Source organism: Blastococcus sp. SYSU D00813 (assembly GCF_054050735.1).
Window position 1 is genome coordinate 112116 of the sequence record NZ_JBJGZX010000008.1, and the last position, 45629, is coordinate 157744.

Below are 45629 nucleotides of genomic sequence, written 5' to 3' on the forward strand. Positions count from 1 at the left end.
GCGGCCGAGCGGCTGAGCGCGGAGTTCGGCGTCAACATCCCGCACCGGTGGAGCGTCGCCCACCTGTACCAGGCGGTCCTCGACCGCGAGGAGCACGTCGGCCGGCTCGCGCACCTGACGACCCTGGCCGGTTACGTGCACTGGCAGCTCACCGGCGAGAAGGTCCTGGGCATCGGGGACGCCAGCGGCATGGTCCCGATCGACGCGAGCACCGGGGGGTTCGACGCCCGCATGCTCGCGCGGTTCGACCAGTTGGCCGCGGAGGCCGGGACCGAGCTGCGGCTGGCCGAGCTGCTCCCCGCCGTCGCACGGGCCGGCGAGCCGGCGGGCACGCTGACCGCGGCAGGCGCCGCGCTGCTCGACCCGACGGGGCGGCTGGTGCGCGCGGGCACCCCGCTGTGCCCGCCCGAGGGGGACGCGGGCACCGGGATGGTCGCCACGAACTCCGTCGCCCCGCGCACCGGCAACGTCTCCGCCGGGACGAGCATCTTCGCCATGGTCGTGCTCGAGCGCGACCTCACCGGGACCCACCGCGAGATCGACCTCGTGACCACGCCGGCCGGCGACCCCGTCGCGATGGTGCACTGCAACAACGGGGCCAGCGAGATCGACGCCTGGGCCGGTCTGTTCACCGAGTTCGCCCGCGCGCTGGGGGCGGACGCCGACCCGTCGGCGGTCTTCGGGGTCCTGTTCCGCGCCGCGCTCGACGGCGCCCCGGACTGCGGTGGGCTGCTGGCCTACAACTACCTCTCCGGCGAGCCGATCACCGGTCTCGAGGAGGGCCGGCCGCTGTTCCTGCGGACCCCGGGCAGCAGGTTCGACCTCGGCACCTTCATGCGGACCCACCTGTTCGCCTCCCTCGCCACGCTGCGGATCGGCATGGACGTCCTCCAGAAGACCGAGGGCGTGCGGCTGGACCGGATGTTCGCCCACGGTGGCCTGTTCCGGACCGAGGGCGTGGCGCAGCGCTTCCTGGCCGCCGCGATCGACACGCCGGTGTCCGTGGGGGACCTCGCCGCGGAGGGCGGTGCCTGGGGGATCGCCGTCCTGGCGGCCTTCGCCACCGGCCGCTCGCCCGGGCAGACCCTCGCCGACTACCTGGACGACGAGGTCTTCGCCGGCGCGACGCTCGGCACCACCGAGCCGGACCCGGACGACGTCGCCGGGTTCGACGCCTTCGTGCAGCGGTACGTCGCAGGCCTCGCGGTCGAGCGGGCCGCCGTGACGAGCCTGTGAGTCCCCGCTGCTGACCACCCCGTACGCCGACGCCGGGATCCCGCCCGTCGCCCTGACCGAGGAGCAGTTCGCATGACCAGCACCCAGCCGCGCACCGAGCGGGGCACCCACCGGGAGCAGCGGGAGCGCGTCGCCGCGCTGCACGCCGAGCTCGTCCGCAGCGAGCTGGTGACCTGGACGTCGGGCAACGTGTCCGAGCGGGTGCCCGGCGAGGACCTCTTCGTCATCAAGGGCAGCGGCGTCTCCTACGACGACCTGACCTGGGAGGGCATCACCGTCTGCGACCTCGACGGCAACCCGGTCGACGGCGTCATGAAGCCCAGCAGCGACACCGACGCGCACGCCTACGTGTACCGGCACATGGCCGAGGTGAACGGTCAGGTGCACACCCACAGCCCCTACGCCACGGCATGGGCCGCGCGGGGTGAGGAGATCCCCTGCGTGCTCACCGCGATGGCCGACGAGTTCGGCGGGCCGATCCCGGTCGGGCAGTTCGCGCTCATCGGCGACGACTCCATCGGCCGCGCCGTCGTCGCGACGCTGTCGGGCTCGCGCTCGCCGGCGGTCCTGATGCAGAACCACGGCGTGTTCACGATCGGGCCGTCGGCGCGCGCCGCGGTCAAGGCGGCGGTCATGACCGAGGACGTCGCCCGCACCGTGCACCTGGCCCGCCAGCTCGGCGAGCCGATCCCCATGCGGACAGCGGACGTCGACGCCTGCTGGACCCGCTACCAGAACGTCTACGGACAGTGAGGGCCTGACGATGAGCGAGACCGTGAGCACCGACGCCGGACCCCGGGACCCGTTCGCCGGCACCGAGGTCTGGTTCCTCACCGGCAGCCAGGGCCTCTACGGCGAGGAGACGCTGCAGCAGGTCGCCGAGCAGTCCCGCCGGGTGGCCGACGCCCTCGAGCAGGCAGGGGAGGTGCCGGTCCGCGTCGTGTGGAAGCCGGTGCTGACCGACCCGGCCGCGATCCGCCGGGTCATGGGCCAGGCCAACGAGGACCCGGCCTGCCTGGGCGTCATCACCTGGATGCACACCTTCAGCCCCGCGAAGATGTGGATCGCCGGGCTCGACGCGCTGCGCAAGCCGCTGCTGCACCTGCACACCCAGGCCGACGCCGCCCTGCCGTGGGCGACGATCGACATGGACTTCATGAACCTCAACCAGGCCGCCCACGGCGACCGGGAGTACGGGTTCGTCCTCACCCGGCTGCGGATGCCGCGGACGACGGTCGCCGGGCACGTCGAGAACCCCCGGGTGCGGTCGCGGATCGGCTCCTGGGCGCGCGCGGCCGCCGCCGCGGCCGCGGTGCGGGACCTGAAGCTGGCCCGGTTCGGCGACAACATGCGCGAGGTCGCGGTCACCGAGGGGGACAAGGTCGAGGCGCAGATCCGCTTCGGCGTCTCGGTGAACACCTGGGGCGTCAACGACCTGGTCGCCGTCGTCGACGCGGTCGAGGACCCGGCCGTCGACGCGCTGGTCGCCGAGTACGGCGACCTGTACGAGTTCGAGGCCGACGCGGCGCCGGGCGGGCCGAAGCACGAGGCGGTGCGCTACCAGGCCCGCATCGAGGTGGCGCTGCGGCGGTTCCTCACCGAGGGCGGCTTCGGCGCCTTCACCACCAACTTCGAGGACCTCGGCGGCCTGCGCCAGCTGCCGGGCCTGGCCGTGCAGCGGCTGATGGCCGACGGCTACGGCTTCGGCGGCGAGGGCGACTGGAAGACGTCGGTCCTGCTGCACACGCTCAAGGTCGTCGGGCGCGGCCTACCCGGTGGCACCTCCTTCATGGAGGACTACACCTACGACCTCACGGGCACGCCGCGGATCCTCGGCGCGCACATGCTCGAGGTCTGCCCGACCATCGCCGGCGGGCGGCCGCGGGTGGAGGTGCACCCGTTGTCGATCGGCGGTCGCGAGGACCCGGCTCGGCTCGTGTTCGACGCGGCCCCGGGCGAGGGCGTCGTGGTCGGCTGGTGCGATCTGGGTGACCGGTTCCGCTGGGTGGCCAACGAGATCGACGTCGTCGCTCCGTCGGCGCCGCTGCCCAACCTGCCGGTCGCCCGTGCCGTCTGGGAGCCGCGGCCGGACTTCGCCACGGCCACCGAGGGGTGGCTGACCGCCGGGGGGCCGCACCACACCGTGCTGACCACCCAGCTCGGCGCCGACGAGCTCACCGACCTCGCCGAGCTCTTCGCCACCGAGCTGGTGCTCATCGACGCCGGCACCACCCGCCGCAGCCTCGCCAAGGAGCTGCGCTGGAGCGCCGCCTACCACCGGCTGGCCCAGCGGCTGTGACGGCGGCCCGGGCGGCCGGCCGCGGCTGACGGCGTCGGCCGCCCGGCCGGTCAGCTCGGGCGCGCGCCGTTCCCGGGCGAGGGCGGGGAGGCGCCGTCGACGGGGAGGACGGCGTCCACCACCGCGCCGCCGTCCTCCCCGTTGCGCAGGGCCACCGTCCCGCCGGCCGCCTCGAGCCGCTCGCGCAGCAGCCGCAGGCCGAGGTGCCCGTCGCCGGAGACGGCGCCCCCCTCGGGCAGGCCGACGCCGTCGTCCTCGACCACGAGCCGCACCGCCGGGCCGGCCGGGCCGTCGGCCGCCTCGAGCCGGATGACCGCGGTCCTGGCCCGGGCGTGCTTGACCACGTTGGCCAGCGCCTCCTTCGCCGTGCGGTACAGCACCGCCGCGGAGTCGGAGGTCATCTCCGGCAGCGGCTCCGCCTGCACCCGGACGTCCAGTCCCTCCGTGCGCACGCGGCCGGCGAGGTCCTCCAGCGCGGTCGGCAGGCCGGGGCCGCTCAGGTCGGGCGGGTAGATGTCGACCATGAGCCGGCGCAGGGAGGCCACGGCCGTCCGGAGGGCCACGACCATGCGGTCCAGCGAGGCCTGCTGCCGCTCCTGAAGGTGGGACCGCAGGGCGGACAGGCCGTAGCTGACGCCGGCGAGGTCCTGCACGGGGCCGTCGTGCACGTCGGCGGCGATCGCCCGGCGCTCCCGCTCGGAGGCGGCGAGGTGTCGCCTGGCCATCTCCGTCTGCGCGGCCTGCTGCCGGGTCAGCCGGCGCCCCATCGAGGCGGCGATGGGGAACTGGAGCAGCTGCAGCACCACGAGCGCCCCCAGGGCCAGGGGCACGGCCCGCCGCCGGAGGAGCGCGGCGTCCTCGTCCACCCGGGCCCCGTCGAAGTAGGCCTCGAAGACCAGCCGCTGCCCCGCGGCGTCCATCGGCACGTACACCTCGAGCTGGCGCCCCCGGTGCGAGGTCTCGTCGCCCTCCGACTCCTCCTCGATGTCGGACGCGGTCCGCCCGTCGATCGCCGCCTGCAGCTCGGGGGAGGGTGACACCCTGAGCCCCTCCTTGGCGGGGTCGGTGGCGTAGACGACCTGGCCCTCGTCGTCCCAGACGAGCACCTCGGTCACGCTGCCGTCGCTCATGCGGATGTCGAGGATCTGGTCGAGGTCCCGGCGGTCCTCGGCCTCGCCGGCGAGCACGTTGCCGATCAGCGGCGCCACCAGGATCCTGGCCAGCCGCTCGGCCGCGTCCTCGGCCTCGCGCCTCGCGCTGTCCGCCGCGATCCGGCCCGCGAGCGCGTACGTGAGCGCGGCGACGACGAACAGCACGACCAGGGCGATGGCGACGAACGCGACCAGTTCGCGGCGCAGCGCGAGGCGGCTGCTGCCGGCCCTCCGGCCGGGCCGAGACCATCCCATGCGTCCCCCGAACGGCCTGCTCAGCGGCTGAGGCGCCCGATCATGGCGCACTCCGGGGGATACGGCCTGGCCTCGTTCCGTAGGCGTCGCGGCGGTCGCCGCGCCGTCACGGGCGGCGGCCGTCCGGTGTCCGCGCGTGTCCGTCACGGGGACCGGGCCGGTCGTCCTGGAGGAGGTAGGGGTCGACCGCGGGGTCCCAGGCGGTGCCGCCGCCGGCCACCGTCCGGATCGCCTGCGCGACGTCCGCCGGGTCGCCGTCCTTGAGCAGGAAGCCGTCGGCGCCGAGTGCGCGGGCGCCGCGGACGTGGTCCACGCTCAGGTGCCCGGTGAGCATGACGACCCGCGTGTCCGGGTCCTCCTGGAGCAGCCGGCGCGTGGCCTCGAGGCCGTCCAGCCCGGGCAGGACGATGTCCATGAGGACGACGTCGGGGCGGAACCGGCGCGCCGTGTCCAGCACGTCCTCGCCGTCGCAGCACTCGGCGACCACCGAGACGTCGGGCGTCGTGGTCAGCATCGCCACCAGCGCGTCCCGGACGAACTCGTTGTCCTCCACGACCATGACCGTGACCATGACGTCCTCGCTCCCGGGCCCCCGCGGCCGGCCTCGACGTCCGTCGCGACCCGGGGAGCGCCCCCAGGATGCGTTCCCCGGGACCTTCGCCTCAACCGCCCGTTGAGGGCACCGGCGGACCCCCAGGACCGGGGATCCGGCCGGGCGGGCACGGCCGGTGGAGCGTGGTCAGGCGCGGGTGACGGCGTCGGTCAGCAGGTCGCGGGTCAGCTCGACCTGCCACTCGCGGGCGCCGCCGGCGCGCAGCGCCTCCGCGACGGCGGCCGCGTCGCGCGGCTCGGGCGGGCTCCACATGAGCCGGCGCACCAGGTCCGGCGACAGCAGGTTCTCCACCGGGACGTCGTGCTTGGCCGACAGCTCGGCGAGGCCGGCCCGGGCGACCTGCAGCCGGGTCGCGGCCGCCGGGTCGCGGTCGGCCCAGCGGTTCACCGGCGGCGGCCCCTCGCCGGGGCGGCTGTGCGGCGGCAGCTCCTCCTCGGGCAGCGCCCGTCCGCGGGCCAGGGCGCCGAACCAGGTGCCCACGAGCCGGCGGTTGGCCCGGCCGCGGAACACCGGCAGCTCCAGCAGCGCGCCCTCGGTCTGCGGGTCGGCCTGGACCGCGGAGACCATGGCGGAGTCGGGCAGCACCCGGCCGGGGGCGATGTCACGCTTGCGGGCCAGGTCGTCGCGGGCCTGCCACAGCGAACGCAGCATCCCCAGCTGGCGGCGGTTGCGCAGGCCGTGGACGCCGGAGGTCCGCCGCCACGGGTCCGGCTTCGGCGCCGGGGGGCCGGCGGCGAGGACCGCCTCGAACTCCTGCCGGGCCCACTCGGTCTTGCCCTGCTCCTCCAGCAGCGCGGCCAGCGCGTCGCGCAGGTCGACGAGCACCTCGACGTCCAGCGCCGCGTAGACCAGCCACTCCTCGGGCAGCGGGCGGGTGCTCCAGTCGGCGGCCGAGTGGCCCTTGACCAGCGAGTACCCCAGCAGCGACTCGACGACGGCGGCCAGCCCCACCCGGGGCAGCCCGGCCAGCCGGGCGGCGAGCTCGGTGTCGAAGACGCGCCGCGGCACCAGCCCGATCTCGGCCAGGCACGGGAGGTCCTGGTTGGCGGCGTGCAGCACCCACTCGGCGTCGGCGATGGCGTCCTGGACGACCGAGAGGTCGGGCAGCGGGACCGGGTCGATCAGCCCGGTGCCGGCCCCGGCCCGGCGCAGCTGCACCAGGTAGGCGCGCTGGCCGTAGCGGTACCCCGACGCGCGCTCGGCGTCGACGGCCACGGGACCTGTCCCGGCGCGCAGCGCCTCGGCGTACTCCACCAGCGCGGTCGAGGTGTCGATCACGGGGGTGAGCCCGTCGCGCGGGGCCAGCAGCGGGGTGGCCGGGGGAGCGGTCTCCTCCGCCTCGTCGGCGGGGGCGGGCCCGGTCTCGAGGGGCTCGGTGCTCAGGGCTGGGTCACCTTCTCGCCCTCGTCGTCGTCTGTCCGGCCCCCCGATGTTAGAGAGTCCTGCCCCCGGCCGGTCCGCTGGGACCCAGCAGGTGCACTCCCGGCGGCGGCAGGCCCGCGGCGTTGCCGAGGACCTGCAGCCAGGCGGCCAGGTGGCGGTCGAGCGCGGTGTCCTCCGCCGTCCAGGACGCGCGGATCTCCACGTCGACGGTGTGCTCGGGCCCGGCGAGGTCGCCGAAGCGGGTCGACGCCGTGCGGGTCACCGTGCCGCCGAGGGCGTGGAAGGTGGCGCCGGCCTCGGTCAGCGCGTCGGTCAGCCAGCTCCAGGCGACCTCGGAGAACATCGCGTCGTCGACCAGGTGCTCGTCGGTCTCGGCGGAGAGGAAGCCGACGCAGCGGGTGGTGCCGTCCCACGCCTCGTGGCCGGCGGGGTCGTGCAGCACGATGAACCGGCCGCTGGCGATCTCCTCCGGGTCGTCGGGGTCGGCGGCCTCCGGGTCGTCGATGCGGGCGCCCAGCGCGTGCGCCCAGGGTGCGAGCCGCTGGGGTGCGGGGATGCGCTCGACGACGATCTCGGGCCGCACCTGCAGGCCCGCCAGGGCGTCGAGCGCGGCGCGGAAGGGCGCCGGCGGCTCGTCCCCGGTACCCGCGCCGTCCCCGGGACGCGCGGCCAGGCTGCGTGGCTCCACGCTCGCAGGGTAGGTCCGCGCGGCGTCCGGCGTCTGCCCCGCGTGCCCGACGCGCCGCAGGTCGTCTGGGAGGATGGCTGGTCGTGACGCTCCCCGCGGGTACCGCCGCCCCTGCCGACTCCGACCTGGTGCGCGCGGCCCGGGGCCTGCCGGTCTCCCGGACGCCGGTCTGGTTCATGCGGCAGGCCGGGCGGTCGCTGCCGGAGTACCGCGCGCTGCGGGCCGGCACCAAGATGCTCGAGGCCTGCCAGGACCCCGACCTGGTCACCGAGATCACCCTGCAGCCGGTCCGCCGGCACGGCGTCGACGCGGCGATCCTGTTCTCCGACATCGTGCTGCCGCTGGTCGTCGCGGGCGTCGACATCGAGATCAAGCCGGGGGTCGGGCCGGTCGTGGCCGGCCCGGTCCGGTCGGTGGCCGACGTCGACGCGCTGCCCGACCTGGAGCCGGAGCGGCTGGAGTTCCTGGCCACCGCCGTCCGCCGGCTGGTCGCCGAGCTCGGCCCGACGCCGCTCATCGGCTTCGCCGGGGCGCCGTTCACCCTGGCCACCTACCTGATCGAGGGCGGCCCCTCCAAGGAGCACGCCCGCACGAAGGCCTTCATGTACGCCGAGCCCGAGGCCTGGGGGCGGCTGCTGGACAAGCTCGCCATCTCGGCCGCGACGTTCCTGCGGACCCAGGTCGACGCCGGCGCGTCGGCGGTCCAGTTGTTCGACTCCTGGGCCGGCGTCCTCTCGGCGGCCGACTACGCCGAGCGGGTGCTGCCGCACTCGCGGGCGGTGTTCGACGGCCTGGGCGACCGCGAGCAGGGCGTCCGCGACGTGCCGCGGATCCACTTCGGCGTCGGCACCGGCGAGCTGCTGGCGCTGATCGGCGACGCCGGCGCCGACGTGGTGGGCGTCGACTGGCGGGTGCCGCTGGACGAGGCCGTCCGCCGGATCGGCCCGGCCCGCTCGGTGCAGGGCAACCTCGACCCGGCGGTGCTGCTGGCCGACCGCGACACCGTCGAGCGGGAGGTGCGCCGGGTGGTGGCCCAGGGCCGGTCCGCCCGCGGGCACGTCTTCAACCTCGGGCACGGCGTCCTGCCCGACACCGACCCCGACGTGCTGACCCGGGTCGTGGAGCTGGTCCACGAGCTCACGGAGCAGTGAGCCCCGCCCCGCGCCGCCTCGTCGTCGTCGGGGCCGGCATCACGGGGCTGGCCGCCGCCTTCGAGTGGCGCCGCCGCCGGCCGGACGACGAGGTCGTCGTCCTGGAGGCCGGCGGCCGGGTCGGCGGCAAGCTGGACCGGGTCGAGCTGGCCGGGCACTGGTACGACACCGGCCCCGAGGCGATGCTCGCGCGGGTGCCGGAGGCGGTGCGGCTGGTCGAGCGCCTCGGGCTGGCCGACCGGCTGGTGCGCCCGGCCACCACCCAGGCGTCGGTCGTCCTGCCCGAGGGCCGGTTCCCGCTGCCGGCGGGCACGGTGCTCGGCGTCCCCGCGTCCGCCGACGGGCTGGACGGCGTCCTGACCCCCGCGGGCGTGGCCCGGGTGGCCGCCGAGGGGCACCTGCCGCCGCTGCGGCTGGAGGGGGACGTCGCCGTCGGCGCCCTGCTGCGCGAGCGGCTCGGGGACGAGGTGGTCGACCGGCTGGTCGAGCCGCTGCTCGGCGGCGTGTACGCGGGCCGGGCCGACGAGCTCTCGCTCGCCGCGACCATGCCGCAGCTGGCCGCCCACCTACCCGGTGCCGGGTCGGTGCTCGGCGCCGCGGCCGCGGCCCGCGACGCCGGTGCCCGCAGCCGCTTCGACGCCGACGCCCCGGTCTTCGTGACCGTCCGCGAGGGCATCGGCTCGCTGCCCGCGGCCCTCGTCGCCGCCTCCGGGGCCCAGGTGCGGCTGCACACGCCCGCGCACCGCCTCACCCGCACCGCCGGCGGGTTCGAGCTGGCGATCGGCCCGGCCGCGGCGCCCGAGACGCTGACCGCCGACGCCGTCGTGGTCACCGCCCCCGCACCCAAGGCGGCCCGGCTGCTGGCCGGTGTCGCGCCCGGCGCGGTGGCGCCGCTCGAGGGCATCCCGTACGCGTCGATGGCGGTGGTCGCCATGGCCTTCCCCGCGCAGGAGGTCGCCGCGGGCTCCGGGCTGCTGGTGCCGCCGGTGACCGGCCGGCTGGTCAAGGGCGTCACCGTGTCGTCGGCGAAGTGGCCGCACCTGGCACCGGGACCCGGAGCGGGCGAGCGCCTGCTCGTCCGGTCGTCGGTGGGCCGGTTCCGCGCCGAGGCCGAGCTCCAGCGCGACGACGACGACCTGACCGCCGCGGTGGTCGCCGACGTCGCCGACCTGCTGCAGCTGTCGCGGCCCGAGCCGGTCGCCACGCGCGTCGTCCGCTGGGGCGGCGGGCTGCCGCAGTACCTCGTCGGGCACCGCGAGCGGGTCGCCGCCGTCCGGGCCGCGGTCGGCGCGGTGCCGGGGCTCGCCGTGGCCGGCGCCGCCTACGAGGGGGTCGGCGTCCCCGCCTGCATCCGCGACGCCGAGGCCGCCGTGGGGCACCTGCTGTCCTAGCGCGACCCCGGCGCGACTGTCGACCGTCCTCGTCAGACAGCGGATCCGCGGCTGCCCGGCGCCATGTGGCCCAGGCGCCCCGGCGGAGGCCGGACGAGCCGAGCCGACTGCCCGACGGTCGTCTCTCCGGTCCGGTGGTCGCCGGTCGGCCGCTGCGGCAGGCTCACGCCGTGCGCAGGACTGCGGTCGTGGTGCTGGCCGCAGTGCTGGTCCTCGCGAGCGCCTGCGGCGGCGACTCGGGCGCGTCACCGGAGGGCAGCGATCCTGCGGCGGCGACTCTGTCCCCGGCAGGGACACCGTTGACGGCGGGTCTGGTCGTCCCCGTCGGGACGCAGCTGGTCGGCCCCGTCTTCCCGCGGACCTCCGATCTGACCGCCCGCAACACCGGCGTCACGGCGGACGCCGGTTCCGTCGCAGTCCTCCGGGTCGACGGCGATCCCTTCGCTGCCTGGGACGACCTGGCCGGTCAGGCGCGGGACATCGGCGTGCGGGTCCCGGGCAGCGGCATCTGCGGATGGCTCGTCCCCGTGGCGACCCCGGAGTTCCCGGAGAACCGCGTACCGGTGTCGCATCCTCGTCCGGCCGACTCCGACGGGATGTCCTGCGAGGCGGCCGTGCTGGGGACGCTCGCAGACGGCACCGACGTCTACGTCCGGATGGAACTGTGGTGGTGGCCGGTCGGCGCAGAGCTCCACGTCGACGTGTCCGGGGTCTCCGCGAACGCGTTCCCCGGCTACCGGCCCGTGACCGATCCCGGTACCGCGCCGGCCACTGCCGTCGAGCAGCTCCCGGCCCGAGCCGTGACGCCCCCGGTGGAGGTCGGGGATCCCTTCGGTCTCGAGTTCAACTGTTTCGAGCGCGGCTACGACCGCCTCACCGTTCCGGCCGGATCCCGGCTCGTCGGCGGCGGGACCGTCCCCGGGTTCTACGACTTCGCCGCCGTGCTCGCCGTCGAGGATGCCGAGGCCGTGCTCGCAGAGCTGAGGGACCAACTCGACGACCCCGACGACTCGTCCGGCAGCTATGGCCTCGGCGAGGAACGGTTGACCGATGGCACGCCGCTCTGGACTCTCCTCGGCTCGGTGGACGCCGGCGGTGGCGCCTGCGCCATGTGGTCCGACCCGGCCGGCACAGCGGTCCTCGTCACGGCCACGAGCGACTGAGACGACCGGCGACGCGATCGAGCACGGTGCTGACCGAGTGCCTCAGGCGGCGAGCCCTCAGCCGGAGACACTGATGGTCCCCGAGGCCGCCTTCAGGGCGCCCGGATGAGGGCTGTGCCGGACCGGGCGCGCGCCTGTGCCCCGCGACCAGGGCGGTCGCGGGTCGTTCAGGTGATTCGGCGCGGGGCGTCAGGTCCGCAGGGGTGGGTGGATGAGGATCTGGGTGCCGTCGGGGCGGTAGGTGCGCCAGCGGTGTCCGGGTGGTGCGGTGTCGTCGTGTTCGACGCGGAAGCCGTGGTGGACCTTGGTGTGGTGGCGTTCGCACAGCAGGGCGGAGTTGTCCAGGGAGGTCTGCCCACCCAGGGCCCAGTGCAGCCGGTGGTGGACGTCGCAGTACCAGGCCGGTGCTTCGCAGCCGGCGAACACGCAGTGCCGGTCACGCAGTTCCACGGCTCTGCGGATGTGGGCGGGGACGGTGCGTTGGGTGCGGCCCACATCAAGGGGGAGGCCGTCGGGGTCGAGCACGATGCGGGTGACGGCGGCGTCGCAGGCAGCCCAGCGGGCGGCGGCGGCGGAGATCGTGGCGCCCAGGCCGGTGCCGGCGGCGGCCGGTCCGGTGCCGGGGTCGAGCAGGTCGCTCAGCGGCAGGGTGACGATGACGTGGGGCTTGACGGTGCGCAGCACCGGCAGCTCGCCGGAGGCCAGCGCGTTGTCGGCGAGCTGGACGAGGGCGTCGCCGGTGCGCTGGGCGCGGGTGCGGGTGTCACCGGCGCAGCGGGACGCGGCCTGGACTGCTTCCAGGGCGGTGGCGACCTTCTGCCCGCCGACCGGGTCGAGGGTGGCGCGCAGGGTCCAGGTGCCGTCGGGATGCTGGACCGTGGTGCACTCGCGCTGCTCGGTGGGATCCGGTTCCGGGCCGTCGGGATCGAGCTTGGCCAGGTAGTCGGCGACCGCCAGCCGTAGGTCGCGGTGGGTGCCGTGGATCGCGAGGGTGACCAGCGCGGCCTCGACCTCGGCCAGGTCGATGCCCTGGGCCGTGGCCCGGGCCAGGTTGGCCGGTTCGGCGATCTTCGCGATCACCTCGACCTGGTCGGACCCGAGCTCTCCGTCGGCGAAGGCCCCTTCGAGCAAGGGGAGGTGCTCGAGCACCCGCCCCTGGCCGACCACGCGCCCGGCGAAGGCACCGGACACCCCCAGGTGCCCGCGCAGCCACGCCTGGGCGGTGCGGATGCCGTCGTGCTCGCTGGCTCCCCGGGCGTCGACCCGGCGGGCGACCCGAGTGACGTGCGCGCTGATGCGGTGGGCGGCGGTGACCGCCGCGCGGAGGCGGTCGAGCAGCTCGCCGTCGGACAGGTCGTCCAGGTCGAGGATGGCCAGGGCGTCCAGCGCCGACTGCAGCTCGCCCACGAACCCTCCTGGCCGTTCGAATCTGTGTTCGATTCTGGCGGTCAGCCTGCCACTCGGCAGCATGAACCTGCAGCTCAGGGCGCTGTCCACAGGATTCGGCGGGACCTTGCACCAGCCGCCGGACGAGCTAGGAGCGGCCGATCAGCGTGGCCAGCTCGGTGCGGTTGGCTGCGCCCAGCTTGGCCAGGACGTTGCGGACGTGGCTCTCCACCGTGCGCTCGGAGAGCACCAGCTCCTCGGCGATCCGGCGGTTGGTCCAGGCCCGCGCCACGAGGACGGCGATCTCGCGCTCGCGGGCGGTCAGCGGGTCGGCCCGCCGGACGGCGCGGTCCGCGCGGTCGGCCAGGGCAGCGGCCCGCCGCTCCGGCCCGGGCATGCCCAGCCGCCGTGCCTCCCCGGCGGCAGACCGGGCCAGCGTGCCCGCGCGGGGGAGGTCGGCCGGCTGCCCGCGGTCGAGCAGCGCCCCGGCCAGCCCGATCCGGTCGTGCACGGTCGCCGGCCGGGCACCGGTCCCGGTGTCGACGGCCAGGGCCTCCTCGAACCAGCGCACCGCCTCCTCGAGCCGGCCGCGCACCACCGCGAGCCGGGCCACCAGCGAGGCGTACGAGCCCTGGCAGTAGACGCCGGCCCCGCCCGCGGCGTACGGCTCGCGGGCCATCTGCCCGTGCAGCACCTCCGCGGCGGCGACGTCCCCGAACTCCTCCACCAGCGGCACCAGGTTCAGCGGCACCCCGCCGGAGGCGACGAAGTCCGGGTCGGCGAGCCTGTCCCGCAGCTGCTGGTACCGGGCCGCCGCCTCCTCCCGCCGGCCGCGCATGAGGTCCACCAGCGCGCGGCTGACCAGGACCACCGGTACGTCGCCGGCGCGGTCGAGGGTCGCGAGCACCTCGTCGTCCCAGGCCGGGCCCTGGCCGGTGACGAGCGCGTGCTGCAACACGAAGGCGTCGGACAACCCGACCGCGGACAGGTCGCCGGCCAGTTCGGTGGCGCCGATGACGCGGGCCTCCTCGTTGAGCGCCACCGCCTCGTCGAACCGGCCGAGCAGCGCCGCCAGGGAGGCCCGCAGCCGGCGGTCGTGCCAGCGGACCAGCGGCAGCCGGGTGCTCGCGGCCAGCGCGGAGACCCGGTCGACCTCGTCGCGGACGACGTCCATGTCGCCGGTCTCCAGGCCGGCGTCGATCCGCCACTTCGCGCCCCACAGCTCGACCAGCGGCTGCCCGGTGCCGGCCGCGTGCTCGATCGCCAGCCGGCCCAGGTCCAGCCGCTCGGCCACGCCGAGGGCGGTGGGGCTGGCCTTCATGCGGGCGCGGACCGCGTCGAGGACCGCCTCGGAGTCCCCGCAGCCCCGCGCGAGGTCGAGCGCCTCGGCGGCGTTGCGGGCCGCCGCCCCCATCCGGCCCGCGTCGGCCTGCACCGACGCCAGCTGGGACAGCAGCCGGGAGCGCAGGGCGGGGGAGCGGTCGCCGTCGACGGCGGCCAGCGCGCGCTCGCACATGCGCACCAGCGCCGGCGGGAACTCCGGGGCACCCACGTCGTGCACGGTGAGCGCGGCGGCGGCCAGCAGGTCCGGGTCCCCGGCCGCGACGTCGGAGGCGGCGAGGGCACGCTCGAGCGCGGCGTCGAAGCGCCCGGCGCGGAACTCCGCCGTCGCCAGCTCGACGAGCAGCGCGGCCCGCTCGGCCCTGTCGGCGCCCGCACGCTGCCCGGCGTCCAGCGCCGTGGCGAGGTAGCGGGCGGCCTCGTCGAAGGCCAGCAGCCGGGTGGCGGTCGCGGCGGCCCGCCGCGCCCAGCCGGCCGCCCGGCGCAGCGTCGCCGGGCCGGCGGCGGTCCGCAGCCAGTGGCCGACGACGAGCCCGGCGAGCGTGTCGTCCGCGGCGCCGTCCCCGGCCAGCCGCTCCAGCGCCTCGGCGGCGCGCCGGTGCAGCTCCTCCCGGACGCTCGGCGCCAGGTCGGCGTACACGGCGTCGCGGACGGCGGCGTGGGCGAACCGCCGGCGGCCCGGGGCGTCGGGGACCGCCGTGAGCACCCCGCCGCGGACGGCGGCGTCCAGGGCGGCAACGACCTCGCCGGCCGGGCGGCCGGTGACCGCGGCCAGCCGCGCGGCGTCGAGCTCCTCGCCGAGCACGGCCGCGGCGTCGAGCAGGTCCAGGGCGGCCGGCGGCAGCGCGCTCAGGGTCGTGCGGACGAGTGCCCGCAGCTCCGCCTGCCCGTCCGCGCCCGCGCCGGGGTCGGGGGACCGGGCGACGGCGCGCAGGTAGAGCGGGACGCCGCCGCTGCGCCGGTGCACCGCCCGCACCACCTCCGGCCCGTCGGCACCGGCGGGGAGGTAGGCGCGGACGTCGGCCTCGCTGAGCGGTGGCAGCCGCAGCGCGCGGACGCCGGGCTCGCGCAGCAGGCCGGGCAGGGCGGCGTCGAGCGGGCGGCCGGTCCGGGCGCCGTCGGGGTCGCGGACCGTGCCCACGACCAGCAGCCGGGAGCGGGGCAGCTCGCCGGCCAGGTGCCTCAGCAGCCGCAGCGAGCTCTCGTCGGCCCAGTGCAGGTCCTCCAGGACGACGACCAGCCCGCCGCCGGAGGCGCAGTCGAGCAGGGCGTCGGTCGCGGTGGTCGCCAGCCGGAAGCGGGCGGCGTCCGGGTCGGCACCCCCGCCGGCCCGGTCCACCTCCGCCAGCGCGCCGGCCACCGCCGCCGCGACCGCGGGCAACGCCCGGACGACCCGCCGCCACGGCCACAGCGGCGGCGCGCCGGGGTCGTCGACGCAGCGGCCCCACGCGACCGGCACCGCTGCCCGGGCGAGCACCTCCTCGACCGTGCGGGTCTTGCCGATCCCGGCCGGCCCGGACAGCAGGACGAGGCCGCCGCTGCCCGCGGCGGCCGCCGAGACCCGTGCCGTCAGCTCGGCGAGCTCGGCGTCCCGGCCCACGAAGCGGCCGTCGTCCGGGGCCGCCGTCCCGGTGCCCACGGCGCGCAGTATCCGCGCGCACCGGGCGGCTGGGTACCGGTCCCGCCGGGATCTCCGTACCCGGGCTCCGTGCTCCCACGGATGTGCCGGCCCCGCCGGCGCCGGATCGTGCTCCGCGACGGGACCGGGAGGGCCGGTCCCGCGGACGGGAGGAACCGCCGTGTACGCCACCATCCACACCAGCAGCGCACCGTCGGGAGCCGCCGGGACGGTCGTCCTCGCCGCCGCCGACGGCGCGGGGACGACGACGTTCGCCCTCTGGCCGGACGCCTCCTCGGCCGCGGCCGCCGGGGGCCGGGTCTACCGCGTGACCGACTCCTTCCGGGGCCGCTCGGCCGGCCGCCGGCCGCTGTTCGCCCAGGTGGTCCGCGTCAACGGCGAGGGCGACCGCGCCCGAGCCGACGCCGCCGAGAGCGACGGGCGCGAGCGCATCTGGCCGGCCGTGCAGGGCATCGAGGGCATCGTCGAGGTGCTGGCCCTGCGCAGCGCCGACGACCGGATCGTGGTCGCCGCGATGGCGGTCGACCGGGAGACCCACGAGGAGGTGGGGCGCACCATCCTCACCACGCCGCTGCTGCCTCACGAGGACCCGGCGCTGCTCACCGGCCCCGACGCCGTGGACGTCGTCCGCGTGCTCTCGGCCGACCTGCCCGCGGCGGTCGCGCCGTGACCGCCGGCCTGCGCGCCCCGGTCGCCGCGGGCACCTGGGTGGCCTCCGACTGCCGCACCCGCGCCGCCTTCACCGTCCGCGGCCTCACCGGGCCGGTCACCGGCACCGTGGCCCTGACCTGTGGCGAGATCGAGGTCGACGCCACCGGCGCCCCGCGGCACGCCCGCGCCGAGTTGGACCTGCGCACCGTGGACACCGGCATCGCCCGGCGCGACGCCGACCTGCGCAAGCCGCACCTGCTCGACGCCGACGGCTGCCCGGTGATGACGTGGTCGGCCGACCGCTTCACCCGCGACGAGGACGGCGCCTGGACCGCCGACGGCGTCCTCGCCCTGCGCGGCACCTCGACGCCGCTGGCCGTGCGGGCGGTCCCCGGGCTGCGTGGCGGCCGGCTGCTGCTGCGCGCCACCGCCACGATGGACCGCCGGTCGGTGGGCATCCGCGCCCCGCGCCCGGTCATCGGCCGGCAGGTCCGCATCGAGGTCGAGGCCGAGCTGGCCCCCGCCCGTCCCGCCTGACCGGGCCGGGTTGCCGCAGGTCGGTCCGCCGGAGAGGGTCGGTCGCATGACCGGGACCCTCCTGCGCGGACTGGCCGCCGGCGCCGTCGGCACGACCGCTCTCAACGCCGTCTCGTACCTCGACATGGCGCTGCGCGGCCGGCCGGCGAGCTCCGACCCCGAGCGGCTGGTCGACGCCGCGGCGGACCGGGCGGGCGTCGAGGTGCCCGGACGCGGTGCGCAGCGCGACAGCCGGCGCACCGCCCTGGCTCAGCTCGCCGGCATCGGCAACGGCCTGGGCGTCGGCGTGCTCGCCAGCGTCGCCCGGTCGGCGGGCCTGCGCTTCTCGGCGGGGGCCGGCGCGGTGCTGGCCGGGGCCGCGTCGATGGCGGCCACCGACGTCCCGCTGGCGGCGCTCGGGGTCAGCGACCCGCGCCGCTGGGGCGCCTCCGGCTGGGGCACCGACGTCGCCTCCCACCTCGCCTACGGCGCGGGCGTGCAGGCGGTGCTCGAGGCGGTGCCGACCCGGCGGGAGACCGGCGACCCGCGCGGCGTGGCGGGCGCCGGGCTCACCGCCCGGTCGGTGCTGCTCGGCGTGGCCACCGGCAGCCGCAGCTCGCTGGGGTTCGCCGGACCGGCGCTGACGGCCCCGACCGCGCCCGGACGGCGGGGGAGGAGCTCCCCCGGGGGCCGCCTGCTGGCCGCGGCCGGGCTGGCCGGCGAGCTCGTCGCCGACAAGCACCCGGACACCCCCGACCGCACCTCGGCGCAGGGCCTGGCGCCCCGCCTCGCCGGCGCGGTGGCCGGCGCGGGCCGGCTCGCCGCACGCGAGCGGGCCAACGCGGCGCTGCCCGCCGTGGGCGCGGTCGCCGGGGCCGTGGCCGGCGCGTACGGCGGCCTGGCCTGGCGGCGCTGGGCCGTCGGCCGGCTGCCCGGCTGGCAGGCGGCGCTGCTGGAGGACGCGGCGGCGCTGGCCCTCGCGGCGGCCGCGTGCCTGCCCGGCCGCAGCCGGCGGGCGCTGGCCGTCGTCCCCGGCTGACGGGACCCGGCCGGGAGCCGGACGTGGCCGCCGCCACGGCCGGTCCCGGGCATCACCGCGGGGCCGCCGCTGTTGAGCAGGTGTGAGCACCCAGCACGACCAGCACGCCCCCGTCCGCACCGCCGTCTCCGCCGCGGCCCGGCCGCTCCGGTGCCTCCGGCACCGGGTCTGGATGGCCGCCTGCGACGACTGCCGCGACGCGCACCGCGACCGCTCGACCGCAGCGCCGCGGCCGTCCGCCACGGTCGCCTGACCCGCGGCCCGACGGCCCGTCCGGACGTCCCCCCGCACACGCGTGCGGGGGGACGTCCCGTCTCCGGGCCCCCGCCCGCCGCCCGGTGGCGCGCGGGACAATGGCGGCATGAGCGAGCAGACCGAGCAGAAGAGCATCGGCAAGCGGGCCAACGAGCTCAACGCCCAGATCCGCTACACGATGTGGTCGGTGTTCCGGCTGACCCGTCCGCTCGCCGACGAGCAGCGGGCCGCGCTGGCCGACGAGGTGCAGCAGCTGTTCGACGAGCTCGCCGGCAAGGACGTCGTCGTCCGCGGCACCTACGACGTGGCCGGCTTCCGGGCCGACGCCGACCTCATGGTCTGGTGGCACGCGCCGTCGGCCGAGGCGCTGCAGGAGGCCTACACCCGGCTGCGGCGCACCGCGCTGGGCCGGCAGCTGGAGCCGGTCTGGTCGCAGTTCGCGCTGCACCGGCCGGCGGAGTTCAACCGCTCCCACATCCCGGCGTTCCTCGCCGACGAGGAGCCGCGGAGGTTCGTCTGCGTGTACCCGTTCGTGCGCTCTTACGAGTGGTACCTGCTGCCCGACGAGGAGCGGCGGGACATGCTCAAGGAGCACGGCATGCAGGCCCGCCCCTACCCGGACGTGCGGGCCAACACGGTCGCCTCGTTCGCGCTCGGCGACTACGAGTGGATGCTCGCCTTCGAGGCCGACGAGCTGCACCGGATCGTCGACCTGATGCGCGACCTGCGCGCCAGCCGGGCCCGGCGGCACGTGCGCGAGGAGGTGCCGTTCTACACCGGCGTCCGCAAGCCCGTCGCCGAGCTGGTGACCGACCTGGCGTAGGTGGAGTGGGGGGGGGGGGGGGGGGGGGGGGGGGCGCCGCCCCCCCCCCCCCCCCCACTCCGCTCAGCTCTCCGCGGGCTCCAGCCGGATGGAGACGCTGTTGATGCAGTAGCGGTCGCCGGTGGGGGTCTGCGGCGCGTCGTCGAAGACGTGCCCGAGGTGGCTGTGGCAGGTGCCGCAGAGGACCTCGGTGCGCAGCATCCCGTGGCTGCGGTCCTCCCGGAGGACGACGTTGTCGGCCGCGGACGGCTCGTAGAACGAGGGCCACCCGCAGTGGCTGTCGAACTTCGTCTCCGAGGTGAACAGGTCCGCGCCGCAGGCCCGGCAGGTGTAGACGCCGACGGTCTTGGTGTCGACGTACTCGCCGGTCCACGGCCGCTCGGTGCCGGCCTGGCGCAGCACCGCGTACTCCTCGGGGGAGAGCTGCGCGCGCCACTCGGCGTCGCTCCTGGTGACCTTCGGCTGCTGCCCGGCGGACGTCGTCATGACCCCACGGTACGGCGGCGGCGCCACTCGCAGGGGCGCTCCGGTCACCGCCCGAGCCCGGCCTCCCGCGCCCGCACGATGGCCTGCGCCCGGTCGGTGACCTGCAGCTTCGTGAGCACGTTGGACACGTTGTTGCGGACGGTCTTGGGCGACAGGTAGAGCGTCGCGGCGATCTGCGCGTTGGAGCGGCCGGCGGCCACCAGGTCGAGGACCTCGCGCTCGCGGGCGGTCAGCTGCGGGAAGGCGGTGTCGGGGCCGCTCGGGCGGGCGGAGAAGAACTCGGCGATCCGCCGGGCCAGCGCCGCGCCGAACACCGCGCCGCCGGCCGCGACGGTGGTGATCGCCCGCACGACCTCCTCCTGGTCGGCGCCCTTGAGCAGGTACCCGCGGGCCCCGGCGCGGACGGCGGCGAACACCGTGCCGTCGTCCTCGCTCATGGTCAGCACCACGACGCCGACCGAGGGGCTCTCGGCGGTGATCCGCCGGGTCGCCTCGATCCCGTCCAGCACCGGCATCTGCACGTCCATGACGACGACGTCGGGCTGCTCGTCGAGGGCCAGCTCGACCGCGCTCGCCCCGTCGGCGGCGGTGCCCACGACCGCGAGCCCGGGCACCGAGCCCAGCAGCATGGCCAGCCCGTCGCGGTAGACGGGGTGGTCGTCGACCACCATCACCCGCAGCGGCTCCTCCGGCTCGGTCACCCTCGTGCTCCTCCCTCGACGGGCAGCTCCGCCCGCACCACCGTGCCGCCCTCCGGCGGGCACGTCACCGAGCAGCGGCCGCCCAGCTCGGCGGCGCGCTCGCGCAGCGACACCAGCCCCACCCCGGCGGGGGCGTCCGGCGCGATGCCGATGCCGTCGTCGGCGACCGTCACCACCAGCCGGCCGGCCGCGTCGCGCTCCAGCGACACCCGCACCGCGGTGGCGCGGGCGTGCCGGGCGACGTTCGCCAGCGCCTCCGACGCGACCCGGTAGGCGGCCACCTCCACGGCGGCGGGCAGCCCGTCGGCGCCCGGCCCCTCGGTCACGGTGGTGGCGACGGCGGCGGGCAGCAGCCGCTCGGCCTGCTGGCGCACCGCCCCGGCCAGGCCGAGGTCGTCCAGGGCCGGCGGACGCAGGTCGTGCACCAGCCGGCGGACGTCGGCCAGCGCCCCGGCCACCTCGTCGCGGGCCTGCCGCAGCAGCGCGTCGGCGTCGTCGGGCCGGGTGCGGGCCAGGTTGCGGGCGGTGTCGATGCGCAGCACGACCGCGCCCAGCGCGGGGCCGAGCCCGTCGTGCAGGTCGCGGCGCAGCCGCCGCCGCTCCTCCTCCCGGGCGGAGACCAGCTGCTCGCGGCTGGCCTGCAGCTCCGCGGCGAGCGCGCTCCCGCGCGCCGCGGCGGCGGCCTGGCGGACGACGTCGGCGAGCAGCCGCTCGTCCCGCGCCACGAGCGAGGCCCGGACGCCGTCGCGGGGGAGCAGCAGCCGCCCGACCTCCTCGCCCCGGTACGCGATCGGCAGGGTCTGGACCGCCGACGGGCGGCGGCCGGACTCCGCGAGCAGCCGCCCGCCGGAGGCGGAGTCGACCTCGACCCCGACGTAGGGCGACCGGAAGGCCTCGGCGACGGCGGCGGTGACGGCCATCAGCTGCTCCTCGGCGCCGTCGGAGCGCTCGAGCCGTTCGGCCAGCCCGGACACCACGCGGTAGGGGTCCTCGCGCTCGCCGAGCACCCACCGGCGCACGATCCGCCAGGCCTGGTCGCGCAGCGGCACGTACAGCGCCGTGACCAGCAGCAGCGCCAGCAGGGTGGCGTCCCGGTCGCCGAGCCGGTCGCCGAGCAGGGCCCCGGCCGCGGCGATCACCCCGAGGTCGAGCAGGACGACGGCCACGGCCAGCCCGCCGTAGACCAGGGTGCCGCCGAGCAGCCGGTCGATGTCCACCAGCCGCGGCCGCAGCAGGCCGACCGCGACCGCCGCCCCGGTCAGTCCCACCGCGGCGCCCAGGGCCACGGAGGTGAGGTCGCCGGGCACGACGAGGGTGGCCAGCATGACCAGCCCGTCGACGACCCCGGCCCACATCAGCCAGCGGATCTGCCGCCGGCGCTCGCCGGAGGCGCGGCGGTAGCGGGCGACGACCACGGCCAGCGGGACGGCGATGCCGAGCACGGCCGCGGGGAACGCCACCGCCCGGACCGGGAGGACGAGCCCGGCCGGCAGCGGCAGGCTGGTGGGGTCGACGTCGATGCGGTCGTAGAAGGCCGGCGTCGTCGACCCGGCGCCGGCGTCGAGCAGGTCCGCGGGCGCGACCATGAGCAGCAGCGGCAGGACCGAGGAGGCGGCCAGGCTCAGGAGGGCGACCGGCCGCCACCGCCCGGCCGGCAGCCGCCCGTCGGGGTAGACGAACAGCAGCAGCGGCAGGCCGAGGAGCAGCCACGCGCCGAAGCGGGAGACGAACCAGAAGGCCGCGGTCGCGCCCGGCAGGACGTCGTCCCCGCGCAGCGCGAACACCAGCCACGACTGGGCCAGGCCGTCGACGCCCCAGACGACGGCGTTGCCCGCGAGCACCCAGGCGACCGGGTGGCGGGGCAGCCGGGCCAGGACCACCGCCGCGGGCACCGCCAGCAGCAGGCCCGGCAGCCCGATGAACCAGCCGGGCGTGGCCACGGCCTCGACGCGCACCGCGGCGGGCGTGAGCACGTCCAACACCGCGGCGCCGATCGTGGAGCCGGCGCTCACCAGCGCCACCGCCCACGCGGCGATCCGCGCCGCGCGGCCGGGCGCGGGGCGCCGCGGCGGGGCGCCGGACGGCGCGGGCCCGGCGGCGGCTCCGGGCGCTGTCACGACCGGGGGCGCGACGTCGGGGGCGGCGGTCACCGGGGGATCGTGCCCGACCGGCGTCCCGCCGCGAGAGAGGCAGCTGTCCCGAGTCGCCCGGGACGGTGAGGAGGACCGGATCGAGGGCGGCAGGCCCTGGGAGCCCGGGACGGCGCCCGCCGACCGTGGGGACAGGCCGGGGCACGAGGCGCCGGCACCCGATCCGGAGGACCCCATGACGCTCAGCACGACCCCCGTCCCCGCCCGCACCGACACCGGCCGGCCCGCCGGGGGACCGCCGCCGCGGGTCACCGCCCGCGGCGTCCGTGCCGCCGGGGTCGCCGTCGCCACCGGCTCCGCGGCCTGGGCAGGCTGCATCCTGGCCTTCGGGCTGGGGGACACCGAGGGCGCCGGCCTCGTGGTCTACGGCATCTCCGGGCTGCTGTTCCAGCTCGGCCTGGTCGCCCTGGTCGCGGTGCAGCTGCGGACCGGCGCGACCGGCACCGGCCGGCTGGCCCGGGGCTTCCTGCACGCCGAGCACGTCATGCTCGGGCTGGCCATCCTCTCGTCGCTGCAGACGATCGTGGTCCCGGCGTGGGACGACCACCCGGCGGCCATCGCCCTGGACGCGTTCTGGCCGCTGTCCATGCTCGGCATGTTCGCCATCGGCATCCGCATCGCGATCGCCGGCCGCTGGCGTGGCGCCGCGCGGTCCTGGCCGCTGGGCGCGGAGAGCTGGGCGCCGGTCTGCATCCCGGTCGCCGGCGCCCTGCCCGACGTCGCGCCCTACGTCGCCGCCGGCCACCTGCTCGCCGGCTACGCGATGCTCGGCGTCGTCCTGGCGCTGCGCCCGGAGCTCACCACCGCCCGCTCCTGACCTCCCGGCCCCGCCCGCGCCCCGCCCTCCCCGGAGGGCGGGGCGCCGCCGTGCGCGGGGGAGACTGGCGGTCATGACCGTCCCCGACCGCCCGTTGCCCGACGTCTGGTTCACCCGCGACCTGCCGGTGCTGCGGGCGATCGCCCGGCTGGTCGACGAGCCCAGGCACGGGGGCGCGCCGTACCTGCTGGGCTCGGTGGTGCCGGCCAGCGGCCTGCCCAAGGCGGAGGTCGTCGCGGCGGCCAGGGCGCTGGCGACCGCCGGCTACATCGAGCCGCTGACCAACCACGCCGGCGACATCGTGCGGATCACCGCCATCTCGGCGGAGGCGCGGCGGCTGGCCGGTCTGTGGCCGACGCCGCAGGGGGAGTGGGAGCGGCTGCTGGAGCAGCTGGCCGCCCGCGCCACGAACGCGCCGACCGAGGTCGAGCGGCAGCGCTGGCGGGCCCTCGCCGATGCGGCGGCCGCGGTGGGGGAGGACGCCGGCGCCCTGCTCATGCAGGCACTGATCGGCGGCTACGTCCCCCGCGCCCGCTGAGCCGCACGGCACAGCGCCCCCGCCCGGCGGTGCCGGACGGGGGCGCTGCGGACTGATCGGGGAGGATCAGAGCGGGTGGACGTTCGCCGCCTGCGGGCCCTTCTGGCCCTGCTCGATGTCGAACGAGATCCGCTGGCCCTCGTCGAGCGAGCGGTACCCGCTGGTCTGGATGGCCGAGTAGTGGACGAAGACGTCCGGTCCGCCACCGTCGGGGGTGGCGAAGCCGAACCCCTTCTCAGCGTTGAACCACTTCACTGTTCCTTCGGGCATTGCTCGCTCCTAGCTGCGGTGGTGCATCGGGGTCCTGCCATAGCGCAGGGCCTTCCCGACGACGCAGACCATAGCCGCTGATCGCGTCGCTGAGGAGCGGGGGAGCGCACGCCACGCGCGGTCCGCGGTCTTGCGCCGATCCTGCGGAATCCGGGCGGGTGCCGTGCGGCGGAGCCCGGAGTGTCGTCCGTGCCGGAGGAGCCGGCCACGGACACGCAGGGAGCCCCGTCATGAGCACCACCACCCCGTACCGCCTGGTCGACGTCGAGGACCTGGAGGACGGCGACCTCGCCGCCCGCATCGCCGAGATCGGCATGCCCCCGGTCCCGGCCGCGCGCCGCGTGCCCGCCTCGCCGGCGGCCCGCCAGGCCGAGGTCGACGCGGTCGTGCTCGCCTGGACCGTCGTGCGCGACCGGCGCAGCGCCGTCGGCGTGCACGGGCTGGGCGACTCCGCCGCCGCGCTGCTCGCCTGAACGGGCGTCCGCCCGGCGGACCGCTCGTCCCCGGGGGATCCTGCCGATACCGTCTCGCGACGGTGCTGCGGGGGGCCCGGAGAGCAGGAGGCGGACGCATGGCGGGAGGCGGCCGTCCCGGCACGTCCCCGCGCCGAGCCGGGCTCCTGGTCGCCGGCCTCGTCGCGGTGGTCGCCGCCGCGCTGGCGTGGCTGGCCGCCGAGGTCGACGACCGCGCCCACCGGGACCTGCTGCAGAAGCAGGTCGAGCAGGCCGGGGCCCTGCTGACGTCGCAGGTCACCGTCCTGGAGACCCAGATGGCCGACGCCGGCCAGGTCGCCGCCGCCACGGGAGGCCAGCCGGGCCCCTTCCAGCGCCTGACCGCCCGCGCCTCCGCCGGAGGCGACGGGCGCCCGGGCACCGGTGACGACCTGTCCCTGTCGCTGTGGCGGGTCGGTCCCGCCGGCGCCGAGCTCCTGGTGCAACAGGGCGGGGCGCCCGTGCTGTCCCGGCCGGACGCCGACGCGTCGTTCCTCGCTGGTGTGCCGGCCGACGGGCGGCTGACCGTCGCCGGTGTCGTGTCCGACGGTGAGCGGGAGGCGTTCGGCTACGGGCTGCGGCTCGCCGACGACGAGACCGGGCTGGTCGTCTACGCCGAGACGGGGATCGCCCCCGACCGGCGGCTGCCCGAGTCGGACGGCGGCCCCTTCAGCGGGCTGGACTTCGCGATCTACCTCGGGGGCGCGCCCGACGGCGAGCAGCTGATCGGCGCCACCGAACCCGTGCCCGCCGGTGACGGCACCGCGATGGTCACCGTGCCCTTCGGCGACGAGGCCCTGACCCTGGTCGGCGCCTCGCCCGAGCCGCTCACCGGGACGCTGTCGTCGGCGCTGGCCTGGATCGTGCTCGGCGTGGGTGCCGCGCTGGCCGCCGTCGGCGGGTGGGCGGTGGCCGCACTCGCCCGCCGCCGCACGGTCGCCGAGCAGCTGGCCACCGACAACCGGCGGCTGTACGAGGAGCAGCGCGGCATCGCCGGCACGCTGCAGCACGCGCTGCTGCCCGACGTCCCCCAGCTCGACGGGATCGAGGTGGCCGCCCGCTACGTCGCCGGCGCCGACGAGCTCGACGTGGGTGGGGACTGGTTCGACGTGGTCGGGCGCGGTCCCGGCTGCTGCGTGTTCGTCGTCGGCGACGTCACCGGGCACGGCCTGCCTGCGGCCACCACGATGGCCGAGCTGCGCTTCGCCCTCCGCGCCTACCTGGCCCAGGGCGACGACATCGGGGCGGTGGCCGCGAAGCTTCGCCGGCTGCTGGACGTGGGCACCGGGCACCGGTTCGCGACCGTGCTCCTCGGCGAGCTGGACACCGCCGCCGGGCGGGTGCGGCTGGTCCGCGCCGGCCACTTCCCGCCGCTGCTGGTCGCCGGCGGGCGAACCACCTCGCTGGAGGGTCCGGTCGACCCGCCGATCGGGGTCGACGTGGTGGAGCCGGCGGAGGTCCAGACCCTCCGCCTGCCGGAGCGGGGCACCCTGCTGGCGTACACCGACGGGCTGGTCGAGCGCCGCGGGGAGGACCTCGACGCGGGCCTGGCGCGGCTGCGCGCGGCGGCTCCTGCGGTCGAGGGGCGGCCGCTCGAGGCGGCCCTGGCCGAGCTCGTGGACGCCGTGGGCGCCGACCGCCTCCGGGACGACACCGTGCTGCTGGGCCTGCGCTGGAGCGCCGCCGGGCGGGCGACGCTGGCGGGCTAGGTTGCCGGGGTGCCCGACCTCTTCGCACCGCTGCCCCTGACCCACGGCCGGCCGATGCCCAACCGGCTGGCCCTCGCGCCGCTGACCAACCGGCAGAGCAACGACGACGGGAGCCTCTCGGAGGCCGAGCGCCGCTGGCTGGTGCGCCGCGCCCGGGGCGGCTTCGGCCTGACCATGACCTGCGCCTCGCACGTGCAGCCCAACGGCCAGGGGTGGGGCGGGCAGCTGGCGATCCACTCCGACGGCCTCCTCGACGGGCTCACCCGGCTGGCCGCCGACCTGCGCGCCACCGGCACGCTCGCCGTCGTCCAGCTGCACCACGCCGGTGCCCGGGCCGACCGCGAGTGGGTGGCCGACCCCGTCTCGGCCTCCGAGCTGGACGGCGCCCGCGCGCTGACCACCGGCGAGGTCGAGCAGTTGCGCGACGACTTCGTCGCCGCCGCCGTCCGTGCCGAGCGCGCCGGCTTCGACGGCGTGGAGGTCCACGGCGCGCACGGTTACGTGCTCACCCAGTTCCTGTCGGCGGAGACCAACCGGCGGACCGACGCCTACGGCGGCGCCCTGGAGAACCGGGCCCGCCTGCTGCTCGAGGTGCTCGACGGCGTCCGGGCCGCGTGCCGACCGGACTTCCAGCTGGGCGTGCGGCTGTCGGTCGAGCGGTTCGGACTGCGCACGCTGGAGGTCCGCGACCTGGTGACCGAGCTGTACCGGCGCGGCGGGCTGGACTACCTGGACCTGTCGCTGTGGGACGTCAGGAAGGACCCGGCCGACGCGGAGGCGCAGGGCCGGCCGCTGCTCGAGCTCTTCGCCGAGCTGCCGCGCGGGGAGGTGCGGCTCGGTGTCGCCGGCAAGGTCCGGACCCCGGCCGAGGCGGCCGACGTGCTCGAGCGCGGCGCCGACTTCGCCTTCGTCGGGCGCTCGGCGATCCTCAACGGCGACTGGGCGCAGCTGGCCCGGGACCCGGGGTGGGAGCCGGTGCGCGGCCCCGTCGACGCCGGGCACCTGGCCGCCCAGGACGTCTCGCCGGCGTTCGTCGACTACCTGCGGTCGGACTTCCGCGGGATCGTGCAGCCGTAGCGGTGGGACCGACCCCACGACGACCGAGGACAGGACGACGATGAGCGACGCAGCACAGCCCGGCACCGCGAAGGCGAACATCGGGGTGGTGGGCCTGGCGGTGATGGGCGCCAACCTGGCCCGGAACCTGGCCGGGCGGGAGGGCAACACGGTGGCGGTGTGGAACCGCTCGCCGGAGCGCACCAAGGCGCTGGTGGACCAGTTCCCGGAGACCGGCTTCGTGGCGGCCGACACCGTCGACGAGTTCGTGGCGTCGCTGGCCCGGCCCCGGACGGCGATCGTGATGGTGCAGGCCGGCCCGGGCACCGACGCGGTGATCGAGCAGCTGGCGGCGCGGTTCGAGCCCGGCGACATCATCGTCGACGGCGGCAACGCCGACTTCCACGACACCATCCGCCGGGAGAAGGCGCTGCGCGAGCGCGGGCTGGAGTTCGTGGGCGCGGGCATCTCCGGCGGGGAGGAGGGGGCCCTGCGCGGGCCGTCGATCATGCCGGGCGGGTCGGCGGAGGCCTACGCGACGCTGGGGCCGATCCTGGCCTCGATCGCGGCCGTGGCCGAGGGCCGGCCGTGCGTGACCCACGTGGGCACCGACGGCGCCGGGCACTTCGTGAAGATGGTGCACAACGGCATCGAGTACGCCGACATGCAGCTGATCGCCGAGTCCTACGACCTGCTGCGCCGCGTCGCCGGGCTGGACGTGGCGGCGATCGCCGAGGTGTTCGCCGAGTGGAACACCGGGGACCTGGAGTCCTACCTGATCGAGATCACCGCGCAGGTGCTGCGGCAGACCGACGCCCGCACCGGCGGCCCGCTGGTCGACGTGATCGTCGACGAGGCCGGCTCCAAGGGGACCGGGGTGTGGACGGTGCAGAACGCCGTCGGCCTGGGGGTGCCGGTGTCGGGCATCGGCGAGGCGGTGTTCGCCCGGGCGGTGTCGAGCAAGCCCGCCCAGCGCGCCGCGGTGCGGGCCACGGTCGGGCAGCGGCCGACGGTCACCGAGGTCGACGACCGGTTCGCCGACGACGTCCGCGCGGCGCTGTACTCCTCGAAGGTGGTGGCCTACGCGCAGGGCTTCGACCTGATCGTCGCCGGCGCCCGCCAGTACGGCTGGGACGTCGACCTGGGCGAGATCGCCTCGATCTGGCGCGGCGGGTGCATCATCCGCGCCCGCTTCCTGAACCGGATCGTGGAGGCCTACCGGCGCGACCCCGAACTGCCCACGCTGCTGGCCGACGACTACTTCGCCGACGCCGTCGCCGCCGGCGAGGCCGCCTGGCGGCGGATCGTGTCGACCGCCGCGCTGTCGGGCGTCCCGGCGCCCGGGTTCTCCTCGGCGCTGGCCTACCGCGACTCGCTGGCCGCCGAGCGCCTGCCCGCGGCTCTGATCCAGGCCCAGCGGGACTTCTTCGGCGCCCACACCTACCGGCGCACCGACACGGAAGGCGTCTTCCACACCCTCTGGTCCGGCGACCGCACCGAGATCGAGACCACCCCCTCCAGCCACTGACCGCGCGTCAGGAGGGGTGACGGCGGTCACCGCGGGAACCGGCGGGGCGGCGCGGACGACTACTGCACCAGCGCACGGGTCCGGCAGCGGGCCGCACCCGGCGGCCGACGAAGGAGCTGCCCGTGTCCGTCCGTCCCCTCCGTGTCCTGACCGCGGCCGCGGTCGCCACGGCCGCGCTGCTCACGACGGGCATCGGCACGGCGTCGGCGCACGTCCGGGTCTCCTCCGCCGACGCGGCGCCCGGCGGGTTCGGCGAGCTGACCTTCCGGGTGCCCAACGAGAGCGACACGGCGTCGACGGTCTCGCTGCGCGTGCAGGTCCCGGCCGAGACCCCGCTGGCGTCGGTGAGCGTCAAGCCGGTGCCCGGCTGGACGGCGACCACCACGACCGGGCCGATCGACCCGCCGGTCGACGTCCACGGCACGGAGGTGACCGAGGCGGTCACCGAGATCACCTGGACCGCGGACGCCGGTGGCGGCATCGCCCCGGGCGAGTACCAGACCTTCTCGATCAGCGCCGGCCCGATGCCGGAGGTCGACTCGATCACATTCCCGGCGATCCAGACCTACGACGACGGCACGGAGCAGGCCTGGATCGAGCCGACCGTCGAGGGCGAGGAGGAGCCGGAGAGCCCCGCGCCGGTGCTCACCCTGGCCGCCGGCGGTGACACCGCCGAGGACGCCGGCAGCCCGACGGTGTCGGAGGCCGCCTCCGGGACCGACACGGCCGCCGACGACGACTCCGACGGCAACGGGCTGGCCGTCACCGCGCTGGTCGCCGGGCTCGCCGGACTGGTCGCGGGCCTGGCCGGGCTGGGCCTCGGGCTGACCGCCCGCCGGCGCGGCTGAGCTCCCGGCTGCCGGGCCCGGCGCCGGCCGGCGTCAGGCCCAGCAGCCGAGCTTCCCGGGGTTCATGACGATCCAGACGTCGGTGGCCCGCTCGCCGTCGGTGCCGAGCGCGACCAGCGCCCGCGGCCGCTCGCCGCTGCGCACGAGGTAGGCGACGCCGTCCCCGGTGTGCACCTCCTCGACCCGGGCGTCGGGGTCCCTGCCGAGCGTGCCGAGCAGGTAGCGGGCCACGCGGTCGGCGCCGCGCACGGGGTTGCGCGCCGCGCTGACCACGCCGCCGCCGTCGGACCGGAGGGTGACGTCGGGGTCCAGCACCGCCACGAGCGCCGCCAGGTCACCCCCGGCACAGGCGGCGGCGAAGGCGCGGGTCACCGCGTCGTGCCGGCCGCGGCCGTCCGGCTGCGGGCGGGCGGTGGCGACCCGGCGGCGGGCCGCGGAGGCCAGCTGCCGGCACGCGGCGGGCGAGCGGCCGACCGCGGCGGCGACCTCGTCGAAGGGGACGGCGAAGACGTCGTGCAGCACGAAGGCCACCCGCTCCGCCGGGGTCAGGGAGTCCAGCACGACGAGCAGCGCCAGCCCGACCGACTCCGACAGGGCGGCCCGCTCGGTCGGGTCGGCGGCCGGGTCGCGGGGCGCGGCGAAGTCGGCCGGCACCGGCTCGGGCAGCCACTCGCCGACGTACCGCTCCCGGCGGGCGCGGGCGGAGCCGAGGACGTCGAGGCACACCCGGCCGACCACCCGGGTGAGCCAGGCCCGGGGGACGGCGACCTCCGCCCGCTCGGCGTCGGTCAGCCGGTACCAGCGGGCGAGCGCCTCCTGGACGGCGTCCTCGGCGTCGGCCACCGTGCCGAGCATCCGGTAGGCGACGCCGAGCAGGTGCCGGCGGTCCCCGGCGAGCTGGTCGGCGAGTGCCTCGGTCACCGGCGCAGCCTCGCAGACGGCGCCCCGGCGTGAGCTCGGTCACCGTGCCTCACACCGGCGTCCGCCGCGTCGTCAGGAGGGCATGACACTCCCCATCAGCACCACCCCGCCCCGGTCCTCCGTCCCCGTCGGAGGTGCCCGGTGAGGCTCGTCGTCGCCGGGGCCACCGGCGCGGTGGGGGCGCACCTCACCGAGCGCGCCCGGGCCGCCGGGCACGACGTCGTCCCCCTGTCCCGGTCCGGCGGGCAGGACGTGCTCACCGGCGCCGGGCTGCCGGAGGCGCTGCGCGGCGCCGACGCCGTCGTCGACGTGACCAGCGTGACGACGACGTCCACCCGCACGTCGGTCGGGTTCTTCACCCGCGCCACCGCGAACCTGCTGGCCGCCGAGGAGGCCGCCGGGGTCGGGCACCACGTGGCGCTGTCGATCGTCGGCATCGACGGCGAGACCAGCGGCTACTACGCCGGCAAGGTGGCCCAGGAGCGCCTGCTCGCGGCCGGTCCCGTGCCGTGGACGCTGCTGCGGGCCACCCAGTTCCACGAGTTCGCGGAGCAGATGGCGGCGCGCGCCTCCGTCGGGCCGGTCGTCGTCGTGCCGGCGATGCGCACGGCGACCGTGGCCGCCGACGAGGTGGCCGCCGCGCTGCTCGCGCTGGCCGAGGGGCCGCCGCGGGGCCGGGTCGCCGACCTGGGCGGCCCGGAGGAGGCCGACCTCGCCGATCTGGTCCGCCGCTGGCTGGCCGTCACCGGCCGGCGCGGCCGGGTGCTCCGGGTCCCGCTGCCCGGGCGGGCCGGACGGCGGGTGCGCGACGGCGGCCTGCTCCCCGGCCGGGGCGCCGACCGCGGGCGGGTGACCTTCGACGCCTGGCTGACGGGGGAGCGGCAGCTGCGCTGACCCGCAGCCGGGTCAGGCGTCCGGCGGGGGCTCCGCCGGGACCTCGTCCGGGACCGACCGGGGACCGGCCTCGACGGGACGGGGCCGGTCCTGGCGGTGCAGCCGGATGGCCACGAGCGCGACGTCGTCGTCCGGGCGGCCGTGCACGAGACGCTCGATCAGGGCGTCGCACAGCTGCTGCAGCGGCAGGCCGGCCAGGTCCACCAGCGCCTCGCGCAGCCGGTCCAGGCCGGTGTCCAGGTCGGCGTCGCGCCGCTCCACCAGCCCGTCGGTGTACAGCAGCACGGTCGCCCCGCGGTCGAGGGTGGTGACGCCCTCGGTGCGCGGGGCGTCCGGGTCGACGCCGAGCAGCAGCTCCGGCCGCGGACCGGCCACGGCGGTGACCTCGCCGTCGGCGGTGACGACGAAGGGCGGCAGGTGCCCGGCGTTGGCCCAGCGCATGCGGGTCACCCCGCGCAGCCGCTCCTCGGGGGTCTGCTCGACCCGGGCGAGCAGCGCGGTGGCGAGCGTGCCCACCCGGAGCAGGGACATCGAGCGGTCCAGGCGGGACAGCACCTGGGCCGGGCCGGCGTCGGCGCTGGTGGCGATGCCGCGCAGCAGGCTGCGCAGCTGGCCCATGGCCGCGGCCGCGGCCGTGTCGTGCCCGGCGACGTCGCCGATGACGAGCACCGTGGCGCCGTCCTCCTGGAGGAACGCGTCGTACCAGTCGCCGCCGACCGCGGCGGCCTCGGCCGCCGGCAGGTAGCGGACGACGATCTCGGCGTGGTCGGGCTCGGGGGGAGCGGTCAGCATGCTGTGCTGCAGCTGCTCGGCGAGCTGCCGCTGCTGCCCGTAGAGGCGGGCGTTGTCCAGGGCCAGGCCGGTGCGGTCGGCGAGGTCCTCGGCGGCGGAGAGGTCCTCCTCGGCCGGGACCCGGCCGTCGGAGTAGAGGAGCGTCATCAGCCCGAGCGTCCGGTCGCGCCCGCGCAGCGGGAGGGCGACCGCGGTCGTGGGGGCCAGCCGGCGCAGCAGTGCCCGCGGCTCCCCGGCCGGCGTGGCGGCCAGCGTCTCGGCCGCACCCAGCACCACCCGCTGGCCCGTGGCGATGACCCGGGCGGCCACCGGGAGGGTGGGCAGCACGGCCTGGCGGGCCTCGGCGTACTGCCGCAGCAGGGGCGCCCGGTCGGCGTCGGCGTGCCACGAGCCGACGCGGTGGGGGTGCCCGTGGGCGTCGAGGACGCTCACGATGCACGCGTCGGCGAGGACGGGGACGGCGAGCCGCGGCAGGCGCTCGGTCGCCGCCGCGCCGCTGAGCGACCCGGCCAGCTCCCGGCTGGCGCGGGCCAGCACGTCCATCCGCGCGGCCGCCCGCTGCGCCTGCTCCTGCGCGGAGCGGCGCTCGGTCACCTCGAGGAAGTACACCGACAGGCCCTCGGGGCTGGGCCACGCGCGGATCTCGTACCAGCCGTCGAGCGGGGCCGGGTAGTAGGCGTCGAACGAGACGGGCCGGTCGGTGTCGACGGCGCCGCGGTAGCTCTCCTCGAACACCGACCCGGTCGCCGCCGGGAAGGCCTCCCAGATGACCTGGCCGAGCAGTTCGTCGCGGGTGCGCTGGAGCAGCCGCTCGGCCTCGGTGTTGACGTAGCTGAACCGCCACTCGCGGTCCAGCGAGTAGAAGGCGGCGGGCATGGACTCCAGCACGCGGGCGACGCCGAGGTCGCCGCCGCGCTGGCCGGTGATGTCGTGCGCGGCGCCGAGCAGCCGGACGGGGGCGCCGTCGGGGTCGCAGAGGACCCGGCCTCGTGCCGACACCAGCCGCACGTCGCCGTCCGGCCGGCGCACGCGGTACAGCGAGGAGAAGTCGCCGCAGGTGTCGATCGAGGCCTTCAGCTCGGCGCCGACGCGCGCGAGGTCGTCCTCGTGCAGGCGGGCGTTGAAGGCCTCGATGCTGTGGTCGAAGCCGTCGGCGTCGTAACCGAACATCTGCACCAGCCGGTCGTCCCAGTCGAGCCGGCCGGTGACGAGGTCCCAGTCGAAGGTGCCGATGCCGGCCGCGTCGATGGCGAGCTCACCGCGGAGGAGCTCGGCCTCCCGCTCGTCGAGCGTCACCTGGTCCGCGGAGTCGTCCACGCGCGTCTCGTCCCCCACCTGAGTCCCGACGGATCGTCCCGCTGCCGGCTCCCGGTCGGCTCGGTGAGCGCGCTCAGTCTCCGCCAGCGGACCGGTGGGACACAACGGATCGGACGCAGATCACCGGAGGTGGGTGATCAGGCGCACGTCCGCGCCCGCGGCGGTGCGCGCGACGTCGACGTGGTCGCACAGCTGCCGCGCCAGCCACAGCCCCATGCCGCCGCGGGAGAGGTCCTCGCCGTGGGCGGGCCCGTAGCCGGCGAAGGGGTCGGTGACCCCCTCGCCGGAGTCGGTGATGCGGCAGACCAGCCGGTCGGCCGACGCCCACAGCCGCAGGTCGACCGGCGGGCGCCCGTGCCGGACGGCGTTGGAGGTCATCTCGTCGACGGCGAGCAGGAAGTCCTCCACGGCGTCCCGCGGGCCGGGGGTGTGCGCCAGCTCGGCGGCCACGGTGTGCCGGAGGCGGATGAAGTCGGTGACCGCCCGGGCGTCGAGGAGGGGCTCGGTCTGCTCCAGCGGCTCGCCGGCGGTGGGCAGCGCCCGGATGTACTCGGCCGGGTCCACGAAGTCGGGGTTGGGCTCCTGGCCGCCGGGGCCGGCGAGGCGCGGGTGGGTCCGGCGCGCGCACTCGAGCACCGGCTCGGGGAGCCGCTGGGTGTCGAAGACGCACAGGCCCCACAGCGGCCAGGCCGCGAGCGCGTGGTTGATGACGGCCTCGTAGCGCTGCCACTCGATGCGGTCCTGCTCGGTGCTGCCGAAGTCGACCTCGCCGATCACCCGGACCCGGGTGACGTCGCCGGTCGCGTGCCGGTCGGCCAGCTCGCGGAACGCGGTGATGGCAGCGGGGGTGCGGGCGCGGTAGACGTCCCGCCGGTCGACCAGGAGCAGCCGGTCGTCGGCGACGGCGTCCCCGATCACCCCGGCGGCCCAGGCCCCGGTGGCGACGACGACGGCGTCGCCCGCGGCGAGCCCGTCGGCCGCGAACCCGCCCGCGACCTCGGCGAGCCGGCCGGGGTCGCCGAACAGCAGCGCGTCGTGGTGGTAGGCATCGGCCGCGGGGTCCGGCGCCGAGCCGTCCGCCAGCGACACCCCGACCCCCCGCTCTCCGTACCGGTGCGGCCCGTCCGGGACAGGGCGCGACCGACCGGGACGCGCGGGGGAGGGCCGAGGCGAACGGTACCCGTCCGCGCGCCGACGCGCCGGGGGTGGCCGCGCGGCGGTCAGGGGCGGACGGGTGGCTCCAGGACCACGACGTCGTCCTCGTGCAGCCCGCACGCCACGAGGACGCCGTCCCGCTCGGCCACCGCCGTGACGAACCCGTAGCCGCCGCCGGCCGACCGCAGGTCGTGCACCGGCGCGCCGTCGGTCGTGAACGCCATGACCCAGGCGATCGGCGTCGCCCGGGGGCGGACCCGCTCGGGCACGTTCCACAGCAGCAGCCGCAGCACGCCGGGCAGGGGGAGCAGCCGGTCGAGCAGCGCGTTGCGCGGCGCGGCGATCGCCACCCACAGCAGGCCGTCGCTGCCCAGGCTCATGTTGTCGGGGAAGCCGGGCAGGTTCTCCACGACCGGCTCGACCCGGCCGGCCTCCGGTCCGGACAGCACGTACCGGGAGATCCGGTAGCCGGTCGTCTCGGCGAACAGCAGCGACCCGCCGTCGGGAGCGACCACCAGCCCGTTGGCGAAGTCCAGGCCGCGCAGCACGGTGGTGACGGTGCCGTCGGGGTCGCGGCGCACGAGCCGGCCGGTGCCGGAGTGCTCGAAGACGTCGCCGAGGTGCTCCTCCACCGACCAGCGGCTGGTGGAGGTGGTGAACCAGATGGTGCCGTCGGCGGTCTGCGCCACGTTGCTGGTGAAGGTCAGCGGCTCGCCGTCCACCCGGTCGACGAGCACCTCGACCGCCCCGTCCGGGGACAGGCGCAGCAGCCCGCGGTCGTGGTCGCAGACCAGCACGCCGCCGTCGGGGGTGGGCTCGAGGCCCAGCGGCCGCCCGCCGGTGTCGCCGAGCAGGGCGACGTCCCCGGTGGCGGGGTCGATGCGGACGACGCGGCCGCCGGCGACGCCGGTCACCACCCGGCCCGCGGAGTCGAAGACGACGTCCTCCGGGCCGTGGCCGCCGGGGGACAGCCGCCGGGCGACGCGGAACGGCGCGGTGCGCGCCGTGCGGCCGCCGTCGGGCGGGGCGGCGGGCGGGGTCCACCGCCGGGGCCGGATCAGCCGGCGGGTCACGGGGCGCCGCCCACGGGTGCGGCGGCGCGAGCGGCGGACATCCGGCGGGCGCGGGCGATGACCCGGCGGCAGCGCAGCTCGAGGACGACGACGGCGACGCCGAACAGCCGGAACTGCCGGTTCGTCGTCTGCCCCGACAGGTAGCGGGCGTAGACCTGCTGGGCGATCACGGCCACGCGGAACAGGCCGAAGACCTCGTACCAGGCCCACTCCGCGGCGGTCACCCGCTGCCCGGTCCGGGCGCAGTAGTGGGCCACGACCTGCTCGCGGGTCATCATCCCGGGCAGGTGGGTGGGCTGGCGGCGGAAGGCCTGCATCAGCCGGCCGTCGTCGGCCTGCACCCAGTAGCCCAGCGAGCTCGCGAGGTCCACCAGCGGGTCGCCGACGGTGGCCAGCTCCCAGTCCAGCAGGCCGATCGGGCGGGTCGGGTCGGCCGGGTCGAGGACGACGTTGTCGAACCGGAAGTCGTTGTGCACCAGCGTGTGCGGGCGGTCGGCGGGCTGGTTGTCGGCCAGCCAGCGCATCACGGAGCCGAAGGTGCCGACGTTCCACGTGCGGGCCCGGCGGTAGCGCTCCGACCAGCCCTCGACCTGGCGGCGCACGTAGCCCGGGCCGCGGCCCAGGTCGGCCAGCCCGGCGGCCGCGACGTCGACGGCGTGCAGGTCGGCCAGCAGGTCGACCACGTTGCGGCACAGCGTCGCGACCCCGTCGCGGTCCAGCTCGACACCGCCGGGCAGCTCCTTGCGCGGGATGGGACCGGCGATCCGCCGCATGACGTAGAAGGGCGTGCCGATCACCGTGGTGTCCTCGCACAGCGCCACGGTGCGCGGCACGTACGGCAGGACACGGCCCAGCGCCGTCTGGATGCGGTGCTCGCGCGCCACGTCGTGGGCCGATCCGCGGTGGGTCCCCTTCGGGGGCCGGCGGAGGACGAGGTCGCCGTCGGGGTAGCGCAGCAGGTAGGTCAGGTTCGACACCCCGCCGGAGAACTGGCGGACCCCCGGCACCCCGGAAAGGTCGACGCCGGCGCGCTCGGGGTCGGCGTGGGAGGCGAGCCACGCGGCGACGGCGGCGACGTCGAAGGCGTCCTCGGCGCGGACGTCACGGGCTCCCGCGACCGGCTCCGTCACGTGAGCCGCCGGACGACCGACAGCGGCAGCACCCGCAGCAGCGCCGCGATCGGCACCCACGGCCAGGCGGGGACGTAGGCCTTGGGGCGGCGGGCCTCGATCGCCGCGACCATGGCGCGCACCCCGGTCTCGGTGTCGACCATGAACCGGGTCGCCTGCTGCACGTGCTCGTTCATCTCCGAGCGGATGTAGCCGGGGTACACGACCGACACGTCGACGCCGGGGATGCGCTCGGACCGCAGCCCCTCGGCGAGCGCCGCGACGCCGGCCTTCGTGGCGGCGTAGGTGGTCATCGACCTCCGCATGCCGCGCAGCGCCGACACCGAGGAGACCAGCACCAGGTGGCCGCGGCGCTGGCGGCGGAACACCTCCAGCGCGGCCTCGCACTGGGCCAGGGCACCGACGAAGTTGGTCATGGCGGTCTCGCGGTTGGCGTCGGCGCGGCCGGTGCCCAGGGGGGCGCCCTTGCCCAGGCCCGCGTTCACGACGACGCGGTCGAGGCCCCCGAACGACTCGGCGAAGCGGGCGAAGACCGCCGGCACGGCCTCGGCGTCGGTGACGTCGAGGGCGGCGGTCTCCACCCGCCGTCCGGTCGCGGCGCGGATCTCCGCGGCGAGGGCGTCGAGCCGCTCGGTGCGCCGCGCGCACAGGGCCAGGTCGTGGCCGAGCGCGGCGAACTGGCGGGCCATCTCGGCGCCGAGGCCGGAACTCGCCCCGGTGACGAGGACGACGCTCATGGTGCTCCGTTCCGTACGGGCCGGTCCCGGTACCGGCCGGGCGCGAGCGTAGGTGCGCACGCGGCCGCTCGCCGCCTCGGGTAGACAGGGCACCGCCCCCACCCCGCCGAGCCGAGGAGTCGCACGTGCGCGCTGTCCAGATCCACACCCTGGAGGGGCCCGAGGCGCTGCGCGTCGTCGAGGTCGACGAGCCCGCCACCGGCGGGGACCAGGTCGTCGTGGACGTGCACGCGGCCGGCGTCACCTTCCCCGAGGTGCTGCAGAGCCGCGGCCAGTACCAGGTCAAGCCGGCGCTGCCGTTCGTGCCGGGCTCCGAGGTCGCGGGCGTCGTCCGGTACGCGCCCGAGAGCGCCGGCGTCCGCGCGGGCGACCGGGTCGCGGCGTTCCCGGGCACCGGCGGGTTCGCCGAGGTCGTGGCCGCCGACCCGCGCATGGTCTTCCCGCTGCCCGACGGCCTGTCCTTCGCGCAGGGGGCGGCGCTGCCGATGAACTACCTGACCGTGCACTTCGGGCTCACCCGCCGCGGCCAGCTGCGCGAGGGCCAGACCGTGCTCGTGCACGGTGCCGCCGGCGGCATCGGGACGGCGGCCGTGCAGCTCGCCGCCGCCCTCGGCGCCCGGGTGATCGCGGTGACCTCCTCGGAGGAGAAGGCCGCGACGGCGCGCGCGGCGGGGGCGTCGGACGTCGTCCTCGCCGACGGCTTCCGCGACCAGGTCAAGGAGCTGACCGGCGGCAAGGGCGTCGACATCGTCGTCGACCCGGTCGGCGGGGACCGGTTCACCGACTCGCTGCGCAGCCTCGCCGTCGAGGGGCGGCTGCTCGTCATCGGCTTCACCGGCGGGGAGATCCCCACCGTCAAGGTCAACCGGCTGCTGCTGAACAACATCTCGGTCGTCGGCGTCGGCTGGGGCGCCTTCTGGATGGGCGCCGGCCTGGAGTACCTGCAGGAGCAGTGGGCCGACCTGCTGCCGCTGCTGGAGGCCGGCCGCCTCGACCCCGTGCTCGGTACGGAGCACCCGCTGGAGCAGGCCTCGCAGGCGCTGCTCGAGCTGGACGAGCGCCGGGCCCAGGGGAAGGTGCTGCTCGCCGTCCGCTGAGCCCGGCGGGCCCGCCGGTTCAGGCGTCGAGGCCGGAGAAGGTGGGCGTGGCCTCCTCGCCGTCCCAGTTCACGCGGAAGGTGAACGCCTCCTCGAGGGCGGCGAGGTACTGGTCGGCCTCGTCCTGGGTGATGACGCCGGACTCGAGCAGGCTGTCGATGGCCGGGCTCCAGGACTCGACGAGTGCGTCGATCAGCGTCTGCGGGTCGATGCCGAGGTCCTCGGCGACGGCGGCCAGGTTCTGGCCCGCGTCCATCCGGACGTGCAGCTCGTCGTGGCTGATGGTCAGCACCTCGTCGAGCACGTCCTGCACCGGCTGGTGGCCGCGGTGCAGGTCGAGGCCTGCGTCGCCGTAGGCCTCCTGGACGAGCTCGACCAGCTGCTCCTCGGTGGTGACCGAGGAGACGTCGACGGCGCCGGGGCCGCCCGTGCCGCCCGCGGGACCCTGCGGCGCGGTGTCCTCGGCCGTGGTGCCGGTGTCGGTCGTGCTGCTGCTCGTGCTGGCGCTCGTCGTGGTCGAGGCCGCCTCGGCGGTCGTGCCGCACGCGGCGGCGACCGGGACGACGGCGGTCAGGAGGACGGCGGCGAGGGTCGTGCGGAGCTTCATGGCTGGCTCGTCTCGATCGGGGTGGGTCGGTCGGGAGCCACGCTCCGGGCGCAGGCGGGGGAGACGCTGGGCATGCGCTGTGAGGACGCTGTGACACCTCGCCGGTGCGCAGAGTGACGGTCGGCTCCCAGCCGACGTCCAGCCACCTCGCAGCCGGCGTCCCCAGGCTCGGCCCCCATGCCACTCCTCCGACGCCGCACCCTCGCCACCGGCGCCGCCCTCGCCGGCGGGCTCGTCCTCCTCACCCCGGCCGCCGCCGACGCGCACAGCCTCGACAGCAGCACGCTGTCGGTCCGCGTGGACGAGGACTCCGTCGACACCACGATCAGCATCGCCGTCGACACGCTCGAGACCGCGCTGGGGACCGACCTCGGGGACACGACCGACACCGCCGCCCACGCCGACGCGGTCACCGCCTACGTCGACGAGCACCTGACCGTCACCGGCACCGACGGGACCGAGTGGACCGAGACCTACACCGGGGTCACCCGCGAGACGGTCGAGGGCATCGACTCGCTCAGCGTCGAGGTCACCCTCGACCCGGCCGGCGCGGACCCGTCGGACTTCACCCTGGCCTACGACGGCGTGATCGAGGCCGACGCCTCGCACGAGGCGGTCGTCGTCCTCACCGACGCGGCCGGCGACATCTCCACCGCCGGCGTCCTCACCGCCTCCGACGACAGCCTGACCATCGGCGAGACCGCGGGCACGGGCCTGCTCGACATGACCGGCTACGGCCTGCACCACGTGCTGGCGGGCGCAGACCACCTGCTCTTCCTGCTCACCCTGCTGCTGGTCGCCCCGGTCGCGGCCGTCGCCGGGCGGTGGCGCCGGCGCGACGGCGTCGTCCCGACGCTGCGGCGGGTGCTCGCGGTCGTCACCGCCTTCACCCTCGGCCACTCACTGACCCTGGTCGCCTCGGCGCTGGGCTGGGTCAGCGCACCGAGCGCGCCGGTGGAGGTGCTCATCGCGGTCTCGGTGGGGGGCGCGGCGGTGCACGCGGTACGCCCCCTCGCCCGGTCCGGGGAGGTGCTCATCGCGGGGGCCTTCGGCCTCGTCCACGGCCTCGCGTTCGCGGGCATCCTGGCCGACCTGGGGCTGGACGGGACGGCGTCGGTGCCGGCGCTGCTCGCGTTCAACGTCGGCGTCGAGCTCGCCCAGCTGGTGACCGTCGCCCTGGTCTTCCCCTCGCTGTTCCTGCTCTCCCGGACCAGGGCCTACCCGGCCGTGCGCCTGACCGGCGCCGCGGTGGCCCTGGCCGCGGCCACCGGCTGGGCGCTGGACCGCCTCGGTGTCCTCGCCGACCCGCTGTCCGGTGTGGAGGACGCCGTCATCGCCTCCCCGGGGTACGTCGTGGGCGGGCTCGCGCTCCTGGCCGTCTCCTGCGCCGCGGCCGACCGGCGACCGACGGGACGGCCCCGTCCGGCGGTACGGTCCTGGCCGTCCTGACGACGAGCGACGGGGGCGGACGGCGTGCTGTTCGGCACCGAGGTGACGATCACCGGGCCCTGGCGCTCGCCTGCCCAGATGCTGGTCGAGCAGGAGGTCCGCGCGGGCGAGCGCAGCGTCCACGACCCCGCCACCGCGGGCGCGCTGGGCCTGGCCGGCGCGCCCGTCGAGGGGCCGACGCACTTCAGCCAGGTCGACCCGCTGGCCGTGGTCCTGTGGGGCGAGCGCTGGTTCACCTCCGGGTGCCTGAGCGCGCACTTCCGCACGATGGTCGTCGAGGGCCAGCGGGTGCAGGCGGCGCTGACCACCGACGGGCGGACGACGACCGTCGCCGCGACCCGCGACGACGGCGCCCCGGTCCTGTCGGGGACGGCGTCGGTCGGCCCGCCCGGCCCGGAGACCGAGGTGCGGCGCCGGCTGGCCCGGGCGTCGGACCCGGGACCGCTGCACGTCCTCGACCGGCTCGAGGTGGGCGCCGTCGCAGCCGACCCGGAGCCGGTCCGCATCCGGCGGCGGGAGAGCCACGGTCCGCTCTACCCCTTCTCCCTCGACGAGAAGCTGGCGCGGATCACCGAGCCGCACCCCTGGTACACCGACGACGACGCGGCGGGCTCGCCGTGGGGACGGGCGGTCGTGCCGATGGAGATGGTCAGCGTCCTGGCGCACCAGCGGCCGGCCCCGTGGCCGGTGCGCACTCCGTCGACCGGGCTGTTCCTCGACCTGGAGGTGCAGCTCGTGGCCGGGCCGCTGTTCGTCGAGCACGACTACCTCCTCGAGCACCGGCTGGAGGCGCTGGGGGAGAGCCGCCGCACGGAGTCGTACTGGACGTCGACCCGCATCGTCGACGCCGCGACCGGCGAGCACGTGGCCACGACGCTGCTGCACGCCGGCGTCTTCAAGGACTCCTACGCCGGTCATCCCGGCGCCGGCGGCTGACCCGGGGGCCGCCGTCGCCCCCAGGTCCCGGTCGTGGAACGCTCCGGTCCCCGGCGGGCTCCGCCGCGTCACTTCCTCAGCGTCGATGGAGGTCCGTCGTGTGCACCGTGCCCCGCGGGCGGTCGAGCCGCCGCCTCGCCCCGGCCGTCCTCTCCCTGTGCGTCGCGCTGGTCGCCGCGTCGGCGTGCACGTCGTCGTCGGACTCCTCCTCGGACTCCTCGCCGGACGGTGAGCCGGCCCCCTCGTCGTCCGCCACGGGCAGCAGCGCGCCGGCCGGCCGGCAGCTCGCGTCGGCGGTCACGGGGGTGGAGGCCTCCGTCGCCCCGGTCACGGTCGGTGGCGAGCAGTGGCGGCGGATCACCGGCACGGTCTCCGGGGTCGTCGACCCGGCGGAGGACGTCGTCGGGCTCGCCGGCCTGCCGGTCGACGCCGAGGGCCGGTACGCGTACACCGCGACCTTCGAGGTCGTCACGCCCGGGACGGCACCCGACGACGGGGTCGTGCTCGTCGAGGCCGAGAACCGCGGACTGCCGCTGTTCCTGGCCTCTCTGCACCCGGCGCAGGCCGGGCCGGCCGACCTCGGCGACGGCGCGCTCGCCACCGCGGGGCTGTCGTACGCCCGGGTGCAGTGGCAGACCGGCGTCGCCGCGGGCGTGCCGGCCACCGCGCAGGGGGTCGGCGAGGTCGTCGTCCGCGACTTCGGCCGGCTGCTGGAGGGCGCGACCGAGCGGCCGGCGGGCGCGGCCGACATCCCGGTCTTCGGCGGGTCCGTGCTCGCCGGCGTCAGCCAGGGCGGGTGGTTCGTCGACACCCTCGTCGCCGAGGGGTTCAACGAGGACCCGGCCGACGGCGGCGGCGTGTTCGACGCCGCCGTCGCGCTGAACGGCACCGGCAACTGGCTGGCGGTCAACCGGCTGGCCGACGGCGCGCCGCAGACGCCCTACGCGCTGCCCGACGGCGAGCCGCTGGCCTACGACGAGCTGCTGACCCGGCCGGACAGCGACCCGCTGTTCGTCGACGTCGCGATGTACACCGACTACTACCGCCTCCGGGCCAGCGTCACCGCGGAGGAGGACCTGCCCGACGGGCTCGTGCGCTACGACTGGCCGGCCCCGCACGCCTCGAACCGCTTCGGCCCGGCGCTGGTGTTCGGCGCCCGCGACCCCGACGGCAGCGGCGGCTTCGGCTGCAACGGCGGGGTGGAGGTGCCGCTCAACCCGGTGAGCTACACGCCGCACCTGCGCACGCTGGTCACGCAGCTCGCCGCGGTCGTGGCCGGCGGCGGCGACCTCGGCGACCTGCCCGAGCCGGCGCTGTTCGACCTCGCGGCGGCCCCGGCGAGCTCGCCCGACGCGTTCAACGGGCTGCCGGGCGTCGAGCTGGCGGTGCCCGCCGTCGACGAGGAGACCCTGCAGCCGGTCGGCGGCGTGCGGTTCCCGGACGCCGAGGTGCCGCTGGGCCGGCCCGCGCCGGTGTCGGTCCCGCCGGTCGTGGTGGCCGGCATCTCCGACATCTGCGGCAACTTCGGCGGCTGGCAGCCGTTCACCGCCGCCGAGCTGGCGCAGCGCTACGGGGACGTCGAGGGCTACCTGGCCGACTACTCCGCCGCCATCGACGCCCAGGTCGAGGCGGGCTACCTGGCGGAGGACGAGCGCGCGGGCATGCTCGCGGCCGCCCGCGCCGCCTACACCGCCGCCGGGTAGCGCGCCGCGCGCGGGAGGGGTGACCGCGCGGTCCGCCCGCAGCACACTGGCCGCGACCTGCCAGCCGTGCGGGAGGTGCGCCCCGTGGACGACGTCCGGACCGGACCGGCACCCGGCCCTCCGCGCGGTGCCGGGGCGGCGCCGGGCCCGGGGAGGTCGCCGCGGCGCCCGGCCGTCGTCCTCGTCGTCGTGCTCGGCGTGCTGATCGTGGCGTCCGCCGCTGCGTACCTGGTGGTGAACGGCGGGTTCGGCTCACCCGCGGCCGGAGCCGACCTGGAGGGCGAGTGGGCGGGCACCGGCACGGTGGCCGCCTGCGAGGGGCGGATCTGCCCGCCGGGCGAGGAGATCGGGCTGTCCGTCGAGTGCTCCTGGTCGACCTGCACGGTCGAGGTCGGCGACCAGCGGGCGGAGCTGGAGGCGGGGGAGGGGGACCGGGTGACCGCGGCCGGGTCCGTCCCGCCCCAGCACCTCCCGCCCTGCTCCGGCGGCGGCTTCGCCACCGGGCGGTGGTCGCTCGAGCTCGACCCGGACGGGGATGCGCTGACCGGCCGCTACACCGAGGAGACGACCTCGAGCTGCGGTCCGGTCGTGTCGAGGAGCGTGTCGACGACGCGGGTGGCGTGGGACCTCCGCGTGATCCGCGCCTGAACGCCTGCTCGCCGTCCCGGCACCTCCCGGGACCGCGGGTGGACACATCGGCGCTCGCGGCCGGGACAGGGCACCCGGGAGGCTCTGCGGCACCCCGTCCGAGGAGAGCCCGAGGAGACGCATGACCACGCCGACCACGCCCTACTGGGTCGCCGGCCGCCCGGCGACCGGCACCGAGGTGCTCGAGGTCCGCTCGCCGCACGACGGGGCCCTCGCCGGGCGGACCACAACCGCCACGGCGGAGGACGTCGAGGCCGCCGTCGCCGCCGCCGACCGGGTCCGGGCGGAGACGGCGGCGACGCCGGCGCACGTGCGGGCCGCCGCCCTGGACCACGTGTCGCGGCGGCTGGCCGAGCGCGGCGACGAGGTGGCGGCGCTCATCACCGCGGAGTCGGGCAAGCCGCTGAAGTGGGCCCGGATCGAGGCCGCACGCGCCGTGTCCACCTTCCGCTGGGGCGCCGAGGAGGCCCGCCGCTGGTCGGGCACGCTGCAGCGCCTGGACACCGACCCCGCCGCGACCGGGCGGATGGCCCTGGTGCGGCGCGCCCCCCGCGGCCCGGTGCTCGGCATCGCCCCCTTCAACTTCCCGCTGAACCTGGTCGCCCACAAGGTGGCGCCGGCGGTCGCGGTCGGGGCGCCGATCGTGCTCAAGCCGGCGCCGGCCACGCCGCTGTCGGCGCTGCTGCTCGGGGAGCTCCTCGCCGAGACCGACCTCCCCGCCGGCTCCTGGTCGGTGCTGCCGGTGCCGAACGAGACGGCGGCCCGGCTGGTCCGGGACCCGCGGCTGCCGGTGGTCTCCTTCACCGGCTCCGTGCCGGTCGGCTGGTCGATCCGCGAGTCGGCGCCGCGCAAGCACGTCACCCTGGAGCTCGGGGGCAACGCCGCGGCGGTCGTCGCGCCCGACCAGGACGAGGCGGCGCTGGACTGGGCGGCCTCGCGCATCGCCACCTTCGCCATGTACCAGGCCGGCCAGTCCTGCGTCTCGGTGCAGCGGGTCTTCGCCCACCGCGACGTCGCCGCCGCGCTCACCGACCGGGTGGTCGAGGCGGTGGGAGAGCTGGTCACCGGCGACCCCCGGGACGAGGCCACCGACGTCGGCCCGCTGATCGACGAGCAGGCCGCCCGCCGGGTGGAGGACTGGGTGCAGGAGGCGGTGTCCGCCGGCGCGCGGCTGCTCGCCGGAGGCACCCGGGACGGCGCCGCCTACGCGCCGACGGTGCTCAGCGACGTCCCGCCCCACGCGAGGGTGTCGTGCGAGGAGGTCTTCGGGCCGGTCGTCGTCCTCGACACGGTCGACTCCGTCGACGAGGCGTTCGCGCGGGTCAACGACAGCCGGTTCGGCCTCCAGGCCGGCGTCTTCACCCGCGACCTGCAGGTGGCCTTCCGCGCGGCCCGGGAGCTCGAGGTCGGGGGAGTCGTGGTCGGCGACGTGCCGAGCTTCCGCGCCGACCAGATGCCCTACGGCGGGGTCAAGGACTCCGGCACCGGGCGCGAGGGCGTGCGCGCCGCGATGGAGGACCTCACCGAGGAACGGGTGCTCGTCCTGACCGGCATCGCCGTGTGAGCCCCGGCCGCGCGGGGCGACCGCGCGGCCGG

Annotated in this window: 42 protein-coding genes (1 of these 42 only partly in view); 25 read left to right on the forward strand and 17 right to left on the reverse strand. The window is 76.7% G+C overall.

Annotation, left to right across the window (positions count from 1 at the left end; all coding sequences use genetic code 11):
* The 3 genes from ACI8AX_RS08045 to araA form a co-directional block, all read left to right on the forward strand.
* Nucleotides 1–1236, forward strand: the 3' portion of a protein-coding gene (locus ACI8AX_RS08045; RefSeq protein WP_456549272.1) for a xylulokinase. The gene continues 363 nt to the left of window position 1, outside the view; the window shows 1236 of its 1599 coding nt (coding positions 364–1599); the start codon falls outside the window, past its left edge; it ends in the stop codon at nucleotides 1234–1236.
* 72 nt (nucleotides 1237–1308) lie between these two features.
* Nucleotides 1309–1989, forward strand: coding sequence for an L-ribulose-5-phosphate 4-epimerase (locus tag ACI8AX_RS08050; protein WP_456549273.1), 681 nt, complete (start codon nucleotides 1309–1311; stop codon nucleotides 1987–1989).
* Nucleotides 1990–1999: 10 nt separating this feature from the next.
* On the forward strand, nucleotides 2000–3535 hold the full coding sequence (gene araA / locus ACI8AX_RS08055; RefSeq protein ID WP_456549274.1) for an L-arabinose isomerase: 1536 nt from the start codon (nucleotides 2000–2002) through the stop codon (nucleotides 3533–3535).
* 50 nt (nucleotides 3536–3585) lie between these two features.
* On the opposite strand, the gene ACI8AX_RS08060 is transcribed toward araA, so the two are convergent.
* The 4 genes from ACI8AX_RS08060 to ACI8AX_RS08075 all read right to left on the reverse strand — a co-directional run bounded on the left by ACI8AX_RS08060 (nucleotide 3586) and on the right by ACI8AX_RS08075 (nucleotide 7625).
* Entirely contained in the window at nucleotides 3586–4941 is a 1356-nt protein-coding gene (locus ACI8AX_RS08060; protein ID WP_456549275.1) for a sensor histidine kinase, read from the reverse strand.
* A gap of 106 nt (nucleotides 4942–5047) precedes the next feature.
* Nucleotides 5048–5512, reverse strand: a complete 465-nt coding sequence (locus ACI8AX_RS08065) for a response regulator (protein WP_456549276.1) — start codon at nucleotides 5510–5512, stop codon at nucleotides 5048–5050.
* Nucleotides 5513–5680: 168 nt separating this feature from the next.
* Nucleotides 5681–6832, reverse strand: coding sequence for a ribonuclease D (locus ACI8AX_RS08070; RefSeq protein ID WP_456549277.1), 1152 nt, complete (start codon nucleotides 6830–6832; stop codon nucleotides 5681–5683).
* A 154-nt stretch (nucleotides 6833–6986) separates the two neighbouring features.
* A complete protein-coding gene (locus ACI8AX_RS08075; protein ID WP_456549278.1) occupies nucleotides 6987–7625 on the reverse strand; it encodes a DUF3000 domain-containing protein in 639 nt (212 codons plus the stop codon).
* 83 nt (nucleotides 7626–7708) lie between these two features.
* Here ACI8AX_RS08075 and hemE point away from each other — a divergent pair, with 83 nt between their 5' ends.
* The 3 genes from hemE (at nucleotide 7709) to ACI8AX_RS08090 (ending at nucleotide 11330) form a co-directional block, all read left to right on the forward strand.
* Nucleotides 7709–8776, forward strand: coding sequence for a uroporphyrinogen decarboxylase (gene hemE, locus ACI8AX_RS08080; protein WP_456549279.1), 1068 nt, complete (start codon nucleotides 7709–7711; stop codon nucleotides 8774–8776).
* Nucleotides 8773–10167, forward strand: a complete 1395-nt coding sequence (gene hemG, locus ACI8AX_RS08085; protein WP_456549280.1) for a protoporphyrinogen oxidase — start codon at nucleotides 8773–8775, stop codon at nucleotides 10165–10167. Before hemE ends, hemG begins: the two co-directional genes overlap by 4 nt.
* Nucleotides 10168–10355: 188 nt before the next feature.
* Nucleotides 10356–11330, forward strand: a complete 975-nt coding sequence (locus tag ACI8AX_RS08090; protein WP_456549281.1) for a hypothetical protein — start codon at nucleotides 10356–10358, stop codon at nucleotides 11328–11330.
* Between the two features lie 189 nt (nucleotides 11331–11519).
* Here the strand turns inward: ACI8AX_RS08090 and ACI8AX_RS08095 are convergent, their stop codons facing one another.
* Both ACI8AX_RS08095 and ACI8AX_RS08100 read right to left on the reverse strand, forming a co-directional pair.
* Nucleotides 11520–12737, reverse strand: a complete 1218-nt coding sequence (locus ACI8AX_RS08095) for a DUF222 domain-containing protein (protein ID WP_456549282.1) — start codon at nucleotides 12735–12737, stop codon at nucleotides 11520–11522.
* A 127-nt stretch (nucleotides 12738–12864) separates the two neighbouring features.
* The gene (locus ACI8AX_RS08100; protein ID WP_456549283.1) at nucleotides 12865–15696 is read right to left on the reverse strand and encodes an ATP-binding protein; all 2832 of its coding nucleotides are present in this window, start codon (nucleotides 15694–15696) and stop codon (nucleotides 12865–12867) included.
* Between the two features lie 160 nt (nucleotides 15697–15856).
* On the opposite strand from ACI8AX_RS08100, the gene ACI8AX_RS08105 reads away from it, so the two are divergent.
* From ACI8AX_RS08105 to hemQ, 5 genes are all read left to right on the forward strand, one after another.
* Nucleotides 15857–16366 (forward strand): hypothetical protein, encoded by a 510-nt coding sequence (locus ACI8AX_RS08105; RefSeq protein ID WP_456549284.1) that lies wholly within the window; start codon nucleotides 15857–15859, stop codon nucleotides 16364–16366.
* Nucleotides 16363–16884, forward strand: coding sequence for a YceI family protein (locus tag ACI8AX_RS08110; RefSeq protein ID WP_456549285.1), 522 nt, complete (start codon nucleotides 16363–16365; stop codon nucleotides 16882–16884). Before ACI8AX_RS08105 ends, ACI8AX_RS08110 begins: the two co-directional genes overlap by 4 nt.
* A 46-nt stretch (nucleotides 16885–16930) precedes the next feature.
* Entirely contained in the window at nucleotides 16931–17902 is a 972-nt protein-coding gene (locus ACI8AX_RS08115; RefSeq protein WP_456549286.1) for a hypothetical protein, read from the forward strand.
* An 82-nt stretch (nucleotides 17903–17984) separates the two neighbouring features.
* Nucleotides 17985–18155 (forward strand): hypothetical protein, encoded by a 171-nt coding sequence (locus ACI8AX_RS08120; protein ID WP_456549287.1) that lies wholly within the window; start codon nucleotides 17985–17987, stop codon nucleotides 18153–18155.
* A 108-nt stretch (nucleotides 18156–18263) separates the two neighbouring features.
* Entirely contained in the window at nucleotides 18264–18980 is a 717-nt protein-coding gene (hemQ, locus tag ACI8AX_RS08125; RefSeq protein WP_456549288.1) for a hydrogen peroxide-dependent heme synthase, read from the forward strand.
* 63 nt (nucleotides 18981–19043) lie between these two features.
* Here hemQ and msrB read toward each other — a convergent pair whose 3' ends face one another.
* Genes msrB through ACI8AX_RS08140 form a run of 3 tightly spaced genes read right to left on the reverse strand, consistent with a single transcriptional unit; the run spans nucleotide 19044 to nucleotide 22317 of the window.
* The gene (gene msrB, locus ACI8AX_RS08130) at nucleotides 19044–19466 is read right to left on the reverse strand and encodes a peptide-methionine (R)-S-oxide reductase MsrB (protein ID WP_456549289.1); all 423 of its coding nucleotides are present in this window, start codon (nucleotides 19464–19466) and stop codon (nucleotides 19044–19046) included.
* 44 nt (nucleotides 19467–19510) lie between these two features.
* Nucleotides 19511–20167 (reverse strand): response regulator, encoded by a 657-nt coding sequence (locus tag ACI8AX_RS08135; RefSeq protein ID WP_456549290.1) that lies wholly within the window; start codon nucleotides 20165–20167, stop codon nucleotides 19511–19513.
* On the reverse strand, nucleotides 20164–22317 hold the full coding sequence (locus ACI8AX_RS08140) for a histidine kinase (protein WP_456549291.1): 2154 nt from the start codon (nucleotides 22315–22317) through the stop codon (nucleotides 20164–20166). The genes ACI8AX_RS08135 and ACI8AX_RS08140 overlap by 4 nt, the downstream gene beginning before the upstream one ends.
* A 175-nt stretch (nucleotides 22318–22492) precedes the next feature.
* Between ACI8AX_RS08140 and ACI8AX_RS08145 the strand changes: the two genes are divergently transcribed.
* Together ACI8AX_RS08145 and ACI8AX_RS08150 are read left to right on the forward strand one after the other, a co-directional pair.
* On the forward strand, nucleotides 22493–23134 hold the full coding sequence (locus ACI8AX_RS08145; RefSeq protein WP_456549292.1) for a hypothetical protein: 642 nt from the start codon (nucleotides 22493–22495) through the stop codon (nucleotides 23132–23134).
* 73 nt (nucleotides 23135–23207) lie between these two features.
* Nucleotides 23208–23672: a hypothetical protein gene (locus ACI8AX_RS08150; RefSeq protein ID WP_456549293.1), complete on the forward strand. Its 465-nt coding sequence runs from the start codon at nucleotides 23208–23210 to the stop codon at nucleotides 23670–23672.
* A gap of 66 nt (nucleotides 23673–23738) precedes the next feature.
* Here ACI8AX_RS08150 and ACI8AX_RS08155 read toward each other — a convergent pair whose 3' ends face one another.
* Nucleotides 23739–23942 (reverse strand): cold-shock protein, encoded by a 204-nt coding sequence (locus ACI8AX_RS08155; protein WP_091216949.1) that lies wholly within the window; start codon nucleotides 23940–23942, stop codon nucleotides 23739–23741.
* A gap of 230 nt (nucleotides 23943–24172) precedes the next feature.
* Here ACI8AX_RS08155 and ACI8AX_RS08160 point away from each other — a divergent pair, with 230 nt between their 5' ends.
* The 5 genes from ACI8AX_RS08160 (at nucleotide 24173) to ACI8AX_RS08180 (ending at nucleotide 29574) form a co-directional block, all read left to right on the forward strand.
* Entirely contained in the window at nucleotides 24173–24415 is a 243-nt protein-coding gene (locus ACI8AX_RS08160; RefSeq protein WP_456549294.1) for a hypothetical protein, read from the forward strand.
* Between the two features lie 98 nt (nucleotides 24416–24513).
* Nucleotides 24514–26142: a PP2C family protein-serine/threonine phosphatase gene (locus ACI8AX_RS08165; RefSeq protein ID WP_456549295.1), complete on the forward strand. Its 1629-nt coding sequence runs from the start codon at nucleotides 24514–24516 to the stop codon at nucleotides 26140–26142.
* A gap of 9 nt (nucleotides 26143–26151) precedes the next feature.
* Nucleotides 26152–27219: an oxidoreductase gene (locus ACI8AX_RS08170; RefSeq protein ID WP_456549296.1), complete on the forward strand. Its 1068-nt coding sequence runs from the start codon at nucleotides 26152–26154 to the stop codon at nucleotides 27217–27219.
* 40 nt (nucleotides 27220–27259) lie between these two features.
* Complete coding sequence (gene gndA, locus ACI8AX_RS08175) at nucleotides 27260–28726, forward strand: NADP-dependent phosphogluconate dehydrogenase (RefSeq protein WP_456549297.1); 1467 nt, start codon at nucleotides 27260–27262, stop codon at nucleotides 28724–28726.
* 122 nt (nucleotides 28727–28848) lie between these two features.
* On the forward strand, nucleotides 28849–29574 hold the full coding sequence (locus tag ACI8AX_RS08180; protein WP_456549298.1) for a YcnI family copper-binding membrane protein: 726 nt from the start codon (nucleotides 28849–28851) through the stop codon (nucleotides 29572–29574).
* Between the two features lie 33 nt (nucleotides 29575–29607).
* On the opposite strand, the gene sigJ is transcribed toward ACI8AX_RS08180, so the two are convergent.
* Nucleotides 29608–30495, reverse strand: coding sequence for an RNA polymerase sigma factor SigJ (gene sigJ, locus ACI8AX_RS08185; protein ID WP_456549299.1), 888 nt, complete (start codon nucleotides 30493–30495; stop codon nucleotides 29608–29610).
* A 141-nt stretch (nucleotides 30496–30636) separates the two neighbouring features.
* On the opposite strand from sigJ, the gene ACI8AX_RS08190 reads away from it, so the two are divergent.
* The gene (locus tag ACI8AX_RS08190) at nucleotides 30637–31389 is read left to right on the forward strand and encodes an SDR family oxidoreductase (RefSeq protein ID WP_456549300.1); all 753 of its coding nucleotides are present in this window, start codon (nucleotides 30637–30639) and stop codon (nucleotides 31387–31389) included.
* 12 nt (nucleotides 31390–31401) lie between these two features.
* Here the strand turns inward: ACI8AX_RS08190 and ACI8AX_RS08195 are convergent, their stop codons facing one another.
* The 5 genes from ACI8AX_RS08195 to ACI8AX_RS08215 form a co-directional block, all read right to left on the reverse strand.
* A complete protein-coding gene (locus ACI8AX_RS08195) occupies nucleotides 31402–33498 on the reverse strand; it encodes a SpoIIE family protein phosphatase (protein WP_456549301.1) in 2097 nt (698 codons plus the stop codon).
* A gap of 120 nt (nucleotides 33499–33618) precedes the next feature.
* A complete protein-coding gene (locus tag ACI8AX_RS08200) occupies nucleotides 33619–34587 on the reverse strand; it encodes an anti-sigma factor RsbA family regulatory protein (protein WP_456549302.1) in 969 nt (322 codons plus the stop codon).
* A 131-nt stretch (nucleotides 34588–34718) separates the two neighbouring features.
* On the reverse strand, nucleotides 34719–35726 hold the full coding sequence (locus ACI8AX_RS08205) for an SMP-30/gluconolactonase/LRE family protein (protein WP_456549303.1): 1008 nt from the start codon (nucleotides 35724–35726) through the stop codon (nucleotides 34719–34721).
* Nucleotides 35723–36856, reverse strand: coding sequence for a phosphotransferase family protein (locus ACI8AX_RS08210; protein WP_456549304.1), 1134 nt, complete (start codon nucleotides 36854–36856; stop codon nucleotides 35723–35725). The genes ACI8AX_RS08205 and ACI8AX_RS08210 overlap by 4 nt, the downstream gene beginning before the upstream one ends.
* Nucleotides 36853–37593 (reverse strand): SDR family oxidoreductase, encoded by a 741-nt coding sequence (locus tag ACI8AX_RS08215; protein ID WP_456549305.1) that lies wholly within the window; start codon nucleotides 37591–37593, stop codon nucleotides 36853–36855. Before ACI8AX_RS08215 ends, ACI8AX_RS08210 begins: the two co-directional genes overlap by 4 nt.
* A gap of 125 nt (nucleotides 37594–37718) precedes the next feature.
* Here ACI8AX_RS08215 and ACI8AX_RS08220 point away from each other — a divergent pair, with 125 nt between their 5' ends.
* The gene (locus ACI8AX_RS08220; protein WP_456549306.1) at nucleotides 37719–38690 is read left to right on the forward strand and encodes an NADPH:quinone oxidoreductase family protein; all 972 of its coding nucleotides are present in this window, start codon (nucleotides 37719–37721) and stop codon (nucleotides 38688–38690) included.
* A 19-nt stretch (nucleotides 38691–38709) separates the two neighbouring features.
* On the opposite strand, the gene ACI8AX_RS08225 is transcribed toward ACI8AX_RS08220, so the two are convergent.
* Complete coding sequence (locus tag ACI8AX_RS08225; RefSeq protein WP_456549307.1) at nucleotides 38710–39297, reverse strand: hypothetical protein; 588 nt, start codon at nucleotides 39295–39297, stop codon at nucleotides 38710–38712.
* Nucleotides 39298–39474: 177 nt separating this feature from the next.
* Between ACI8AX_RS08225 and ACI8AX_RS08230 the strand changes: the two genes are divergently transcribed.
* The 5 genes from ACI8AX_RS08230 to ACI8AX_RS08250 all read left to right on the forward strand — a co-directional run bounded on the left by ACI8AX_RS08230 (nucleotide 39475) and on the right by ACI8AX_RS08250 (nucleotide 45597).
* The gene (locus ACI8AX_RS08230) at nucleotides 39475–40746 is read left to right on the forward strand and encodes a HupE/UreJ family protein (RefSeq protein WP_456549308.1); all 1272 of its coding nucleotides are present in this window, start codon (nucleotides 39475–39477) and stop codon (nucleotides 40744–40746) included.
* Between the two features lie 24 nt (nucleotides 40747–40770).
* The gene (locus ACI8AX_RS08235) at nucleotides 40771–41682 is read left to right on the forward strand and encodes a hypothetical protein (protein ID WP_456549309.1); all 912 of its coding nucleotides are present in this window, start codon (nucleotides 40771–40773) and stop codon (nucleotides 41680–41682) included.
* Between the two features lie 98 nt (nucleotides 41683–41780).
* Nucleotides 41781–43385, forward strand: a complete 1605-nt coding sequence (locus tag ACI8AX_RS08240; RefSeq protein ID WP_456549310.1) for an alpha/beta hydrolase domain-containing protein — start codon at nucleotides 41781–41783, stop codon at nucleotides 43383–43385.
* Nucleotides 43386–43469: 84 nt separating this feature from the next.
* Entirely contained in the window at nucleotides 43470–44033 is a 564-nt protein-coding gene (locus ACI8AX_RS08245) for a hypothetical protein (protein ID WP_456549311.1), read from the forward strand.
* A 121-nt stretch (nucleotides 44034–44154) separates the two neighbouring features.
* Complete coding sequence (locus ACI8AX_RS08250) at nucleotides 44155–45597, forward strand: aldehyde dehydrogenase family protein (protein WP_456549312.1); 1443 nt, start codon at nucleotides 44155–44157, stop codon at nucleotides 45595–45597.
* The last annotated feature ends 32 nt before the right edge of the window (nucleotides 45598–45629 follow it).

Bases quoted from the DNA above. Each gene is read 5' to 3' on its own strand.
- ACI8AX_RS08050 (WP_456549273.1), top strand. From the start codon at position 1,309: ATGACCAGCACCCAGCCGCGCACCGAGCGGGGCACCCACCGGGAGCAG.
- araA (WP_456549274.1), top strand. From the start codon at position 2,000: ATGAGCGAGACCGTGAGCACCGACGCCGGACCCCGGGACCCGTTCGCC.
- ACI8AX_RS08060 (WP_456549275.1), bottom strand. From the start codon at position 4,941: ATGGGATGGTCTCGGCCCGGCCGGAGGGCCGGCAGCAGCCGCCTCGCG.
- ACI8AX_RS08065 (WP_456549276.1), bottom strand. From the start codon at position 5,512: ATGGTCACGGTCATGGTCGTGGAGGACAACGAGTTCGTCCGGGACGCG.
- ACI8AX_RS08115 (WP_456549286.1), top strand. From the start codon at position 16,931: ATGACCGGGACCCTCCTGCGCGGACTGGCCGCCGGCGCCGTCGGCACG.
- hemQ (WP_456549288.1), top strand. From the start codon at position 18,264: ATGAGCGAGCAGACCGAGCAGAAGAGCATCGGCAAGCGGGCCAACGAG.
- msrB (WP_456549289.1), bottom strand. From the start codon at position 19,466: ATGACGACGTCCGCCGGGCAGCAGCCGAAGGTCACCAGGAGCGACGCC.
- ACI8AX_RS08145 (WP_456549292.1), top strand. From the start codon at position 22,493: ATGACGCTCAGCACGACCCCCGTCCCCGCCCGCACCGACACCGGCCGG.
- ACI8AX_RS08150 (WP_456549293.1), top strand. From the start codon at position 23,208: ATGACCGTCCCCGACCGCCCGTTGCCCGACGTCTGGTTCACCCGCGAC.
- ACI8AX_RS08155 (WP_091216949.1), bottom strand. From the start codon at position 23,942: ATGCCCGAAGGAACAGTGAAGTGGTTCAACGCTGAGAAGGGGTTCGGC.
- ACI8AX_RS08160 (WP_456549294.1), top strand. From the start codon at position 24,173: ATGAGCACCACCACCCCGTACCGCCTGGTCGACGTCGAGGACCTGGAG.
- ACI8AX_RS08165 (WP_456549295.1), top strand. From the start codon at position 24,514: ATGGCGGGAGGCGGCCGTCCCGGCACGTCCCCGCGCCGAGCCGGGCTC.
- gndA (WP_456549297.1), top strand. From the start codon at position 27,260: ATGAGCGACGCAGCACAGCCCGGCACCGCGAAGGCGAACATCGGGGTG.
- ACI8AX_RS08215 (WP_456549305.1), bottom strand. From the start codon at position 37,593: ATGAGCGTCGTCCTCGTCACCGGGGCGAGTTCCGGCCTCGGCGCCGAG.
- ACI8AX_RS08225 (WP_456549307.1), bottom strand. From the start codon at position 39,297: ATGAAGCTCCGCACGACCCTCGCCGCCGTCCTCCTGACCGCCGTCGTC.
- ACI8AX_RS08230 (WP_456549308.1), top strand. From the start codon at position 39,475: ATGCCACTCCTCCGACGCCGCACCCTCGCCACCGGCGCCGCCCTCGCC.
- ACI8AX_RS08250 (WP_456549312.1), top strand. From the start codon at position 44,155: ATGACCACGCCGACCACGCCCTACTGGGTCGCCGGCCGCCCGGCGACC.